Origin of the sequence: uncultured Nostoc sp. (genome assembly GCF_964247315.1) — a bacterium.
Classification (GTDB): Bacteria; Cyanobacteriota; Cyanobacteriia; order Cyanobacteriales; family Nostocaceae; genus Nostoc.
This window is the reverse complement of sequence record NZ_CAXTTT010000046.1, coordinates 1-43,766: the sequence shown is the minus strand read 5'-3', so window position 1 is coordinate 43,766 and position 43,766 is coordinate 1. Positions and strand designations below refer to the sequence as shown.

38 protein-coding genes, 1 other RNA gene and 1 pseudogene are annotated in these 43,766 nt (G+C 41.3%); 24 read left to right on the top strand and 16 right to left on the bottom strand.

The window, feature by feature from the left end; genetic code table 11:
- Positions 1-12 precede the first annotated feature (12 nt).
- A complete protein-coding gene (locus ACFE93_RS15510) occupies positions 13-306 on the top strand; it encodes a pentapeptide repeat-containing protein (protein ID WP_375474141.1) in 294 nt (97 codons plus the stop codon).
- A gap of 354 nt (positions 307-660) precedes the next feature.
- Here ACFE93_RS15510 and ACFE93_RS15505 read toward each other — a convergent pair whose 3' ends face one another.
- The 4 genes from ACFE93_RS15505 to ACFE93_RS15490 are packed head-to-tail and all read right to left on the bottom strand — an operon-like array spanning position 661 to position 1,687.
- Positions 661-879: a hypothetical protein gene (locus tag ACFE93_RS15505; RefSeq protein ID WP_375474133.1), complete on the bottom strand. Its 219-nt coding sequence runs from the start codon at positions 877-879 to the stop codon at positions 661-663.
- A 17-nt stretch (positions 880-896) separates the two neighbouring features.
- Complete coding sequence (locus ACFE93_RS15500; protein WP_375474132.1) at positions 897-1,178, bottom strand: hypothetical protein; 282 nt, start codon at positions 1,176-1,178, stop codon at positions 897-899.
- Positions 1,179-1,211: 33 nt separating this feature from the next.
- Positions 1,212-1,388: a hypothetical protein gene (locus tag ACFE93_RS15495; protein ID WP_375474131.1), complete on the bottom strand. Its 177-nt coding sequence runs from the start codon at positions 1,386-1,388 to the stop codon at positions 1,212-1,214.
- Positions 1,389-1,417: 29 nt separating this feature from the next.
- A complete protein-coding gene (locus tag ACFE93_RS15490) occupies positions 1,418-1,687 on the bottom strand; it encodes a hypothetical protein (protein ID WP_375474130.1) in 270 nt (89 codons plus the stop codon).
- Positions 1,688-1,729: 42 nt separating this feature from the next.
- Between ACFE93_RS15490 and ACFE93_RS15485 the strand changes: the two are divergent.
- Positions 1,730-1,875 (top strand): annotated as a pseudogene (locus ACFE93_RS15485) (IS630 transposase-related protein); the annotation flags it as partial.
- Between the two features lie 154 nt (positions 1,876-2,029).
- On the opposite strand, the gene ACFE93_RS15480 reads toward ACFE93_RS15485, so the two are convergent.
- A complete protein-coding gene (locus ACFE93_RS15480) occupies positions 2,030-5,062 on the bottom strand; it encodes a PA14 domain-containing protein (protein WP_375474129.1) in 3,033 nt (1,010 codons plus the stop codon).
- Positions 5,063-6,031: 969 nt separating this feature from the next.
- On the opposite strand from ACFE93_RS15480, the gene mgtE reads away from it, so the two are divergent.
- Entirely contained in the window at positions 6,032-7,429 is a 1,398-nt protein-coding gene (gene mgtE / locus ACFE93_RS15475; RefSeq protein ID WP_375474128.1) for a magnesium transporter, read from the top strand.
- A gap of 89 nt (positions 7,430-7,518) precedes the next feature.
- Here the strand turns inward: mgtE and ACFE93_RS15470 are convergent, their stop codons facing one another.
- Both ACFE93_RS15470 and ACFE93_RS15465 read right to left on the bottom strand, forming a co-directional pair.
- Positions 7,519-7,776 (bottom strand): hypothetical protein, encoded by a 258-nt coding sequence (locus ACFE93_RS15470; protein ID WP_375474127.1) that lies wholly within the window; start codon positions 7,774-7,776, stop codon positions 7,519-7,521.
- 225 nt (positions 7,777-8,001) lie between these two features.
- A complete protein-coding gene (locus ACFE93_RS15465) occupies positions 8,002-8,883 on the bottom strand; it encodes an SDR family oxidoreductase (protein ID WP_375474126.1) in 882 nt (293 codons plus the stop codon).
- Between the two features lie 557 nt (positions 8,884-9,440).
- Here ACFE93_RS15465 and ACFE93_RS15460 point away from each other — a divergent pair.
- Positions 9,441-11,042: a peptide ligase PGM1-related protein gene (locus ACFE93_RS15460; RefSeq protein WP_375474125.1), complete on the top strand. Its 1,602-nt coding sequence runs from the start codon at positions 9,441-9,443 to the stop codon at positions 11,040-11,042.
- A 104-nt stretch (positions 11,043-11,146) separates the two neighbouring features.
- Here the strand turns inward: ACFE93_RS15460 and ACFE93_RS15455 are convergent, their stop codons facing one another.
- Complete coding sequence (locus tag ACFE93_RS15455) at positions 11,147-12,922, bottom strand: protein kinase (RefSeq protein WP_375474124.1); 1,776 nt, start codon at positions 12,920-12,922, stop codon at positions 11,147-11,149.
- Between the two features lie 402 nt (positions 12,923-13,324).
- Here ACFE93_RS15455 and ACFE93_RS15450 point away from each other — a divergent pair, with 402 nt between their 5' ends.
- The 3 genes from ACFE93_RS15450 (at position 13,325) to ACFE93_RS15440 (ending at position 17,305) form a co-directional block, all read left to right on the top strand.
- Positions 13,325-13,756 carry an EamA family transporter gene (locus tag ACFE93_RS15450; RefSeq protein ID WP_375474123.1) on the top strand — a complete coding sequence of 144 codons (432 nt, stop codon included), beginning with the start codon at positions 13,325-13,327 and terminating at the stop codon, positions 13,754-13,756.
- A 286-nt stretch (positions 13,757-14,042) separates the two neighbouring features.
- Complete coding sequence (locus tag ACFE93_RS15445) at positions 14,043-15,317, top strand: DUF4255 domain-containing protein (protein ID WP_375474122.1); 1,275 nt, start codon at positions 14,043-14,045, stop codon at positions 15,315-15,317.
- Positions 15,314-17,305, top strand: coding sequence for an ATP-binding protein (locus ACFE93_RS15440; protein ID WP_375474121.1), 1,992 nt, complete (start codon positions 15,314-15,316; stop codon positions 17,303-17,305). The genes ACFE93_RS15445 and ACFE93_RS15440 overlap by 4 nt, the downstream gene beginning before the upstream one ends.
- Positions 17,306-17,392: 87 nt before the next feature.
- Here ACFE93_RS15440 and ACFE93_RS15435 read toward each other — a convergent pair whose 3' ends face one another.
- The 3 genes from ACFE93_RS15435 to ACFE93_RS15425 all read right to left on the bottom strand — a co-directional run bounded on the left by ACFE93_RS15435 (position 17,393) and on the right by ACFE93_RS15425 (position 21,075).
- Entirely contained in the window at positions 17,393-17,542 is a 150-nt protein-coding gene (locus tag ACFE93_RS15435; protein WP_375474120.1) for a hypothetical protein, read from the bottom strand.
- Between the two features lie 103 nt (positions 17,543-17,645).
- The gene (locus tag ACFE93_RS15430) at positions 17,646-18,377 is read right to left on the bottom strand and encodes a Uma2 family endonuclease (RefSeq protein ID WP_375474119.1); all 732 of its coding nucleotides are present in this window, start codon (positions 18,375-18,377) and stop codon (positions 17,646-17,648) included.
- A 286-nt stretch (positions 18,378-18,663) separates the two neighbouring features.
- Positions 18,664-21,075, bottom strand: coding sequence for a tetratricopeptide repeat protein (locus tag ACFE93_RS15425; RefSeq protein WP_375474118.1), 2,412 nt, complete (start codon positions 21,073-21,075; stop codon positions 18,664-18,666).
- 178 nt (positions 21,076-21,253) lie between these two features.
- Here ACFE93_RS15425 and ACFE93_RS15420 point away from each other — a divergent pair, with 178 nt between their 5' ends.
- Together ACFE93_RS15420 and ACFE93_RS15415 are read left to right on the top strand one after the other, a co-directional pair.
- A complete protein-coding gene (locus ACFE93_RS15420) occupies positions 21,254-21,934 on the top strand; it encodes a Uma2 family endonuclease (protein ID WP_375474117.1) in 681 nt (226 codons plus the stop codon).
- Between the two features lie 44 nt (positions 21,935-21,978).
- Positions 21,979-22,671 (top strand): hypothetical protein, encoded by a 693-nt coding sequence (locus tag ACFE93_RS15415; RefSeq protein WP_375474116.1) that lies wholly within the window; start codon positions 21,979-21,981, stop codon positions 22,669-22,671.
- A 238-nt stretch (positions 22,672-22,909) separates the two neighbouring features.
- Here the strand turns inward: ACFE93_RS15415 and ACFE93_RS15410 are convergent, their stop codons facing one another.
- On the bottom strand, positions 22,910-23,149 hold the full coding sequence (locus ACFE93_RS15410; protein ID WP_375474115.1) for a hypothetical protein: 240 nt from the start codon (positions 23,147-23,149) through the stop codon (positions 22,910-22,912).
- A gap of 251 nt (positions 23,150-23,400) precedes the next feature.
- Between ACFE93_RS15410 and ACFE93_RS15405 the strand changes: the two genes are divergently transcribed.
- The 4 genes from ACFE93_RS15405 (at position 23,401) to ACFE93_RS15390 (ending at position 28,357) form a co-directional block, all read left to right on the top strand.
- A complete protein-coding gene (locus tag ACFE93_RS15405) occupies positions 23,401-24,336 on the top strand; it encodes a ferritin-like domain-containing protein (RefSeq protein WP_375474114.1) in 936 nt (311 codons plus the stop codon).
- Positions 24,337-24,359: 23 nt separating this feature from the next.
- Complete coding sequence (locus ACFE93_RS15400; RefSeq protein WP_375474113.1) at positions 24,360-25,118, top strand: isoprenyl transferase; 759 nt, start codon at positions 24,360-24,362, stop codon at positions 25,116-25,118.
- Between the two features lie 254 nt (positions 25,119-25,372).
- Positions 25,373-25,888: a hypothetical protein gene (locus ACFE93_RS15395; protein WP_375474112.1), complete on the top strand. Its 516-nt coding sequence runs from the start codon at positions 25,373-25,375 to the stop codon at positions 25,886-25,888.
- Positions 25,889-26,437: 549 nt separating this feature from the next.
- The gene (locus ACFE93_RS15390; protein WP_375474140.1) at positions 26,438-28,357 is read left to right on the top strand and encodes an iron uptake porin; all 1,920 of its coding nucleotides are present in this window, start codon (positions 26,438-26,440) and stop codon (positions 28,355-28,357) included.
- Between the two features lie 179 nt (positions 28,358-28,536).
- Here the strand turns inward: ACFE93_RS15390 and trxA are convergent, their stop codons facing one another.
- Complete coding sequence (gene trxA / locus ACFE93_RS15385) at positions 28,537-28,854, bottom strand: thioredoxin (protein WP_104907825.1); 318 nt, start codon at positions 28,852-28,854, stop codon at positions 28,537-28,539.
- A gap of 759 nt (positions 28,855-29,613) precedes the next feature.
- Here trxA and fabG point away from each other — a divergent pair.
- Both fabG and ACFE93_RS15375 read left to right on the top strand, forming a co-directional pair.
- Positions 29,614-30,360 (top strand): 3-oxoacyl-[acyl-carrier-protein] reductase, encoded by a 747-nt coding sequence (gene fabG / locus ACFE93_RS15380; protein ID WP_375474111.1) that lies wholly within the window; start codon positions 29,614-29,616, stop codon positions 30,358-30,360.
- Between the two features lie 275 nt (positions 30,361-30,635).
- The gene (locus ACFE93_RS15375; RefSeq protein WP_375474110.1) at positions 30,636-31,124 is read left to right on the top strand and encodes a hypothetical protein; all 489 of its coding nucleotides are present in this window, start codon (positions 30,636-30,638) and stop codon (positions 31,122-31,124) included.
- 188 nt (positions 31,125-31,312) lie between these two features.
- On the opposite strand, the gene ACFE93_RS15370 is transcribed toward ACFE93_RS15375, so the two are convergent.
- Positions 31,313-32,395, bottom strand: coding sequence for an MraY family glycosyltransferase (locus ACFE93_RS15370; RefSeq protein WP_334916292.1), 1,083 nt, complete (start codon positions 32,393-32,395; stop codon positions 31,313-31,315).
- 158 nt (positions 32,396-32,553) lie between these two features.
- Between ACFE93_RS15370 and groL the strand changes: the two genes are divergently transcribed.
- The 4 genes from groL to rnpB all read left to right on the top strand — a co-directional run bounded on the left by groL (position 32,554) and on the right by rnpB (position 36,905).
- The gene (groL, locus tag ACFE93_RS15365) at positions 32,554-34,239 is read left to right on the top strand and encodes a chaperonin GroEL (protein WP_375474109.1); all 1,686 of its coding nucleotides are present in this window, start codon (positions 32,554-32,556) and stop codon (positions 34,237-34,239) included.
- 287 nt (positions 34,240-34,526) lie between these two features.
- Positions 34,527-35,669 (top strand): magnesium/cobalt transporter CorA, encoded by a 1,143-nt coding sequence (corA, locus tag ACFE93_RS15360; protein WP_375474108.1) that lies wholly within the window; start codon positions 34,527-34,529, stop codon positions 35,667-35,669.
- Between the two features lie 65 nt (positions 35,670-35,734).
- Entirely contained in the window at positions 35,735-36,430 is a 696-nt protein-coding gene (locus ACFE93_RS15355) for a hypothetical protein (protein ID WP_375474107.1), read from the top strand.
- Between the two features lie 46 nt (positions 36,431-36,476).
- Positions 36,477-36,905: RNase P RNA component class A (gene rnpB, locus ACFE93_RS15350), an RNA gene on the top strand.
- Between the two features lie 78 nt (positions 36,906-36,983).
- Here rnpB and ACFE93_RS15345 read toward each other — a convergent pair.
- Complete coding sequence (locus ACFE93_RS15345) at positions 36,984-37,367, bottom strand: hypothetical protein (RefSeq protein ID WP_375474106.1); 384 nt, start codon at positions 37,365-37,367, stop codon at positions 36,984-36,986.
- Between the two features lie 124 nt (positions 37,368-37,491).
- Between ACFE93_RS15345 and ACFE93_RS15340 the strand changes: the two genes are divergently transcribed.
- From ACFE93_RS15340 to ACFE93_RS15325, 4 genes are all read left to right on the top strand, one after another.
- Positions 37,492-37,686 (top strand): hypothetical protein, encoded by a 195-nt coding sequence (locus ACFE93_RS15340; protein WP_375474105.1) that lies wholly within the window; start codon positions 37,492-37,494, stop codon positions 37,684-37,686.
- 156 nt (positions 37,687-37,842) lie between these two features.
- Positions 37,843-38,439 (top strand): hypothetical protein, encoded by a 597-nt coding sequence (locus tag ACFE93_RS15335; RefSeq protein ID WP_375474104.1) that lies wholly within the window; start codon positions 37,843-37,845, stop codon positions 38,437-38,439.
- A gap of 52 nt (positions 38,440-38,491) precedes the next feature.
- Positions 38,492-39,211, top strand: coding sequence for a ribonuclease III (rnc, locus tag ACFE93_RS15330; RefSeq protein ID WP_375474103.1), 720 nt, complete (start codon positions 38,492-38,494; stop codon positions 39,209-39,211).
- 123 nt (positions 39,212-39,334) lie between these two features.
- Positions 39,335-40,432: a Gfo/Idh/MocA family protein gene (locus ACFE93_RS15325; RefSeq protein ID WP_375474102.1), complete on the top strand. Its 1,098-nt coding sequence runs from the start codon at positions 39,335-39,337 to the stop codon at positions 40,430-40,432.
- 42 nt (positions 40,433-40,474) lie between these two features.
- Here the strand turns inward: ACFE93_RS15325 and ACFE93_RS15320 are convergent, their stop codons facing one another.
- Entirely contained in the window at positions 40,475-42,604 is a 2,130-nt protein-coding gene (locus tag ACFE93_RS15320; protein ID WP_375474101.1) for an ATP-binding protein, read from the bottom strand.
- A gap of 293 nt (positions 42,605-42,897) precedes the next feature.
- On the opposite strand from ACFE93_RS15320, the gene ACFE93_RS15315 reads away from it, so the two are divergent.
- The gene (locus tag ACFE93_RS15315) at positions 42,898-43,638 is read left to right on the top strand and encodes a RibD family protein (RefSeq protein ID WP_375474100.1); all 741 of its coding nucleotides are present in this window, start codon (positions 42,898-42,900) and stop codon (positions 43,636-43,638) included.
- The last annotated feature ends 128 nt before the right edge of the window (positions 43,639-43,766 follow it).

The window sequence follows — 43,766 nt, the reverse complement described above, 5'->3', positions numbered from 1 at the left end:
CTTCTCAGTGACATCATCATCAGAGACAACCTCATCATAGACAACCTCATCTTTGCGAACCTCATCTTTGACATCCTCAGCGGTGCCAACCTCGGCGGTGCCTACCTCGGCGGTGCCTACCTCGGCGGTGCCAACCTCGACGGTGCCGACCTCAGCAGTGCCTACCTCGACGATGCCGACCTCAGCAATGCCAACCTCAGCGGTGCCGACCTCAGCAATGCCGACCTCAGGAATGCCAAAAAGCTGACTCCTGAGCAAGTTCAATCTGCTAAAAACGGGGAGTATACAAAATACGACAAAGATTGATTTTCTTGCCAAGCTTGGTTTACCACCAGAAGCAGCGAAGTGAATACTTTGGGGTTGCGTTTTTACTTCAACACAATCCCGCAATGCAACTTTTTGTAAACTTTTTTTACATTATTATTCGACTAAAAGTAGTTGTTTTGTGGTCTTCTTTGCGTCTATAGGCAAAACAAAAAGATTTATTTGTCAGAGCGAGTAAAGCTCACAAGACTTAGAGATTGCTTTGCTGGCAATGAGTTTTTATAATTAAGCGATCGCACCAAACAAAGACGAACCCTGCATCTAGTCTGAAAAAATGGTGTTCAAGAGCGATCGCTCTTTATCGAAGATTGCTTTGCTGGCAATGAGTTTTTATAATTAAGCGATCATAACGAACTCTGAAACCACTTCCGTCAACCCTGAAGCCACTCCTGTCAACCCTGGAGTCACTACCGTCAACCCTGGAGTTACTACCGTCAACCCTGGAGCCACTTCCATCAACCCTGGAGTCACTACCGTCAACCCTGAAGCCACTAACGTCAACCCTGGAGTCACTACCGTCAACCCTGAAGCCACTAACGTCAACCCTGAAGTCACTCCCGCCAACTCTGCATCTAATCTGAAAAAATGGCATCAAAGAGCGATGCCTGCGGCGGGCTACGCCAACGCTTGACTCTGAAATTCATTGCCAGAATATCTTGATACAATTGGTCTGTGCTACTAATGGTGATTTTGCCATCTACCTGAAGTTTCTTAATGACTGCTAAGGTTCCCTTAACATTTAATCCCAGTCGAGTTGCTTCTTTTCTGGCTGCGAAGTCATCTAAAATTATGTAATCTGTTTGTAATTCAGTGCCTAAACCAATAGCCTCCGATTCTCCTTTTCCTAATCGCATATTTAGACGATTGGCTAAGGAAAGTAATTGAATTTATTTGACTAATATTTTCTCGGCATCAATTAAAGTTTTTACCTGTTGACTCGCTGCATCAGATTTAGCACTGATTTCTTCTGCAACAAAATTTGGTAAATAAAAGTCATCGGCAGAATTTAGAAAAATATCGAGAAATTCCAGAGGTGATAAAAAGATTAATTGAGAAGAGTTCAAAACAACCTTCACACACGCTACCAATCCTTTTATATAGCGATATCTTGTTCAGTCAAGTAGGAAAATTTCAGCCCCATCAAATCTAATAGCTGAAGAAAGACATCAGGCTCTATTTCCATGAGTTCTGCGGCTTTTTTAAAACTAATAACTCTTGAAAATAACGCCCCTATCACAAACAAAAATGTTTCTTTTTGCTCAATATTATTAAATAATGGTATTTCTGAAGCAACACTTCTTAATTCTTCCTTACTAGTCATAGGTATAGCAATCGCCAAGGCGGTTTGAGCAGAAATGAGCATAAACTGTAAGTAGTCCCTTTTCCTGTGGAGCGATCGCTATATATGCCTAAACCCTACAGTTACGACCTTCGTCAAAAGGTGATCCAAGCCATCGAACTCGATGGTTTGAAGAAAAGCGAAGCACGAGGCTACAGTTCAATATCAGTCGCAACACCATAGACTTATGGCTGAAGCGACAAGCTGAAACTTACGTCCTAACTACCTTGGCGATTGCTATAACTGATAACTTTTATGTCATCTCTAAACCAATACGTTTGGGTTAAGGATAATTGGTCTTTAAAGACGCGATAAATCGCGTCTTTACATCAGGGTTTTGTTACTGATTCTTAACTGTATTTATCTCTAAACAGGTCGGAAACGATCGATCTCGCCTCCAGTCAAGTTTGCGTAATACAGATTACCATCAGGGCCAGTAGTGATTTGTGTAGGCAGTCCGAGATTAGGCCTGTCCTTTTGGGAAGCAAACTGCTTAACTGAGGTAACTTTGCCCTGACTATCTAATATCAAAGCATCGATAGTTCCTTGACTGAAATCACCAATGAATAAGGCATTTTGATAGATATCAGGGAAAGTATTACCTGTGTAAAAGTCACCCACGAGGATTGAATTAGAACCAAAATGCTTGTAAGTGTACAATGGTTCTGTAACAGATGAGCCACTATTATAGAAGGCTTTTGCTGCATCTAAAGTAGCGTAGGATGGTTGTTTCAGACTGATGATATTACCATTTGCATCAAGGCCACCTTCATAGAATGGCCAGCCAAAGTTAGCCCCTGGTTTTCCGACATTCACCTCTTCGTAAGTACCTAAGCCAACATCGCCAATATAGGGGGTATTGGTCTTTTTATCAATTGTGAAACGGAAGGGGTTACGCAGACCGAAGTCATAAACTTTGGAAACATTGCTATTAGGATCGCCGTTGTAGAAAGGATTACTTGATAAGCCTTTACCAGTAATCGGGTCAATCCGCAGAATCTTACCGGACAGATTATTCTTATCCTGGACGCGAATTGCTCGCGGGTCTATCCCATTGTAGGAAGTACCATCTCCTAAGCTCACAAATAGAGAACCATCAGTACCAAAACGCACAGAACCAACTGAGTGAGATTCACTATCATTAGCTATAAAATTCTGGACATTTTGGACTTTATCGAGATTATTAAGATAATCCTGTAAGCTGGTAAACGGCTTACCAGTATCTTTGTTGAGAATTCCTGATGGTGCATAGCCAAGTGAAACATTTGTACTATTTCCATCTGGATGGCTGATATTTGCCCAAGTGCCATTTATGCCGAGTAGTACAACTTCGCTGCCAGCAATAGCAGTAGTGTAATTAGTGTTGGGGTCAGCTGTAAAGCGACTTAGGCGTGCAGTACGATTCCCATTCTGATCGGGATCGTCTAATGTGCTGTTGGGATTATTATTAGGATTGTTTACACTAGTTTCTGGTGGATCGTAGGTATACAACAGGTAAACATAGTTGTTGCCGTTTGGACTTTTGCCAAAATCTGGATGTACGGCAATGCCTAATAGACCGCGATCGCGCGTATCATTTACCTCTTTGCTAATATCAGTAAATGGTGTTGACAATAAGCTACCGTTTTTCATGACTCGCACTACCCCATTTTTCTGGGCAATGAACATGCTGTTACCATCAGGTGCCCATTCAAAAGCTGTGGGTTGATTCAAACCAGAAGCTACTGTATCTAAAGCAAAGTTACCAGAGTCATTATCAATAATAGTGATACTTGTCTGTTGATTAGTTAGCTGCACTCCAACTGGGTTACTGAACTTCAAAGCAAATGTTTCATTTGATTCCCCAACGTTGTCATTCAGAATGGGGATAACAATTGTGTTACTGGTTTGTCCAACTGCAAAATTCAAGTTTCCAGATACAGATTGGTAATCAGATCCAGCTTTAGCAGTCCCATCTTGGGTTATGTAGTTGACGCTAGCAGCCGCCGAAGCGTTGCCCCGTGTAACTATCACCTTAGCAGTACCGTCACTCTCATTAACTACTGGCTGACTGAAATCGAGGCCAGAGCGATCGTTGTCTTGAATCGTAATTGCGAGAGTTCTTTGGACTCCTAGTGTTGCCCCCTCTGCCTGATCGATGACAAAATTAAAGGTTTCATCTGCTTCTATCAAGGAATCATCATTGATCGGAATGGATACCTGCGTGCTGCTTTGTCCCGGCGCAAAAGTCAGTGTTCCAGCACTTTCAATGCCTTCACTTCCATAGTCAACTCCTTTTGTAGCAGTATTAGCTATAGTCGCATACTTAATTGAAGATGTACCACTTACATCTCCAGTCCTAAGTAGTTTGACGGTAACACTATCACTGCCTTCGTTCACAGTCATCGAAGACGAGCCTAAGGTGATAGTGGTCTGAAGAAGTGGTGAATAAAGTTGAGACTGAGGAATGATTTCTTTCGCCTGAGAGGTGCTTGACCAACGCAGTTGAGAAACGGCATTGCCTTTATTTTCGTAGTACTCAAGTTTAATATCGTACTTCTGACCTGCAACCAATGCGATCGAGCCACTGGATTCGGTGGCAGGTTGATCGATAAACTTATCGATGATTTGTTGACCATTCACCCACAGTCGCACACCATCATCAGCAGTAGTGTAGAACTTGTAAGTTTCGCTGTACTTGGCTTCTACCTGACCTGTCCAGCGCACTGAGAAGGTATCTGCATCAATCGACGGAGCGGGAGAATCAGCGCCCCAATTAAAGTTCACCGTCGGATTTGTAGTAGTTACCTTCAGGTTAGTGAAGTCGATGTTGTCGTAGTACTCTCCTTTGAGTCCATTGCCACTACTAGGTGTGCTGACATTACTATACAGTTGGGACTGGGGAATGATTTCTTTCGCCTGAGAGGTGCTTGACCAACGCAGTTGAGAAACGGCATTGGATTTATTTTCATAGTACTCAAGTTTAATATCGTACTTTTGACCTGCAACTAGTGCGATCGAGCCACTGGATTCGGTGGCAGGTTGATCGATAAACTGATTGATGATTTGTTGACCATTCACCCACAGTCGCACACCATCATCAGCAGTGGTGTAAAAGTTGTAAGTTTCACTGTACTTGGCTTCTACCTGACCTGTCCAGCGCGCTGAGAAAGTATCTGCATCAATCAACTGATCAGGAGAACCAGCGCGCCAGTTAAAGTTCACCGTCGGATCTGTACGAGTTACCTTCAGGTTGGTGAAGTCGATGTTGTCGTAATACTCTGCCTTGAGTCCATCTCCTTGAGAGAGTAGGCTAGACCGAGCAGAAATGCTGGTTTGTCCTTGATCAATGCTTTCTAGAGATGATTTAGTAGTAATTACTGAACTTACAGATGTTGATAGGTTTTGATTTGATGTCATAATTAATGTTTCAGGATTAGTTTGATATTGATGAATATTTTCACCAAAAAATGCATCATAAAGCTTGATATAAATATATTGATAAGCTAATCAGTGATTGACTTATAAATATATATATTAGTAATTGCTAATTATGAATAATTAGTTGAAGAACATATTGACCTTTGTTTTCGTTCAACAAACTTATGAATTTTTGAGAGCCTCTAATCTCACTGATATGTAGATGCATATTCGTTGAGGCAAGCGATGCCCAAGAAAAGCACGTACATACGTAATTAGTCAAATTTAATAACTTTACATATATTACTTAAGTATTCTTTTACTTATACATATTTGACAATAGATCGCAGTGTTATGTCTATCTTGTTTATAGAACTTTGTTTAAATTTCACATTGATATATCTTTATTTAAAGGAATATAAAAGTTTTGATGATTTTTAAATATAACTTGCTAAAGTACCGGATAATTTAAGGTGTTTTCTCTACAGATTTATTAACTATATAAAAGTTTGGTAAAGAAAAATTTTTATATTTAAAGATTTGAACAATTAATATTTATCTATACTTCATTTTGACTATTACTTTACGTATTTTTACCAGAACCAGCAGAAATATAGTAATAACCTAAAATCAGTGGAGCAAAAACTTTTGCAAGAGCCTCACCATTCCTGCATTTAAGCTAGGAAACACAATCTGCTGGAATCAAGAAATAATCGTACTTTTTGAGTAACTTTGTTGCGGGTGGATTATCCTGCGAATCGCTACGCGACAGTTTCTCCATGAGAGGCTACGCCAACCAGACGCCGCGAGCAAAGAATTGTCAGCGTCCGAAACCCTACTCTTTCGTTGATTTACAAAAGTTTTCAATTTACTCCAAGTCAGAAAAATTACAAGTTTGACGTTGCACATCCCACTTTCCCCTAGACTAGGGGCAGCAACCTTGTTCAAACTGGCTGAGGAAAGTGGACTTTGACTGAGACAAACAATTTAAACTCTACCATCCAGAATCTTTCACGCAGGGAATTGCGAGATTTAGTGCGGACTCAGCTGCAAATGCTTCTAGAAGCAGGAGACTTGCAGGGGGCAAAATCTATTCTCGTACCCGTACAGCCTGCGGATATTGCTGAGGCGATTGAGGGTTTGCCAGAAGCGATGCACGCTTTGGCTTTTCGCTTGCTTTCTAAGGATGAGGCTATAGAGGTTTATGAATATCTCGATTACAGTGTTCAAGAACGGTTAATTGAAGAACTTAAAAGCCAGGAAGTCTGCGATATTGTCGATCAAATGTCGCCGGATGACCGAGCTAGGTTATTTGATGAATTACCGGCAAAAGTCGTCAATCGCTTGCTAGAACAACTGAGTCCAGCAGAACGTCAAGCTACAGCCCAACTATTGGGTTATGAAGCTGATACAGCTGGGCGAATTATGACGCTAGAGTTAATCTCGCTGAAAGAAAACTTGACAGTATCTCAAGCTCTAGAGCGAATTCGTAACTTAGCTAATGCCAGTGAGATGATTTATTATCTTTATGTCATGGATGCGGCAAGGCGCTTAACGGGGATTGTATCGTTGCGAGAATTGGTAACGTCTCAGCCTGAGCAAATTATTGGCGAAATTATGACCCGTGATGTGGTGTTTGTCTACACTGATACAGACCAAGAAGAAGTTGCAAGATTAATTCAAAGATATGATTTTTTGGCTGTACCTGTGGTAGACCGAGAACAGCTTTTAGTAGGTATTGTTACGGTGGATGATGTGATTGATATTCTCCAACAAGAAACCACCGAGGATATCTATGCCTTGGGTGGTGTGCAGTCGGGTGGCGACAACTATTTTCAAATGAATTTGCTGGAAATTGCTCGGAAGCGGGTTGTCTGGTTATTGGTCTTACTTGTAACCAATACTGTCACGGGCACAATTATTAAGTCGCAAGAAGATATTTTAGCAAAAGTGGTGACACTGACGGCGTTTATCCCTTTGTTGACTGGTACTGGAGGTAATGTAGGCGCACAATCTTCTACAGTGGTGATTCGCGGGATGAATACCGATGAAATTCGATCGCTTGGTGTATTGCAGGTAATCGGCCGAGAAGCGATCGCTGGGGCATTATTGGGAGGAATGTTAGGTACGATCGCTACTGTTTGGGCTTATTTTCTGCAAGGGCGATTGGAAGTAGCGATCGCTGTAGGCACTAGTTTGGTAGCTATTTCCATTTTGGCTTCGATCTCCGGTTCAGCACTGCCGTTTCTATTTCGCTATCTGCGTTTAGATCCGGCATTAATGTCAGCACCATTCATTACTACAGCAGTTGATGTCGTAGGTGTTTTGATCTACTTCAATTTGGCACGGATAATTTTAAAGTTATGAAAACGAGTCAGTGGTGATTAGTCATTAGTGAATAACACACTACAAATAATAAAGGACAAAGGACAAAGGACAAATGACTAACTTAACTTTTACAATTCTGATTCCGTATCTGGAGCAACAATTTCGCCAGTACCCAATTGCAGTATCATGTCCTGGTCAGTAATCAATCCGCTAAGTTCTTTCACTTGTAAATTCATGTCTTCACAAGCTTGCCTTAGTTCTTGGGCAAATTTGTTGAGGTCTTGACCATAGCCACATTGATGAGCAGCAGTTTCAATTCCTTGCTGGGCATTTGCTCTAGCACAATCTACTAGTTCTGTGCCATGCAGTGGTGTAAGAGATGCCATAAACGTAGTTATTATTTCTTAAATGTACGCTGTTAGACAGATTATCAATATTTCCACATTAAATCATCCCTCCAATGGATGACCATAAGGGTGGAGTTAAGAATAAAAAAATAAAAAATTATGATTGCAAATTATAGCAATTTTGGATTTTAAATTTTGGGTTGAAAGAAAAACCTAAAATCCAAAACCTTAAATCCAAAATTGAGTAATTCCTAACTATTCTACTTAACCATTGATCACATCTCCACCATTAACATGTAACACTTGTCCTGAGACATAAGAACTATCATCAGAGGCTAAATATACGTAGCTAGGAGCAACTTCTTCTGGTTGTCCGGCTCGTTCCATTGGTACTTGTTTACCAAAAGTTTCAACTTTCTCTTCAGGAAAAGTTGAGGGAATTAAAGGTGTCCAAATTGGCCCTGGCGCAACGGCATTAACGCGAATTCCTTTAGACACCAAATTTTTTGATAAGGAGCGAGTAAAAGCAACGATCGCACCTTTTGTAGAGGAATAATCTAGTAACTGTGGGCTACCTTTATAAGCTGTTACCGATGTGGTATTGATGATAGCGCTGCCCGCTTGTAAATGCTTGAGTGCAGCTTTAGTCATGAAAAACATCGAGAAGATATTAGTGCGGAAAGTTCGCTCTAGTTGTTCTTCGGTGATTTCTTCAATAGTTTCTTTCGGATGTTGTTCAGCGGCGTTATTGATCAGAATATCAAGTTTGCCAAATTCACCAACTGTTTGTTGGATGGCTTGCTGACAAAAAGTTTCATTGCCAATATCACCAGCAATGGTTACTGCACGACGCCCTTGTTTTTCTACCAAATGTTTTGTTTCTTTGGCATCATCGTGTTCGTTAAGGTAAAGGATCGCCACATCTGCGCCTTCTTTTGCAAATGCGATCGCAACAGCACGACCAATCCCACTATCTGCACCCGTAATCAATGCTACTTTATCTTGTAATTTCCCACTACCCCGATACTGAGCATCATCGGCTTTGGGTTTTGGTGTCATTTCTGATTCAACACCTGGTGTTTCTTGTTGCTGTGGCGGTTGCGATTTCTGCTCTTTTTTCTCTTTTTGCTCTTTTGATTTAGCCATCTGTTTTACCTTGGTAATTGAATACTGAATTGGGCATTGGAAATGGGGCATTGAGCATTGATTGAACTCATTTTTCCCATTTCTCCTATTCCCTATTTCATAATTAAACCTTGGATCGAAAATTCAACCCAAGGTTTATTTTTTGCTTTAACTCTCATTAGTCATTTGCAATTTTAGGCATTTATATCCTAGATGTTTGCCAAACTTACTTATTCCTACCAACTGTACACAACTTAATTTATTCTCACGCTTGACCATGAAAAATAATTACACAACCCTCATCTGATGAAGAATTTATCTTTTTCATCTGCTTTCAAGTTAACTATTATGTTGCTGTAATTTATCGCCCCCTAGAGGTAAACTAAGCTGCAATTAGCTCAACCTTAAGGCGGAAAATAAATTAAAAAAATCGGGATTCTGCGAGTTGCTTAGTTTGAGCGATCCTTGCGGACTTCCGGAAATTTTTTACAAAACTACCTGAATCTTGACACAGCGACTATACATTTTCCAAAAGGGTGCGTGGTGCGCTACATTGAGATCATTAGAGGGCAGGGGTTATGGCAATATTAAATATTTCCGAGTTAGAACAAGTTGAAAAGTTTCGGCACTTACAATTAACCCTGCGCGATCGCTGGAAAACGAGCGAACTATTTGACAATAGTGAAGCAGATATTTTAATTATTCCCTCCTTGAGTATCGACCAGGGCGAACTCCAAAAAATCGAAGGCTGCGAACATTATGAAGAAAGATTACTATTTTCCTTAATTCGGTTGCAGAATCCCCAGACTCGACTGATTTATGTAACATCAGTACCACTGCATCCTAGTATTATTGATTATTATCTGCAACTGTTGCCAGGAATTCCCTTTTCTCATGCTCGCAATCGCTTACTGCTACTTTCTACTTACGATTCCTCTTTTAAACCTCTGAGCCAAAAGATTTTAGAACGCCCCCGTTTGCTAGAACGGATTCATCAATCTTTGAGGCTAGACAAATCATTTATGATCTGTTACAACTCTTCCTACTGGGAAGGCGAATTGTCTTTAAAATTAGGTGTACCACTGTATGCTGCTGCACCAGATTTACAGATTTGGGGAACAAAAAGTGGTAGTCGGCAAATCTTCAAAGAAAGCGGAGTAACGCATCCAGATGGCAGCGAAAAAGTTTGGAACCACAAAGATTTGACAGAAGCTACCGTTGATTTGTGGGAACGCCAACCAACATTAAAACGGGTAGTAGTAAAACTCAACGAGGGCATTTCTGGAGAGGGGAATGCATTGCTGGATCTTAGACCGATTGAGAATTTAGCACCAAACAGTGGTACTCATGCCGAAAGGATAGCAGCAATTAGCGATCGCTTATCAACGATGCGCTTTCAAGCAAAACAAGAAACTTGGGATAGTTTTTTGGTAAAAATGCCTGAGTTAGGGGTAATCGCAGAAGCATTTGTGGAAGGAGAAATTAAGCGATCGCCCAGTGTCCAAGGACGGATCACACCTCAGGGCGAAGTGGAAATCCTTTCAACTCACGACCAAATTCTTGGAGGCCCAGACGGTCAGATTTACCTTGGTTGTCGCTTTCCTGCTGATGAAAGATATCGATTGCAATTACAGCAATTGGGACTTCAAGTTGGCAAAAAACTAGCAGAGAAAGGCACTTTAGAGCGATTTGGATTAGATTTTATTGCCGTTGACAAGGGTAACGGAGAGTGGGATATTCAGGCGATCGAAATTAACCTACGTAAAGGCGGTACAACTCATCCATTCATGACCCTGAAATTATTAACGAACGGCCGCTATGACCTTTCTACGGGTTTATTTTATAGTCAACAAGGTCGTCCCAAATATTACATTGCCACTGATAATCTGCAAAAAGAGCGCTATCAGGGATTATTACCTAATGATTTAATGGATATCATCGCTCACCACAGACTACACTTCGATAGTGGTACAGAAACGGGTACAGTGTTTCATCTGATGGGTTGCCTTTCGCAGTTTGGCAAGGTGGGATTAACCAGTATCGGTGATTCTCCGCAACAAGCACAAGACATTTATAACAAAGTTGTCAAAGTTTTGGATGAAGAAACACGCAGCGAAAATCGTGATTTCTCGCCGTTTTCAGATTATTCCTTTCCTGTAGTTTGGGATGAACATAGTTAATTTGTTAAGAAGTGTAAACTAAGGGGGTCATCTAAAAGCTGAAAAGCTTATTTTTTCGTAGATCCCCTCAGTTGACTTACTGATAAATGATTAGCTGATTAGTTCTAAATGCGCTGATCGCTGTTAGGTAAATTTTGCTGGGTGTTTGGCTGTTTACGGGATTGCAATTGAGTATATATATAGGTTACGACTGCTAAAGTCAGCCCAATAGCCAACACCACTCCCAGAATTCGCAAGAAATTGGGAGTAATTCTCGTATTTAGCTGCTCACTTAGCTTTGGTTGATAAATAGTGTCATCCGTTCGTGTTTGTGGTCTGCTTTGATTAGACGCAGGTCGTGGCTGATACAACGTCACATCTGGTTGCATTGGTGGTCTACTTTGATTAGATGCTGGTCGCGGCTGAAACAACGTCTTATCTGCTGGAACTGGTGGTCTATTTTGATTAGATCCTGGTCGTGGTTGATACAACGTTTTATCTGGTGGTACTTGTTGACCACCTTGATTAGATCCTGGTCGTGGTTGATATAACGTCACATCAGGTTTGTTGGCGTTCGGATTATTCACAGGACTTTGTTGATTTTGCTCAACTGGGTTAAATGGTCTGGGAACGGTTTCGTGATTTGAACCTTCGGTCTGTCCAGCCTGAATGGGAGGAACAATTTGCTCAGATTGGTTTTGTTTAATCGGGTTAAATGGTCTGGGAACAGTTTCGTGATTTGAACCTTGATTGGAAGCAGATGGAGGACGCACAATCGTGTCGTCGTTCGATTGTCTGGGAACAGTTTCGTGATTTGAGCCTTGATTGTATGCAGATGGAGGACGTAGAATCGTGTCGTCGTTCGATTGTCTGGCAACAGTTTCGTGATTTGAACCTTGATTAGAAAAAGGTTGCGATCGCCCAGTAATTTCTCCGGGTATATTAGATTCTGTGGCAAATTTTGCAGCAGCTTGCAAAGCCTGATTTAGTTCTTCTACCGTTGCAAATCGGTTAGCTGGGTTTTTTTGGAGGCATTTCATTACCACCGCTTCCAATTGTACGGGTAAATTCTCACACTCTGGTTGCGATCGCAGTGGTTTTGGTGGCTCATAAGCATGAGCTAATACCCAAGAAGCTTCACTAACATGACTACCCTTAATGCTGATTCCAAAGGGATCGGCTGCACTCAGCATTTCATAAAGGATAATCCCTAAGCTGTAAATATCACCTCTAGCGTCCAGGTTTCGATCGCTTTGGATTTGTTCGGGAGGTGCGTAACGAAATGTACCAATAAATGTACTAGTTATATTTGTAATATTGGAATTTTCTGAAGATTCACCACGAATTTTGGCAACACCAAAATCCAAAACCTTGACCCATTCTCCCAAATCTGTCGGCATCAAAAATATATTATCTGGTTTCAGGTCGCGATGAACTACCTGAATATGTTCAGTAGTTTTGCCGCCATCCCGTTGGAGAGTCACTCCTTGATGGGCAAGCTGTAAACCCTTACAAACTTGCGCCATAATCTTCACCGTCCGCTCAACAGACAGCCGCTTTTGGCGCAGTAGTAATTGCCCAAGCGTTTGCCCCCGCAAATATTCCATGACGTAAAATGGAAAACCTTCCGGGGTTACACCACAATCACTAATCTTAACAATGTGATCGCTTTGCAAAGCAGCACAAACTGCCACCTCACGCTCAAAACGCTTTCTCATTTCTTGTGATGCCACTAGCGTATCTTTGAGCAACTTCAACGCTACTTGCTGACCGACACGGGTGTCCGTTGCCAGGAAGACTTCTCCCATGCCACCCCCGCCTAACCGTCTGTCCAAACGGTATCGCTGGTTATCACCTACGAAGCGACCATTCCAAGAATTTGAAGAAGGTGGGGATTTCATCTGGCGCAACCCATCCTAGTTACTTTAAGTGTTAACTTTATTCAGAGATAATACTAGTATTACAAATATGATTGCTTCATAACTTAGATGAATATTAGTAATATATGCTACTAGTAATTATCTAATTATACTCAGCTTAACATATTAGTAACTTAAGTAATGCGATAAATTTGATAAAATGTTTAAACTTAAGACCTATAGCAGTTGAAATTTGTTCCTGATATTAAGTTAGCGCAAGTTCGACGATTATCGTCAGCTTCAGTAGTGCTGAGTGACTAAGAGAGTGAAACGGTAGAGCGCAAACTACGAACCTAGCAAGTCAAACTTGATAGACAAGTAATTAAATTTAACACTCTTCTTAAATTACACTGCTAATTTTGACTAGTGAATCAGGAGGCAAAGATGGAAAGCAAGACCACAACATGGTGGATATATGCATTATTGTCAGCTGGCTTTGCAGCATTGACAACTATCTTTGCCAAAATTGGGATAGAAAATGTGAATGCTAATTTAGCAACAGCAATCCGAACTGTTGTCATCTTAGTAGTTGCTTGGGGAATTGTATTTTTTCAGGGAAACGTAGTTAATATCTTAGCTATATCCCAAAAAACCATGATTTTCTTATTATTATCGGGAGTATCTACAGGGTTATCATGGATTTTTTACTTCCAAGCCTTACAAGCAGGAAAAGCTTCTCTTGTTGCACCAATTGATAAATCAAGCTTGGTATTAGTTTTATTGTTTTCAGTCATTTTTTTGGGAGAAAAATTAAATTGGAAGATCATTTTAAGAACTGGGATAGTAGTCATAGGTACCGTAGTTTTAATTCTTTAAAATTTTAATTAAGAGTATATTTTAAAAGTTCTACTTTTTAAGTACATTAAGTAGCTTGGAGTGGAAAATTTCCTACTTTTAATAAGGTAATTTTGACTATTAATGAGTCTTTTTAATTGAGATAGTAGGTGGATTTATGTCGTACTGTACTAATAGTTAACAATGCGCTTTTATCTGCCGTGCTGATAGTCTTTGCTACAACAGGACTTAAAGTTTTGCAAAATATATTCTATTAATGTAGTCTGGCGTACATGATTAATATCTGCTATTGCCATGAGGAATGAGGATGAGTAATGTGCTCTCTATAGCCGCAGTGACAGCAGTACTAAAAGTCTTGCTGGAAAATGGTTTAGTCAGCGATCCGATCGCTGCTAGTGTTGGTGATGTGATTGTAACTGCTCTACCGCCCGATCGAATTTCAGTTGAAGCTGACGAGCGCGCGCAAATTAACCTTTTTCTCTATCAAGTGACGCAGAATCGCAATGTCGATTGGGTATCTCAAGAATTTCGGAGCAGGCATTCACGTATTAATGGAAACCCGCGTTCTTCGACTCCACCACTAGCTCTTGACCTTCACTACTTATTAACAGCTTACGGAGCCAAGGATTTTCAGGCAGAGCTTTTACTAGGCTATGCAATGCATTTATTACACAAAACACCAGCTATCACATCTGATATTATTGAAAATACTTTGATAAATGCATCTACAACCAATACCTCAAGTGCTTTTTCCCAAGCTGTAGCAAGTGTGTCTGTATCCGATTTAGCTGAACAAATTGGGCAGATAAAACTGACTCCAGAGTTTTTTAACATGGAAGAAACTTCTAAGTTATGGTCTGCTTTACAAACACACTATCGACCTTCAGCTACCTATTTAGCATCAATGGTATTGATTGAAAGTAGTAAATCTGACAACCCCGAAGGTTTCTACATGATGCCCTTGTCTCAACCGAATATAGAGCAAGTTATAGCTCCGACAAAAACTGAACAAATGATTGTTGCAGGTACAAAATTAGTAATTCGTGGTAAACGGTTACGCGGGGAAATCACACGAGTTCGTTTCGGTAATACGGAGACATTACTAGTACCTCAAGAAGTCAAAGAAACGCAAATCAGTTTGTTAGTACCGCCAGATTTATACGCCAGCGTTCAGGGCGTCCAAGTTGTACATCTAACAATGGACAATGCAGAGCAAACGAATCATCTAGTTGAATCAAACGTTGCGGCTTTTGTTTTACATCCAACAATTACAGCATTCGTCACTCAAGTAGAAAATAGCGGTGACAATTTACGCACGGCAGAAATTACCGTTAAATTCCAGCCCAAAGTAGGTAAGGCACAGCGGGTAGTTTTGCTACTCAATGAGGTATCAGATGATAGTCCAGTAGCTTACTCTTTCTTGGCTGCACCACCGACTCAAGACACTGATGCAATCATGATTCCGGTCAAAAACGTCAAGCCAGGAACTTATATTGTTCGGGTGCGGGTAGATGGGGCCGAAAGTCCACTGCAAAAGAATCAGTTTGAGGAATATGATTCGCCACAGGTGACAATTTTATGAATGCTACGACAATTAATCACAATTGGGATGAGGCAAACTACCGCTACCTATCAGCAGCTCTTGCCGTGGTGCGTGGTATTTTAGAAAATCACACGGCAAAAGAGCAAAACCAACCTGAAGAGTACAACCAAGAGCATTTACAGCAAGCGCTACAGGAAACGGCTGCTGCTATGCCTGCACCATCAGCATTGGAGAGAATATGCAAAATGTTTCACCTTTCATCCTTTGAACGCGATCTGTTACTGCTGTGTACAGGTATGGAATTAAATGGAGATTTTGCCAAATTGTGTGCTATAGTTCACGACGATTCACAACGAGCTTACCCAACTTTGGGTTTAGCTTTGGCAGCTTTACCTAACGTCCACTGGGATGCGATCGCTCCAAATGCTCCTTTACGTCATTGGCGGTTAATTCAAATTGGTGATGGTCATGCCCTGACTCTCAGTCCCTTGAAAATTGACGAGCGGATTTTACATTATCTCACGGGTATCCAATATCTTGACGAACGGCTAGCTGGTATCATTGAGCCATTACCAGAGGTTAGCGATTTAGTACCCTCACACCAAGATTTAGCAGAGCGAGTAGCAGCGGTTTGGTCACAAGCTTACAAGGTTAATAGCTTGCCAATTGTCCAGTTATGTAATGGTGAAACTGCCAGTAAACTTGCCATTGCTGCGACAATTTGTCAACTTCAGGGTTTAAGCTTGTGGGTAATGCCTGCACAAGTCATTCCTTTAGCACCCGGCGAATTAGATAATCTCATCCGTCTATGGACTCGCGAGACGATTTTAAGTAAGAGTGCCTTACTCATAGACTGCAACGAATTGGATACTAATGATACAGCGCGGCTGAATGCGATCGCTCGTTTCATTGAACGCACAAAGGGCTTTTTAATAGTTACGAGTCGGGAACGTATCGGCTTATCACAACGCCTAGTAGTTAATTTTGACGTACATCAACCAACTAGCAAAGAACAAAGTGTAGTTTGGCAAGATGCATTAGGAGCGAGTGCATCGCAAATGAATGGGCAAGTCAAAACCTTAGTGGATCAGTTTAACCTCAGTGCTGCAACCATTCGTGCTGCTTGTGCAGAAGCCGCAGGACAGTTAGCACAAACACCAGAAAGCGATATCACGAGCATTTTATGGGATGCCTGCCGCGTGCAAGCACGTCCACGCTTGGATGAACTCGCCCAACGGATTGAGCCATCTGGTGATTGGGAGGACTTAGTATTACCAGAGGCACAGAAACAAGTTCTCCGGGAAATTGCGGCTCATGTGCGCCAACGTAGTACTGTATATAACAATTGGGGTTTTGGGGGCAAGAGTGCGCGGGGATTGGGAATCAGCGCTCTATTTGCAGGTAGTAGCGGCACTGGTAAAACCTTGGGGGCAGAAGTACTGGCTCAGAAATTACGCCTCGACCTTTATCGTATTGACCTATCATCGGTAGTCAGCAAATATATTGGCGAGACAGAGAAGAATTTGCGTCGGGTATTTGATGCCGCAGAACAAGGTGGAGTGATTTTGTTATTTGATGAAGCTGACGCTTTATTTGGCAAACGGAGTGAAGTCAAAGATGCCCGCGATCGCTATGCCAATATAGAAGTTAGTTATCTATTGCAACGGATGGAAAGTTACCCAGGTCTAGCAGTCTTGACTACCAACCTGAAGAGTGCAATTGATACAGCCTTTCTGCGGCGGATTCGCTTTGTAGTGCAGTTCCCTTTCCCCGATACAATGCAACGAGCCGAGATTTGGCGGCGCGTCTTTCCAGCCGAAACCCCAACCGCAGATTTAAATGCTCTGCAACTAGCACGGCTCAATGTCGCTGGGGGAAATATCCGTAACATTGCCTTAAATGCCGCTTTCCTCGCTGCCGATGCTGGGGAACCAGTGCAGATGAAACACGTATTGCGGGCAGCTCAAACAGAATATAGTAAGTTGGAGAAACCCTTGACTGATGCGGAAGTTGGGGGATGGATGTGATTTTACAATCTTGAAATGGATGTTACTGATTTTCAAAATTTAGGATTGAATGCGTCCCTGTTGGCGAATTCTCAACTAACAATGGTCTCACCAGTCGTGATCGTCGTTGAGAACACTTCCATCCTCTAAAACAAGACCTCTGACGCGAGTACCAGTGCAGTCAACATTACTCACATGCTTGGCACCACTCATATTGGTGTTACCCAGCCAAGTTTGGGTGATAGAAGCGGATTGCAATTCATGACCTTAGTAGAAAATGCTGGTAGCTAGATAGGTTGTAAAATTTGTGAGCGATGTCTACGACAGGCTATACCTACGCCAACTACCATAGCAAACAAAATTACTCTGGTAATTCACCAAATCTTTCCCGATACCGAGCAAGCATGGACTCCATTTGAGCAAGTTGCTGTTGGGCTTGTTCGCGTTGCTGCTCGGCTTGTTGACGCTGTTGCTGTTCTTGGTGTGCTACTTCTTCTGGTGTGGGTGTCAGTTGTCCATCGGGTGTGAAAAAGCGCAACTTCGATTGATAAACTCCCAAATATAACTGCAATTGCTGACTCCATAACCAACCTGCTTCATTTGCTTCTAGTTCTTGATAACGACCATCTAATAAATGAAATCCTTTAAATTCTAAACTTACCGGGTCAAACCAAAAATAATCAGGAGTCCGCCAAATATCTTGATAGATTCCCTTTTTCAACCCTCTATCAGTAGCAGATGTTTTGTCAGAAAGAATCTCTACAATCACATTTGGGTATTTGCCATCTTCTTCCCAAACTACCCAGCTTTTGCGTATTTTGCGTTGGGTATTTAAAACTACAAAGAAGTCGGGGCCTCGAAATTGCTCAGATTTGCGTTGACGCGGACTGTAATAAATAGTCATGTTACCGCAAGCGTAGAAATCTTGACGCTCTTGCCATAACCATTCCAAACACTGAATCAACAGCAGTATTTGCCGCAAGTGAAGTTCTGTTTCCAAAGGTGGTTCATCACTGTATAAATCACCAGGAGGAAATATAACATCTTCTGGTGTGTCTTCTAAAATTATTCCTAAATCTTGAGCAGAAGACATAATAATTTCTCTTTTGACAAGATAAATCTAACTTAAGATGCCCAAAGGGCTGTAAGGCGAACGCCTCAATTTTTCATTTCAGCTTTCTACGATTATAAGTCTTGCTCACACAGAGTTACTGCTGGCACAGAATAATTTCTACTTTAGTCGATAGCGATCGCCACTAAACAAATTGTATAATTTGATTCAAAAATATGCTTGAGGATGTGAGATGAGCGATCGCATATTTAAGCCCAAGAAAGCTGGTACATCCGCTTCAAATCCAACGCTGGTAAATCAAAGATTTTTACATCGTTCGCAATCTACGACTGGTGACACAAATTTGAGCAGCGCAGTTTAAAACTTTTTCAACTTGTTTCGGTGCTTTGATTTCAGTAAATAGTTGAATCGCTCGAGCAAAATTTATTTGACTTTCATCAGGCTTTGACATCTTTTGATTAGTTAAACCCAATTGAAAATAAGCTTCAGCCAGATCGCATTTAGCACCTATTTTATCCAAAAGTTCGATTGCTTCTGTATGATTAGCGAGAGCTAATGCAAAATCTGTTTGTTGTCGATGGATTTCTGCTAAACCATTGAGTGTTTTTGCTTTTACCTGCATATAGTGACTTTCTTCAGCAAAAGTCAAAGCTTGATGGAATATCTGATTTGCCTGGGAAAATTCGCCCAAATTGGTGTAGGTTTGACCTAAAATTTGCATAAAATAGACAAATCTTCCCGTTTGTTCTACCAGTTTTTCATTCATAATATTTTGATAAGCTACATCTGCTAATGCAGACGAGGCATCACGCAAACCTAAATAAGAATACACCAAAGCTAAACAGACTGAAGCTTTCTCTGCCCAGCGATGATGCTCGGTATTTTGAGCTAAGTAAATTACTTGTTGAAATAACTTTGCGGCTGCCTCTAGTTCCCACAAATCTATCTTGGAAAGACCAATACTTAATAAAGAATCTACCTCTAGCATCCTCAGATAGTAAACTGTATGTTTGTTTTCTGGCTGAGGTACAAGTGATTTGAGTGCTTGCGTTGCTAAAGTAATAGTCTTTCCTTGACAAGCGATCGCTTGACTAATTTTACCTGTTATCCAATATAAATCGCCTAATATATTATAAAGTTCGCTGAGATTTTGGTCATCTTCCAAATTGTTAACAACTCGCTCAATTGCCGCAAGTATCGGTTGAATTAAACCCATCCGATACAACGTACTACCAAGAGGTAAAAACTGCTGCAATTGATTATTTCGGCTTTTTAAAATGACCTTGCCGGCTAACTCAAATTCATTAATATCTATGTAGTGATAATATGCTTCTAAAGCTTGCAAAGCATCCTTAAAAGTTTCAATTTGTTTAACACTAGTTGTCCAAAATTCTGCGGCTTTGTGGTTGGCAATTTCCCATTCATTGCTGGGGCGTAAACGTGCGATCGCTTCTTTCCGAATCACCGGATGCAACCAGTATTCACCTTTCTCGCACTCCACCAAAGACCGATTTCTCAGAGAGGCGATGATTTGGCGATGTTGATCGGGTGGGACATTCCAAAGTAAACAAAACAACCCTTGAGATGAGATGGTGGGTATATCTTGGTAACGATAACATCCCAAACGGCAAAGTAAGCGATATGCTTGGGGATCGAGGGCTTGCAGACGATTGATTTGACTAACCACTAAATTTTTTAAGTCCGTTGCTGCTAACGGATCGGCATGATTTTCTTGCCAATAAAGAGCCATATCACCGTCGAAATCCTCTTGAATCGAACCACAGAGAATTCCCATTGCTTTAGCATTACCGCCATAAGTGCGATGCATGATTTGCAAAGTTGGTGAGTTAATAGTTAACCCACGCTTGCTAAAAAACTGTTGCCATGCGCTTTGATCTAAGCCAGGAAGCCGATAGTGATTCACATTTAGCCCAGGTTCACAAAGGCGATCGCGACTGGTAATCAAGGTAACAGATTGCACTCTAGCATCAGCCAACACCCGTAATAGTTCTATATAGTTGCGGTGAGAAGCAATCAACCCACCTTGTTGATCTAATGCAGGTTCGAGATTGTCAATTAACACCCCAATCCGACGATTGTGGAGTTCGCGCTTGAGTCGTCCCAAAGTTACCCCAAATTCTACCCCAGGTTCTCGATCGAAATCTTGTTTGAGCCATTCCTCTACTACTCGTTCGGCGGGGGTGATATTTTGCGTTTCCTTCGCCATCAGCAGTTCTAAAACCAACTCAAACCCCTGAGTTTGCAGATATTGCTGCGCTAGAGTAGTTTTGCCTAAACCGCCCTCACCTTGGATAACAATGACTTTTGATCCCTGATTTACCAAATTATTCAGGTGAGTGATCGCTTCTGTTCGTCCAATAAAATTGGTATCCTCTAATTTTGGGGTGTAGTGGGGCGATCGCGAGTAATCAATCAGACTTGATGATATAGCAGTAGTTTTTCTCAGAACTCGCTCCAAAGTAGCGCGACAATTACTTTTGGTAATCTTTTCTCGCAGTACTTTAGAAAGCAGCTTCCATAACTGAGAACCAGCATCCTTGGCGTGTCCTTCCGTACAACCGTAAGAATGGGCGATATCTAAGTATTTTCTACCCAACCAAACTTGCACAAGAATCACTTTTTGCAAATCGCTCAACCGTTCCCCAGTCTGAGGGGGAATTATGGCATCTAACCATGCTAATGCTGCTTCAGCGTCCATTGTGTAACGAAGAGGTAGGTCAGATTTTAAGGACAACTATAAATCAATCTACAGTTATGTTGCTGAAGTTTTCGGATAAGATTCTGTAAATCCGACTTTTTTCCCGACTTTTCCGAATAAAGCCTTCTAATCTAATTAAAATAAAACTCATTAGGTAACATCAGCACCATCATTACTTATGGTGAAATCAGACCCTCGTCAATTGCCTAGTAGTGCTGAACTTTCTTGTTCAGACGATACCCCTGTGGATAACGAAGACCAGAACTTTATTCCCAATTTGCTTCTCTTTTTGCTGCAATATATTTGGGCAAACCGTAATGACTGGTTTTTCAGTGTGGATATGGGCGTTTACCATATCACAGGGGTTAGTCCACTTGTGCCGATTGTACCAGACGGATTTTTGAGCTTAGGTGTAGAACGCCGCAAGGCGGATAAATCCCGTAAAAGCTATGTTGTTTGGGAAGAAAATAACATAGTGCCTATCCTGGCTTTAGAAATTGTCTCTTTAACTCCGGGTGGAGAATACGACAAAAAATTAGACATTTATGCCAAGTTAGGGGTACTGTACTACATTATTTATAATCCAGAGTATTGGCAACGCGATCGCCGCCAACCTTTTGAAGTTTATCGCTTAGTAGATGGTAGCTATCAATTACAAATTGGTGAACCATTTTGGATGCCAGAAATTGGTTTGGGAATTGGGCGATCGCAATACGTATCTGGTAATATCCAGCGTCAGGTTTTGTATTGGTATGACCAACAAGGAAATCGCTATCAAACTCCAGAAGAACAGCTTGAGTTAGCGCAAAAAAAACTTGAGCAATACCGCCAACAATTTGGAGAACTGCCAGAGGATTAAATTATTACAAAAGGATTTTTATAGCTTCAAAAAAACTTACGATAATGGATACCAACAATTGGTTATTAAATATTTTAATATACTATCGTAAAATAGAGTTTTTTACTCAGTATCAAGATTTTTCAAATTATCAATTAGTAGATGAAGTTAAAAAATTAGCCAAAAAACGTTATTCAAATACCTACGAGCGTTTTTTTGATGAACGAAACGATTGGTTTGTTGTAAATTTAGATATACAAAGAGTATTTGAAATAGATTTTGGTTTAATTTATGGAGATTACTGTGGAATAGAGGGCATAAATGACAGTATAAGGCAACTACTAAGCGTTGCTGAGATATCTAGAGGATTTTTTGCACCTAATAAAGTTACAAGTTACTATATCAATGAATGTCACGGAAAAATTTACTCAGAAAAAGATTTACTCAAATATTTTGATAGTTTACCTCCAGATGAAAATATACATCGTTATTACAAAAATATAGTAGATTTTGAAATAGATGGTTCTAGACATTTGATTGTTGGGAGTTACGATCCATCATTAATAGCATTTCAAATAAATCAAATAATTATCAACAGAGGCTATCAATTTTATTTGGGTGAATTTGGCGATCCTACACCGATGCTTTTACTCAATCAAAAAGAAACGCAAAAGTTGCAGCAAGAAAGAGGCTTGAGAGTTAATGTAATTAGACGTGGTGGAGACACATCTTGGTTAAATTTACCCAGTAATCTTTAGCTAATTTTAGCTATTAGCCTCTAGATACCTTTAGGAGCAGATTGCCACAAGGTACTTTAGTTCTAGAATTCTAGAATCAATTAGCAGCTATCCGACTTTTTCCCTACTTTTCCAACCCCATCACATAAAACTGCCGACTTCAACCGACTGACAAAACAAAGTGCGATCGCTTAGGCTATTGGACAAAGTTTTGTACGGTGTGTTATTCCCTCACATCACAAACTAACCTTAATAACTTTCATTCTCCCCGTCTATAAGCTTCAATTTCTGCTGATATTTCTTCATCAGTCAAGGGATTATCTACGTGTATTGCTTGTATCTCTTGGAATAATTTTTTTAATTCTTCTGCTAAAGTAACCCTTTGATTATCGTCTGTCAAAATAATCACCTCAACTCTCTGTCCTGCTTTAAATGGTAAATCAGATAATACTAACTGCTTTGGATCTGCAATAGTGATATATGTTTTATAAGCGTTCATGATTTATCCTGTTACTCAACTTTTATCTACCCTTGTTCTAACAATTTCGTCACATTCTCTGCAATTCTCTCTTCTAACTTTGTAGAGTCGTCTTAGAAGGGCGAGGTTTGAAATCCAAATTTTCTATAACCAACTTTTTCCCCGACTTTTGCAACTGCATCACATAAAACTGCCGACTTCAGCCGACTGACAAAACGAAGTGCGATCGCTTAGGCTATTGGGCATAGAGATAACAACTTAAGTATAAAAATATGCTTAATACCCTTAGCCCAATTGCAGAAGACTTAGCAGGTAAAAGCTATCCTATTCCTGATTACTTGCAAACACAGCGCCGCATTCGTTCCCTCATAGATAAATATATTGCAGTCGAAAAACTACACGAGCGTCTGCAAGATTTACCGTTACAGTTTGCCAATCCTCAACCGCGTCCTTGGAAACTCATCGACTGGCAAACAATTAACCGCAATCAAATTATCGGCTTAGACGCAGAGGTATTTTTATCTATATTGATCGGTGCGATGGATACAGAAGCTCCGATTCGCAGCTATACCCAAACCAGTCGGCAGTATTTGGAAAAATTGCATCCTCAGATGGCTCGGTTTGTTGGTGGAACAGTCGGTAAAGATGGCGAACTGCTGGAACTTGGTTTGTGGGAAAAGGAAGAACGTCAGCACACACCTGCATTAATCAAAATCTACACCCAATTAACGGGCGAGAAAATTACCCCCAAACTTCGGACAGTTAGAAGCTATCTCCCCACAGATGACGCCAAAGAAGACTTATATCGCCACGGCTTACATCGCATTACCACAGAATACGGTGCTACCTGTCTTTATATTTGGTTGATGGCTCATACCACTGGCGCACTCCAGGATGTTCTAGAGGAATTAGCACAAGACGAAATTAACCACATGACCAAATTCTGGGGGTTTGGGGTCTGGACTTTCCCTGATACTGGGTTGATGCGAATTGGACGCACGCTGATTAAAACGCGATCGCCAAACTATCAACGTAACAACCTCATGCGTACTCTCCGGCGGATGATGGGTACCCTCAACTGGAATGCTTGGTCATTAACCAACAAAATAACTCTCTTCTTCACCTTCACTTACACAATGCATCGCTTGTGGAGTTGGAACAATAGCCTCACACCAGACTATCTGCAAAATTTATTTGAAACTAATTAGTCAAAACAAAGGACAAATCACAGATGACAAATGACAAATCAAAATTACCCACCGATTTAAATCCCCAAAAAATCCCCCAACATATCGCTGTGATCATGGATGGTAACGGACGATGGGCAACCAGTCGAGGATTACCACGCATTGCTGGACATCGCCAAGGAGCAAAGACACTCAAAGAACTATTACGTTGCTGCAAAAACTGGGGAATCAAAGCGTTGACAGCTTATGCTTTTTCAACAGAAAATTGGCAGCGTCCCGTTGAAGAAGTGGATTTTCTGATGCATTTGTTTGAGCGATTACTACACCGCGAGTTAGCTCAGATGCATCAAGAAGGAGTACGCATCTCGTTTATTGGAGATTTATCGGTTTTACCCAAGTCTCTACAGATAGAAATAGAACGTTCAATGATAGAGACATTGAACAATCAAGCAATCCACTTTACGGTTGCAGTCAATTACGGTAGCCGCAACGAAATTACCAGAGTTTGCCGTCAAGTAGCTCAACTCGTACAACAAGGCGAACTCAGCGCCCAAGAAGTGAATGAAAGTCTTATAGAACAACATCTCTACACGGCAGATACTCCAGAACCCGATTTACTGATTCGTACTAGCGGTGAGATGCGATTGAGTAATTTCCTCTTGTGGCAAATGGCGTATACAGAGATGTATTTCACCGATATTCTTTGGCCAGATTTTAATCGAGAAGCATTTCATCAAGCTTTGTTGAGCTACCAAAATCGCGATCGCCGTTTTGGTCAAGTCAAAGCTTCATTATCAGCTTAGTGTACCAAACACCAGACATCGCGTGAAGAAGGCAGAAGGCAGAGGGCAATATTCCTTCTGCCTTCTGCCTTTCTTGATAAAGTAAAAGCACCCACACTACCACGATGGTATATGAGCGCTCACAAATAAAACATTATTGAGGATAATCTATCTGCTATGACAGACCGAAGTAACTATAAGAATAGCAGGCACTGGGTAAATAAACTGCAAGGGTAGTTACAAATGTTTTGTTAAAAATATTACTTACCGTCAACATGATGCTTGATTTAGGCAAAATCCAAACGATTGCGAAATCATATTCTCCGCAAGAACTCTTCGCTGCTTTGGTTTGGCAGCGTCGCTTCAATGAGTTTGATGGCGAAGAAGTGATTACTGACCTTTCCAACCACAAAAATTTATGGTCAAGCTTTCTGTTCACAAAACCAATTTTTGCACCAGATGAAAACGGTTTAAGCTTTGGTGGTATGGTCGATACCCTACTTGCAATGGCAAACTATCGTCCCATGCCTGAAACCAGCATCATCCATTTCATTGCCTATCCTGCCGATACACTATACATCCTTGCAGAGAACCAAGACACAAAAGTGTCAGAGCTTTTAGACTTGGGCAAAAAATGGCGAGCTGATTCAGTAGAGGTAAGTGATGGCACGAATGAAGATTATGGTTTGCGCCTGAAGCGCCGACTGAGAACTAGATTGGCAGGAGCGCTATGGGGTGAAGATGTTCAGCAGGATTGTGATGCGGTGGTTGTTGCCTATTGGTGGGATTGAATTCTTGAAATATCTCAATTGGAGAAATCGTGGACTACAATATGCTGTTTTCTTCTTGATCTTAGCTTACACCCAAATTGAGCAGCGATCGCAGCCTCTTAATTTTCTTTGAGTAAATTATTCTTTGTTAAGTATTGAGCCGAAATCCTCGGCTCAATACCTATATTCTCTATCACAAAATCAGACTTATGTAAATTATTATTTTGTCAATATAGCAATCCTATTTTATATTTGAACAGAGAAAATTTGTAAGGCTTATGAATCAAACATTTTACGTAATGCATTGTTCAAAAACCATTTAGGATTACTATCGTAATTATAAAAACTATCAATATGATGTATTGTTAATTCTTTCCCAAAATAGTATTTACTATAATTTAATACTTGCGATGTAAGCTGAGGTTCTGGTAAGTCAATTCAGAAAAAAATCCTGATATCCAAAATTTAAAGTTAATAAGATTTCTTTTAAATCTACTTTAAATTTACTTATCAATACACTTGAAAATCGCAATTAATTTTTCCACTATTTTGTAGGTGTTGGGAGTTATGATGGCAAAATATCTACTAGCTTTTGCTAGTGGGATGGGATTTTTATGTTTAATTGTCGGGTTATCACCTGTGCAAGCCCTTCCTAGTTTAGAAATTGCAGATAAAAACGTAGTTGTTAATCAAGATGACGGCAGCTATGAAAAGAATTATTCTCATCAAAGCGATTTAGCAAATAATATCTCCAGTAAATTGCTGATAGCTAATGAAACTCAAAAAAACTTATCCTCAGTCAATCAACAGCAAAAGATTCTAGATATAGGAGTAGATTCTGCTGTTAACTTGTGGCAGCCAATCATACCACAACCTGCAAGTTCATCTCCAACCTCATACAAACTTGCACAAGTAACATCTGTATCGCAATTGTCTGATGTACAGCCGACTGATTGGGCTTTTCAGGCACTCCAATCTTTAGTCGAGCGCTATGGTTGTATCGCAGGTTATCCGAATCAAACCTATCGCGGTAATCGGGCGATGACTCGCTATGAATTTGCTGCTGGCTTAAATGCTTGTTTAGAGCGAATCAACGAACTGATTGCGACTGCAACTGGTGATTTAGTCAAGAAAGAAGATTTAGCCACGTTGCAGAAACTACAAGAACAATTTGCGGCGGAATTGGCAACATTGCGAGGTCGAGTAGATGCTGTAGAAGCTCGCACAGCAGAACTAGAAGCAAATCAGTTTTCTACTACGACCAAACTCAATGGTGAGGCAATTATTGCTGGTGTTGGTGCTAGCGGCGGCGCTCCTAATAACAGCGACTCGAACATCATCCTAGTTAATAGAGTGCGGTTAAATCTCACCACTAGCTTTACTGGTAAAGATTCATTAATTACTGGATTGCAAGCCTATAACTTTTTGGGTGGAGTCGATGGACAGGGTAGCCTGCAACAAAGTTTAGGATTAGCTGCCCCACTTTTAAGTTCTAGTAGCGCTCGTACCAGTTTTGAGCCACAATTTCCAGGGCTAAATGTCAATACTTTGTCGAGTGTTGGCGCAAACAGTATTCAGCTTTACAAATTGCTGTATATCTTTCCTGTCGCTAATAAATTAACCTTGTTTGCAGGAACTGCGGCGGAGACATCAGATGCTTTCCCAGCAATTACGCCTTTTTATGGTGAAGGACAAGAGTCAATTTCTCGTTTTGGCAACTTGAATCCTGTGCTACGGGTTTCTGGTGGGACTTCGGGTACTGGTTTAGCATCGGCGGCGGGATTTATTTTTAACATTTCGCCAAATTTTGATTTAAGAGCTTTATACGGCAGTGTAAATGCCAATTTACCCGAAAAATCTGCGGCTGAGGCACTACCAGGAGTTTCTACTACACCTTTGGGAGCAGGTTTATTTAGTGGTAGTAGTATTATTGCCACACAGTTAACCTTCAAGCCAAGTCCGGCTCTGGATATTGGTTTAAACTATGCCCACAGTTATCACGAAATCAATATTTTGGCTACAGGATTAGTTAGTAGTGATATCGGTGCTTTAGCAGGGGTTGCAGCTGGAACACCGCTTACACTCAACTCTGTTGGCGGTACAGTAACATGGCGATTGTCTCCCAAAATAGCATTATCTGGCTACGGTGCAGCAATATTTGTTGATGCTTCTTCCAATAGCGTGGATGCTTCCACCACCTTTACAAGTTGGATGGCGGGAATTCACTTCAGAGATTTATTCAAGTCAGGAAACACTGCCGGAATTCTTTTTGGTCAGCCGCTTTACCGTAGTGATAGTGGTGGTTCTGCTCAACTTACACCCACAGGTGACAATCGGGCGACTCCTTACCATTTAGAAGCCTATTACCGCCTTCAAGTTAGCGACAATATCAGCATTACCCCTGGTGCGTTTGTTCTCTTTAACCCAGAAGGTAACAGCAACAATGACACTACGACTGTAGGTGTACTTCGGACTACTTTTACATTTTAAGAGATTGGGAGTAAGCAGTTAAAATCCCCCAAAAAATTGGGGGATTTTGAGATTGGATAACAAAAGAAGTTCAAGCAAACAGTGATTTGATTAATATGGGCGCACATTATTATCTATCTATTGAAAGAGACGCGATATTTCGCGCCTCTAAGAACCAAAATCAAAATTTCAAGGTTAGCTTAAATCTTTGTTTGTAGATATTGCACCAACTGCGGTGCTTGCATCACTCCTTCTATCCGCTCTACAGGCTTACCCTGCTTAAACAGTACTAAGGTTGGGAGAGACGCAATTTTATACTCAGTAGCCAAATCTGTGTATTTTTCTGTGTCGATTTTGACAATCCGTAAGCGATCCTTAAGTTGGGCATTGACTTGCTCTAAAATTGGCACCATCATTTGACAGGGGCCACACCAGTCAGCGTAAAAATCTACTAATACAGGTACATCAGAAGCAGACAGCATATCTTCAAAACTGTTAAATTGCTTTTTCGTTGCCATGTGACACACACCGATTTTCAATTGTTTGTTTCAATAGTAGTTCTTAGAAAATAAAATCGGTATAGGTTTATGGGTTTTTGTTAGTAAAAGATTAGATTAGTTAATATTAGGATGATTTGCCAGCTACAAACCTTAAATAATTATAATAAAATACGTATATTATGTTAGGTTGTGCATCTGGATTAAATATGTATTTCAACCTATCACGATCAACCAAATCATTATAGAGGCTTTCACAAGAGTAATGTCTACGAAAGCTGTAGATGCAACACTTTCTAGTTTATCTAGTCAGACAAATATAGGACTCCGATTTGATTTCTGAAAACATACTGAGACTGAAAAGCCCGTTTTATCAGGGTTTTATCTGAAATCTTGTTCAGAAATCAGATATGAGTCCTATATATTACTTATAGTTATTCATCTATTTACAGAGAAGTAACTATAGATATTTAATCAGAGTAAAACGTTAATTATTGTTATTCGAGTTATATAGGAATCTTATTTGATTTGTGAGAATTGCAAACCGCAGATTCTTGATAACTTTTATGAAGTCGGGGATCTTGTTTTTGCGCGTTTGATTCAGCATAGCTATATCTAGCTAAATACGACGTATTACTTTATCTATTAGCTATCTAACTTGCAGTATGACAGCAAGATTATCACCCCGCAAGAGTTAGATATTATCCCGACAATATTCAGATGTTCCCGAAATCGCCATAAGATCATTAGCGCAGTATTTCTAAAATTGAGGAACATTAAATGACACTATTACAAGATAAAGTCGCAATTGTCACAGGTGCATCAAGAGGAATTGGCCGCGCGATCGCAATTGAATTAGCTTCACAAGGAGCGATCGCAGTTGTCAATTATGCTAGTTCGAGTGCTGCCGCCGACGCAGTTGTTACAGAAATTACAGATGCGGGAGGTCAGGCGATCGCGATCCAAGCTGATGTTTCTAAAAGCGATCGAGTAGACGCACTAGTTAACACCGTCATCGAAAAGTTCCGCCGTGTGGATATTTTGGTCAACAACGCAGGTATTACCCGCGACACACTGCTTTTGCGTTTGAAGCCAGAAGATTGGCAAGCAGTGATAGACCTAAATCTAACTGGTGTTTTCTTATGTACACGTGCTGCCAGTAAAATCATGCTCAAGCAGCGATCGGGGCGGATTATCAACATTACCTCCGTTGCAGCGCAAATGGGCAACCCAGGTCAATCAAACTACAGCGCCGCCAAAGCAGGTGTCATCGGCTTCACCAAAAGCGTTGCCAAAGAACTCGCTACTCGCGGTATCACCGTAAACGCTGTCGCCCCTGGATTCATTACCACCGACATGACTAGCAATCTCAACAACCCCGAAGATATTCTCAAATACATCCCACTCGGTCGCTTTGGTCAGCCCGAAGAAGTCGCTGGCATGGTGCGCTTCCTCGCTGCTGATCCCGCCGCCGCCTACGTCACTGGACAGGTTTTTAATGTCGATGGCGGTATGGTTATGGCGTAAGTAGTTTAAGCAATCAATAAATACAATTGCTCTGAATAAATAATTTGAGATTTTACATAAATAAGGGCGCACAGCTAGTTGTGCGCCCCTATTTATATACAAATAATTTTGGATAATTTATTTTTTGGATTAGAAATTGGGCTTCACTTCAGTTTCTAAAACCTGATTTTAGAGCAAGAGAAGGTGTAGGTCACAATGATCTTTTGAATGAGTGGTCAATCCTTTTTGTACTAGCATTTAGTTATGGATTTAAATTTTGATTGGACTTAAAACTTATGACTGAACCATTGCTTTTAGATTTTTCAATTGGATTACTACTTTGTATAAGTTTATGCATATTTTACGAATCTACTATTATCTTCTATGTAATGATGCATATTCATTTAATATTTTTAAGCTTTATTATAAGTATATTTACCAACTTTTGGAGAGCAATTAGTGAATTACTAATCAATCCTTGGTCTATTGTTGGTTATCTTGTTCCTTTTATCGTACAAATTTCATTTGCAGCAATTTGCGTTATTCTCAGAGCTAATTTAAACAGAGTTACAGTGTTCCAGGATGTAATTATAGTTTGTGTTACTCCCGCTACAATCGTGTCTTTACTATTTATTTTCCCTAATTTACAACAATTAGTTTCATCAGCAGCTAAGTTCAATGTTTATGAAAGCTTTAATATTTTGGGATTGATTAATAATACATTTATTTTGATCTTGGGTGGCTTACTTGGATTTTTTATACAGAATATGATGCGGCAAACATAGCAATGATGGCTATGCTACTTATGCTGATAATGGCTTTCTCAGTAGTAATAAATGTAACTAAACCTTTGGAGCGCTGCTTCACCAACATCCAAAATTTAAAATCTAAAATTTGAGTAGTGTATAAAATTATGCGCCACACAGAAAAAACCATAGTAGGGCTAGCATTGCAATGCCCACCCTACAAGTAACTAGGGCTGTTGGCGTATCCTTTGCCAGACTGTAAAGCCCAAAAGCAAAATAATACTACTGGCGGTTGTCAGCATCACAGCCAAACTCATACCTTGTATTCTCATCGCTAGCAAGTTGAAAACTAAGGTAATTGACCAAAGGGTAAACGCAGCATGGCGCTGGGATAGTCCCCAAGCAAGTAAGCGGTGGTGCAGATGGTCTTTGCCAGGAGTACTCAGAGGGTTATTTCCTGCTAGTAGACGCCGCACAAATACTTGAGTGGTGTCTAGCACCGGTAACAACAGAAATAAAACCGTAGGAATTAGTGCATAAACTGTGTTTTGTTGCAGTTTGCCTAAAATACTAGTTGCTGCCAGGACATAGCCAAAAAAGTATGCTCCGGCATCACCCATAATAATTCGTGATGGATGGAAATTATGGCGCAAAAATCCCAGCGCAGCACCTCCCAATGCTGCCAGTACCAAGATTGCCGCGGCACGATTGTTAAATTGGGCACCAACACCCAACAAACTCATGGCGGTAATAAAGCTGATTCCTCCTGCCAAGCCATCCATACCATCCATCAAGTTGATGGCGTTGGTAATCCCTACTACCCATAGTACTGTTAGCAACATGGACAGAAGCGAGTCGATGGGAGTGCCAAACAGGACTTTGACGCTGATGCCATTAGCTACGAGCAACAGCGCTGTGACAATTTGCGCCCACAATCGCACAGAGGGTGGTAAGCCGAACTGATCGTCAATAAAGCCCACAAGAACTAATATCGAACCCCCCAACAAAATAGTGAGTACCTGAGCCAATACGTTTTGGAGTTCGATCGGTCGTAAAAGACTAGCTAATACCAGCGCGGCAATCACACCCGCGTAGATAGCCAGCCCCCCTGCATTGGGTAAAGGTTCTCGGTTGAGTCGCCGTGCGTTGGGTTGGTCAGCCCAACCTACCCGCAAGGCGAATTTGCGTACTGTCGGAATTAAACGCCAAGTTACAAGCCAAGCCAAGAGGAACGTAAATACTACTGCCAACCAGCCGGTGCCGCTAGGGTCGGCAATACCAAGGGACTTAAGGGAGTTGTCTAGATTCATCTCCCAATTCAAGCATTACTGCCAGTATCTAATATGAGCATCACCTGTATATTAATCAATTTTTTTTATTTCCATTTGTAACTTGAGCCGCTTGAGAGATTAGCACTCTGGCGCTGTGAGTGCTAAATTGTCTAATGGAAGCGCTGGAGAAATAAAACATGGCGAAAATTATTGCATTTGACGAGGAATCGCGGCGATCTCTAGAAAGGGGTGTTAACGCCCTTGCGGATGCCGTAAAAATCACCTTGGGGCCCAAAGGTCGTAATGTCCTTTTAGAGAAAAAATTTGGCGCACCTCAAATTGTCAACGATGGTATCACTGTTGCCAAGGAAATTGAATTAGAAGATCCTTTGGAAAATACTGGTGCAAGACTCATCCAGGAAGTGGCCTCAAAAACTAAAGATGTCGCTGGAGATGGTACAACCACCGCCACAGTTTTAGCACAAGCCTTGATTCGAGAAGGTTTGAAGAACGTCGCGGCGGGTAGTAACCCTGTTAGCTTGAGACGCGGGATCGACAAAACTATTGAGGCACTGGTGCAAGAAATTGCCAAAATAGCCAAGCCGATAGAAGGAAGTGCGATCGCTCAAGTTGCCACTGTCTCTGCTGGTAACGATGAAGTAGTTGGTCAAATGCTAGCTCAAGCAATGGAAAAAGTCACCAAAGATGGTGTAATTACCGTTGAAGAATCTAAATCTCTGATAACTGAACTAGAAGTAGTTGAGGGGATGCAGATTGACAGGGGCTATATTTCTCCCTACTTCGTCACCAACAACGAACGGCAAATCGTCGAATTTGAAAACGCCCGAATCTTGGTGACAGATAAAAAAATCAGCAGCATCCAAGATTTAGTGCCGATTTTAGAAAAAGTTGCCCGTTCTGGTCAGCCTTTGCTAATTATTGCTGAAGATGTCGAAGGTGATGCTTTGGCAACTCTGGTGGTGAACAAAGCGCGTGGTGTACTGGCCGTGGCTGGGATTAAAGCGCCTGGCTTTGGCGATCGCCGCAAAGCTTTGTTAGAAGATATTGCTATTCTCACCGATGGACAGTTGATTTCAGAAGAAATCGGCTTAAGCTTGGATACCGCTGCTCTAGAAGCGCTGGGAACTGCCCGCAAAATCACCATTGACAAAGAAAGCACCACAATTGTCGCTGGCAGTGTCACCAAGCCAGAAGTACAAAAGCGGATTGGTCAAATTCGCAGACAGTTGGAAGAAACTGATTCTGACTACGATCGAGAAAAACTCCAAGAACGCATCGCCAAGCTTGCTGGCGGCGTGGCAGTGATTAAAGTGGGTGCGGCAACCGAAACCGAACTCAAAGACCGCAAACTGCGGATTGAAGACGCACTCAACGCTACTAAAGCTGCCGTGGAAGAAGGTATTGTTCCTGGTGGTGGAACAACCTTAATTCACTTAGCTAAGGCGGTAGAAGCGATTAAAAACACCTTACAAAATGACGAAGAAAGAATTGGGGCTGATATTGTTGAACGAGCGCTAGAAGCCCCCTTGCGCCAAATAGCAGACAACGCTGGTGCTGAAGGTTCTGTAATCGTCTCGAAAGTCCGCGAGAGCGAATTCAACATTGGCTACAACGCTGCTACCGGCGAATTTGAAGACTTGATTGCTGCTGGTATTATCGACCCTGCCAAAGTCGTGCGTTCAGCTTTACAAAACGCTGGTTCCATTGCTGGTTTGGTCTTAACCACCGAAGCGATCGTTGTTGAAAAGCCAGAGAAGAAATCCGCTGCTCCTGCCCCTGATATGGGCGGTATGGGTGGCATGGGTGGCATGGGCGGCATGGGCGGCATGGGCGGCATGGGCGGCATGGGCGGCATGTTCTAACTTCTGCTCACCCAGATAAATATTTTTTAAACAGTTTGTCTTGCCAAGGCAAACTGTTTTTTTGTAGCATTGCTGATGCAGAGGCAATATGTTATACCAATTCGTAATTCCTCAGATTAAATCTGGCTGACGATCGAATTAGCAACCTAAATAATTGCCTAATTTAGAAATTACCGTCTTTATATTAATATTTGTAAAATAACGTGTAAGTTATCCTTATGTCCTTTGTTATTTACTAATGACAAATGACCAATGACCAATGACAAATTACTATTAGGTAATATTGTATGGCACGAAAACTACGTCGCCTTCCTAAAATAGTTCCCAAGTTTTATGAAGATGAGTTCTATCACCAACCGGGGACTATACCTGGAACTATTTTTGTTGATGCAGATGCTCCACCACCAGTAATTTTTTTGATTGACTATAACCAAACCAATTTCATCCGCGAACAAATAGAAACTCCAGAGGAGTGTGTCCCCTATCTGGAGGCGGAATCGATTACTTGGGTAGACGTACAAGGCTTAGGTAGTCAAGATATATTACAACGATTGGGTAATGTTTTTAAGTTACATCCTCTAGTTTTAGAAGATGTAGTCAATGTACCAGAGCGTCCCAAAATCGAGGATTATGAAGATCAATTGCTGTTCATTGCCCGCATGGTAGTAGCAAAGGAAAAAACATGTGGTTTTTACAGCGAGCAAGTGAGTTTGATATTAGCAAAAAATTATTTGCTTACAGTCCAAGAAGAACCAGAACATGATTGTTTTGAAGGAGTGCGATCGCGAATTGCAAAAAACAAAGGTACTATTCGCAAACAGGGAGCCGATTATTTAGCTTACGCCGTGTTAGATGCGATTATTGATGGTTTTTTCCCAGTGCTGGAGCTTTATGGAGAGCGAATTGAAGAGTTAGAAGAGGAGGTAATAGTCAAACCTACTCCACAAACACTGCAAAATATTTATCATATTAGGCGAGAATTACTGCAACTACGTCGTGCTATCTGGCCCCTGCGAGATGCAATTAATTCTTTGATTCGAGATGGCAGTGATTTGATAGGTGAGGAGGTGCGAATCTACTTGCGAGACTGTTATGACCATACAGTGCAAGTGATGGACATGGTGGAAACTTACCGAGAACTAGCATCTGGATTAATGGATGTGTACCTTTCAGCAGTGAGTAATAAAATGAATGAAATCATGAAGGTATTAACGATAGTTTCAACAATTTTTATTCCACTGACTTTTATTGCCGGAGTATATGGGATGAATTTCAGTACTGAAAAATCGCCATATAATATGCCAGAGTTAAATTGGTATTGGGGCTATCCACTTTGCTGGGCAGTGATGTTAGCGATCGCATTTGGTTTGCTATTCTTTTTTTGGCGACGAGGCTGGTTGCAAAATTCTGTAGAAATTAAGCGCAATTAAAAATTGTAGATTAGCGACAAGTCAAATATACATTCATTAGCACCGGGAGTTAAGATTTTTGAGTTATGAGGAGTAGCGACCAGAATTTAGTAGTTTTGACGATTTATATTATCGGTGTTTCTTATGTTTTCAACCGCATGATTGAATCCATCGATGACCAAGTTAAATTTGAGTTTAAAAAAGGAATCGTTGACGAACAACTCAAAGAACACAATCTCGACGATAAAATTGGAATTTCCTTTAAACTCAAATCCTCATACCCAATTGACGATTTGAAAGATTTAGGAATTAGCATTGAAAATAAATCGGATAATGTTGCCCTATACGTTGACTGGGATAACAGTTCTTTAGTTGTTGAACATAGTAAGCAATCACGCCGCGTAATTCGGAAATCACCAGACTTAACCCGCGACTTAGCAGTACCCCAAAGTCCTAGCCTGATTGCTCCCAGGAAAACACTTTCTGAAACAGTGACAGCAGAAGATGTTTTCCAGCGCGATCAAGTAGCTGGAACCTATTCAGCTAAAAAACCACTAATTGATATCAATGGGCTACAAAAAGGGCAAAAAAAGTTGTACAACGACTTTTTTAACAGAAAAAAAGAGTTGGATTTTTCTCTGCAATTAGTGCTTAGGATATCTGAAGTGCGTTTAGGTATAGCCCCAGGTGGCGATTTTCCTCCCATTAGTATTATCAATTGTCCTTTCACAGTCAGGAAACTACCTTGGACTTACGCTCTACCTTGGAATAAAAAAAAGTAATGCCGTGTCAACCCCTTGTGTCAACCGGGTACACTGGATCTAAGGAGAGAGTAGGCGCAGGCGGTTGCAGATCGGTCATAGTTACTGATTTGAGGAAAGTCCGGACTCCCGAAAGACCAAACTTGCTGGATAACGTCCAGTGCGAGCGATCGTGAGGATAGTGCCACAGAAAGATACCGCCAAAACCAGTGTTGAGCAACAAGTGCTGAGTGCTGAGTAAAGAAAACTCAGTACTCAGCACTCAGCACTCACAACTGTTTTGGTAAGGGTGCAAAGGTGCGGTAAGAGCGCACCAGCAGTATCGAGAGGTGCTGGCTCGGTAAACCCCGGTTGGGAGCAAGGCGATAGGAACTACGGTTGGTCTTTTACCAGTTCCGCTCAATGAGAGCCGCTTGAGGCGTTTGGTAACAAACGTCCCAGATAGATAACTGCCCTCGCAAGAGAACAGAACCCGGCTTATGTCCTGCTCTCTCCCCTGCAATGGAGTATGAACCTTTCACGGTTTGTACTCCATTATTTTTGTACGGATTTTGGGCGATCGCTAATTCATCATTTAGAGCATTCCCAGGATCTCTAATGCTGTATCCAGATGCCATTTAATCCGATAAAGTCCAAACAGTTTCTCTTGACTATACCGTGCTGGGTACTCTAGTTTTCTTCCCTCCATCGTTACCTTCAGTAATGCTGACTGCTCTGGTGTCGGTGTTCCCATAGCTTCTAGTGTCGCTTCTAGCGCTTCTACTTGAGAGAATATGGGAGACTTTAATCCTTTATTTTCTGATACTTGCTTGCAAGCTACAACAGGAAAAGTCAGGAGTGCGTTAATGTTGGATGCTTTATCAGCAGGGTTTCCTATTGCTTGGATGCCGTACTGTATCAAACATAAATCGCGTAACGCTCTCAAGCTTTTAAGTTCTAATTCCGTGCGTGTAAACATAAAATAGAGTTACCTCTTGTAAAAGTGGGAATCGGTGGATGCATACCCTCAGAAAGTTTCATCCACCAATTAATCATTATTCAATATGCTTCCACATTAGTACAGCTTTATTAAGTAACGTAAAGTGCCTAAAGATAATCGCGGTAATCCAGATATTAAAAATTATGGTTTCAAAACTGACAGGGAAGAATCTCTGACTGAGAAGATGAACTTACGCATGACAAAATCCATGAAAGAGGAAGTGCAGCAACAAGATAACCCTCCTGAATTCTGTAGAGAAGCTATCCAAGAGAAGCTAGATAGAAATAAAGGGAAGTAGTTAAAAGTTGTTAGAGTATTACTTCGAGAACTATAGCGGTTCTCAGCCCTTGTGAGGTACAAGAACCCCACCCCCAACCTCTTCCCCGCTCTTCGAGCTACGGTGTACACACAAGTCTTAGAGAGCTTCCCCTTCTTGTGTTCGAGGAAATCTACTATGAAACTAAAGTTGATTTTGGGTTTTGCTTTAACCATTGTTACGTTTATTTTCTGGGGTGAGAGGACTTTGCAAAAATGGACTTCTCCTGCTTTCGGACAAAGTTCAGATCCGACAATTCCACGTAATGTAGCATCAGATATAACTCCAGAAATTCGAGCAAGTTTAGTTGTTGGATCGGATGTGGCTGTGCCAATTTCTAAGTTTGCAAACCGAATTTTACAGGGAGGATCGGATAATTCAAAGTTTGTTGCAGCACAGCCTTCAGACAATTTACCTGTTTCGGCAAAACTTGCATTAGACATTGCAAATTCATCAACATTAGCAATGTTGACACAAGCACCCATCAAAACAACAGTTGAGTATTTACTTTATACAAACCCTACCGATAATATCCAAAATAAACCTGTATGGAGGGTTATTTTTTGGGGTTCTCCAATTCGCATGAACCCTCCACCAGTGTTGGAACAAGGTCGTTTCGTTCAACGTCCAATTGTTCAGTCAAAAAGCTGTCGAGCAGTAACTTATTTGCTTATCGATCCCTTCGATCCCAAAGCTGAATATATTGAACAAAGTTCTGCTGGACCCAACGATTGAGACTTGTAATATAGCGGTTTTCACTCGATTGCCCCTTTCCCTTTGTCATGCAATGCCCCTCGCTTATCCACGCCGTCAGCGGCAACTCGAAAGTTTAGTCCAAAAATTTGGTTTGTCGCTAGAAGCACCTATAAAGTGGGAACTGCTGGATTTAGCGCTAACTCATCCCACTGTCTCTGATTCGGCAAATTATGAACAGCTAGAGTTTGTTGGCGATGCAGTGGTGCGCCTGGTGTCGGCTGTTGTGTTATGGGAAAATTATCCCGATTGTCCAGTGGGGGATTTTGCGGCAATTCGTTCGGTGTTGGTGAGCGATCGCATCCTCGCCCAATTGGCCAGAGTTTATGGTTTGGAGCTATATTTACTAGTTGCTGGCAGTGCTACCGCTGATAAAGTTGGTCTAGAGTCACGACTGGCAGATGCCTTTGAAGCGGTTTTAGGTGCGCTTTACTTAAGTACTCAAAATCTGGAATTGATTCGCTCTTGGTTAGATCCCCACTTCCACCAACTAGCAACAGAAATTCGCCTCGATCCTGCCAGACTTAATTACAAAGCTGCTCTCCAAGAATGGACTCAGGCACAATTTAAAGTTTTACCAGAGTATCGCGTTGTAGAAGTCACTCAACCGCACCGCAATCAAGAACGTTTCATGGCTGAAGTGTGGCTGCACGGAAAGATGCTAGGACAAGGTAAAGGACGCTCAATCAAGACCGCAGAACAAGCAGCAGCTAAAGTAGCTTTTTTAGCAATTTCTAACCCGCAAATACCCTGAGCTTAAAAGAAGGGTGATTAGTGGATAATCAGTTGATTGTCAGTGGTCATTTGTCCCTCGTCCTTTGTATACAAATAACTAATGACAAATAACAAATGACAAATGACAAATGACAAATGACAAATGACAAATAAAATTAATATTGCTGTCATCGGAGTTGGGCGTTGGGGAGTGCATCTACTACGGAATTTCTTGGCACATCCCGAAGTGAATGTAGTTGCTGTAGTAGATCCCCATCCAGAACGATTAGCGGCGGTTAAGCAGCAGTTTAATTTAGATGAAAATGTACTATTAACAACCCAATGGCAGGATTTAAAGAAAGTGCCAGGGTTGACAGGAGTAGCGATCGCAACTCCAGCTACCACCCACTATGCTTTAATTAAAGACGCTCTCCAACAGGGATATCATGTTTTGGCAGAAAAGCCCCTAACTCTCAATCCAGTAGAATGTCGGGAACTTTGCCATTTAGCAGAACAGCATCATTTGATACTGATGGTTGACCATACTTATTTATTTCACCCAGCAGTTGAGCGAGGAAAAACTGTAGTACAAGCAGGTAAATTAGGTGATTTACGCTATGGCTACGCCACCCGCACCCATTTAGGCCCTGTCCGGCAAGATGTTGATGCACTATGGGACTTAGCTATTCACGATATTGCTATATTTAACGCTTGGCTGGGTCAAATTCCTGTGCAAGTACAAGCAACGGGTACGGTGTGGCTACAGGGAGCAGGGGAGCCGGAAAGCAGGGAACCAAAGGGCAAGAAAGATACAAATTCTCCTTTGCCTCAAGGTTTGGCTGATTTAGTATGGGTAACACTGACATACCCAGATGGCTTTCAAGCTTATATTCATTTGTGTTGGCTGAATCCTGATAAACAGCGACGGCTGGGGATTGTAGGTAGCCTTGGCAGCTTAATTTTTGATGAAATGTCAATATCATCACCTCTAACCCTGCTACATGGTGAGTTTGAACAGCAAGGCAATCAATTTATTCCTGTGAATCAAAGACAGATAGCGCTGGAATTAAAGCCAGGAGAACCATTGGGGCGGGTTTGCTCCTCCTTTGTTGTCTCTATTCTCAACAATACTCCCTTAGAGGTTTCGTCTGGCTGGGTAGGCGCACAGTTAGTAGAAATTCTTGCTGCTTTAACAGTATCTCTTGAGCAAGGCGGTAAACCTGTTTTTTTGAGCGATCGCATTCTCAAGGAGCAAAAGTAATAACTATTTAGGAGTGCTGATGAATATGGACTTTTAAATAAATTACCTCTTGAAAGTCCCATTCGCACAAACTCCTCCTTTTGGAAGACTAACCAAAATAGTTTGCAGAGGCGAAAGACGAATCTCGCAAGTCTCATTTCCAAATAGCAACTGGGACTTCGGGAACTTTTTTTTGTCTACCTCTATTTTCACAGACTTGTTGATCCCCGAAGAGGAACTTCCTACAGACTCCTGTAGCCTGGGATAGCGGCTTGCCTTTACTGGCTCATTCCCAGAGGATAATCCAAGATCCCCGACATTTGCTTCTTTATTTGGAACAGCTAACTGCGAGATATCAATTAAAGGTAAGGTAATTTTGAGTGTCGTACCTTGATGAAGTCCCGCACTCTCAAGAGTAATACTGCCTCCCATGAGTTCGATTAAGTTTCGTGAAATCGCTAGTCCCAGTCCAGTACCTTCAAACTGACGTGTTGTAGTGCCATTCACCATTACAAAGGGGCGAAATAGTTTGTGCTGTTGAGTCGGATCGATGCCTATACCTGTATCTTTGACAGCTACTACCACCTGAGATTTACCACTACTAGATTGAATTTCTGTAGCAATGGTGATGCTTCCGGTATCGGTGAACTTGGTGGCGTTGCCGATAACATTAATCAGCACTTGCTTTAGTTTTCCCGCGTCTGCCTTAATTGGGATCGCTTGGGGAGCTAACTCACATTTTAATTGCAAGCCCTTTTGTTGGACATTAACTGATTGTAAATTAATTACCTCTAACAATAGTTGTCGGAGGTCAATAGGTGTAGAGACGACCGAAAGCTTACCTGCTTCGATTTTAGAAATGTCGAGTAAATCATTAATAATACCTAGCAAGTGAATCGTTGTTTCATCGGCACGTTTGAGAAACTCCATTTCTTCTTCCCGGTCATCACATAAGCCCTCTTCAACCAGGCGAATACAGTTAATAATAATATTTAATGGGTTTCTCAATTCATGGGAAGTTGTAGCCAAAAACTGGCTTTTAATCTGGTTAGCACTTTTTGCTTCTTTCCAAGCTATTTCTAATTCTTCCGATCCAGCTTTCAGCCGTTCTACCATTTGGTCTAATGCTTGGGCCAGTTGATTGAATTCCCGAATTTGAAAATTGTGGGGAACTGGTTGTGCGGCATGGTGAGAGTGAATATTGAGAGCGTAGTCTCGCAATTCTTCTACAGGACGGGCCAAGTAAGGAGCTAAATATAGAGATGCTAACAAACTTGCACCAATCAAACCGACTGTCAAAACGATAAGAATTAATTTGATTTCCTCTAAACCAAAAAGCGCATTTTCGACGCTAGTAACAGCTAAAACTATCCATTTTTGCTGCTGCTGTTGGGTGAGTGGATTTGGAATTGCTGTATAGCCAGCGACTAATTCTTTTCCTTCGGTAAAAGAGAAATTTATCGAATCGTTTTGTCCCGTAATTGCATTTTTAATTATGCTTTTGATTTGGGAAGCATGAGGGTGCTGATTGATATTAGTTCCCACCCAATCTGGGAATGGGTGTGCCAAAATTGTGCCATCTTCAGCAATCACTACCATAGCGCCCGTGAGCGATCCCGGTGGATTTTTGGTTTGTTGGTACAATGCAGACTGAATACTTAAGCTGTAAACTGATTTTTTTTGGCTATCAAAGACTGGTGCAGATAAAACTACTTGCAGCTGATTTTGTGCATTTCTTTTTCCAGTCATTCCTGCCTTTGGCGAGAAGATTGCTTTGACATTAATCCCCTCAGGAGGCAAAGGTAATCTCAATTCGCCAATTTCTCGATCCCCACAGCTACTGGCAATTAACTTGTGGTTTAGGAGATTTGTTAATTGGATGCACTCGATACTGGCTGGAAGTTGTTGCCTTAACTGCGTGAGAATTTCTTGCTCTTGTATAGGTAAATCCGACGGAATTACCGTCGTTTTGCTTACACTCTGCAAATTAGCTTTTAAGATTGCGATCGCATCACCAATTCTCTCCCCTTTACTGATGGCGCTTTCTGTTAAATTTTGCCGTGCAGTTCTCAATATACTAGAACGTGCCTTATTCAAGGCAACAATTTCGCCTACAAGTAAAACTGGAACAAACAGCAGCAATATTCTCGTTACTAAAATTCGACGAAAGGAAGATTGGCGGGAATTAGTCATCGACTGTCTCACTTTGCACCTGCAATCTACAACACCAAAGATATGCAATTAGACCAGCTAGATGAGACATTTTATTAAATGATCAGAATTTTATTTTCAATGTTTAAAAATAACAAATTGCTATAATTCAAAAAGAAACGTGGTATACCAAAACTCGTATATGCTAGATGTAAAAGCGATTTATGTTGCATATCAATACAGTGGTTAAATTATAAAACAGTAGTTTGCAAGTATGGTTTTTTTGAAAATCTACATACGACTAAAGTAAATATTAAAACTATCAAATCAATTTAATGTTCCAACATCGTCCTCATACTACAGTTGTTTTAGCAATGAGTGCAGATGGCAAGATAGCAGATTTTAAGCGATCGCCTGCTCGGTTTGGCTCAAGGGTTGATAAAGCACACTTAGAAAAACAAATTGCTGCCTCTGATGCCGTTTTATTCGGTGCTGGGACTCTGGACGCCTACGGAACAACACTTACTGTAACCGATCCAACTCTAGTGGAACTTCGGGCGCAAGGAGGGAAGCCTCGGCAACCAGTTCATATAGTGATTACAAACTCTGCAAACCTTAATCCGGAAATTCACTTTTTTAAGCAACCAGTTAGACGCTGGCTACTCACCACAACAGCAGGAGAATTTTCGTGGAAAGAACGCTTACAGACGTTTTACTTAACTCTGGGAATCGGAGTACAGGAGTACCCTCCAGAATTTGAGCAGATTCTGGTTTTTGAAACACCAACGCGAGAAATTGACATTTCCGCAGCTTTGAAGCATCTAGCCACTCTACATATAACACGCTTGGCGATCTTGGGTGGAGGTAAATTAGTCGCTTCCTTGCTGGAATTAAATTTAATTGATGAATTATGGCTAACTGTCTGTCCACTGATTTTAGGTGGTAATACTGCACCCACACCTGTAGAAGGGAAAGGATTTTTACCTGATTTGGCTCCCAAGTTACAACTCATAGAAGTTCATACAGTTGAGCAAGAAGTGTTTTTGCACTATCGCCTGCAACGACCAGCAGATTAGATTACGCTAAGTTAAGTTATTGGGCATTAGGCATTGGGCATTGGGCATGGAGAAGAGACAAGGTAGACAAGGAAGAGGGGGAGACAAGGGAGAGGCTTGTTCAATAATTCCCCCTTGTCCCCTAGTCC

Bases quoted from the DNA above. Each gene is read 5' to 3' on its own strand.
- ACFE93_RS15500 (WP_375474132.1), bottom strand. From the start codon at position 1,178: ATGCGATTAGGAAAAGGAGAATCGGAGGCTATTGGTTTAGGCACTGAA.
- ACFE93_RS15490 (WP_375474130.1), bottom strand. From the start codon at position 1,687: ATGCTCATTTCTGCTCAAACCGCCTTGGCGATTGCTATACCTATGACT.
- ACFE93_RS15480 (WP_375474129.1), bottom strand. From the start codon at position 5,062: ATGACATCAAATCAAAACCTATCAACATCTGTAAGTTCAGTAATTACT.
- ACFE93_RS15470 (WP_375474127.1), bottom strand. From the start codon at position 7,776: ATGGCATCTCTTACACCACTGCATGGCACAGAACTAGTAGATTGTGCT.
- ACFE93_RS15465 (WP_375474126.1), bottom strand. From the start codon at position 8,883: ATGGCTAAATCAAAAGAGCAAAAAGAGAAAAAAGAGCAGAAATCGCAA.
- ACFE93_RS15460 (WP_375474125.1), top strand. From the start codon at position 9,441: ATGGCAATATTAAATATTTCCGAGTTAGAACAAGTTGAAAAGTTTCGG.
- ACFE93_RS15455 (WP_375474124.1), bottom strand. From the start codon at position 12,922: ATGAAATCCCCACCTTCTTCAAATTCTTGGAATGGTCGCTTCGTAGGT.
- ACFE93_RS15450 (WP_375474123.1), top strand. From the start codon at position 13,325: ATGGAAAGCAAGACCACAACATGGTGGATATATGCATTATTGTCAGCT.
- ACFE93_RS15445 (WP_375474122.1), top strand. From the start codon at position 14,043: ATGAGTAATGTGCTCTCTATAGCCGCAGTGACAGCAGTACTAAAAGTC.
- ACFE93_RS15440 (WP_375474121.1), top strand. From the start codon at position 15,314: ATGAATGCTACGACAATTAATCACAATTGGGATGAGGCAAACTACCGC.
- ACFE93_RS15430 (WP_375474119.1), bottom strand. From the start codon at position 18,377: ATGTCTTCTGCTCAAGATTTAGGAATAATTTTAGAAGACACACCAGAA.
- ACFE93_RS15425 (WP_375474118.1), bottom strand. From the start codon at position 21,075: ATGGACGCTGAAGCAGCATTAGCATGGTTAGATGCCATAATTCCCCCT.
- ACFE93_RS15420 (WP_375474117.1), top strand. From the start codon at position 21,254: ATGGTGAAATCAGACCCTCGTCAATTGCCTAGTAGTGCTGAACTTTCT.
- ACFE93_RS15415 (WP_375474116.1), top strand. From the start codon at position 21,979: ATGGATACCAACAATTGGTTATTAAATATTTTAATATACTATCGTAAA.
- ACFE93_RS15410 (WP_375474115.1), bottom strand. From the start codon at position 23,149: ATGAACGCTTATAAAACATATATCACTATTGCAGATCCAAAGCAGTTA.
- ACFE93_RS15405 (WP_375474114.1), top strand. From the start codon at position 23,401: ATGCTTAATACCCTTAGCCCAATTGCAGAAGACTTAGCAGGTAAAAGC.
- ACFE93_RS15400 (WP_375474113.1), top strand. From the start codon at position 24,360: ATGACAAATGACAAATCAAAATTACCCACCGATTTAAATCCCCAAAAA.
- ACFE93_RS15395 (WP_375474112.1), top strand. From the start codon at position 25,373: ATGATGCTTGATTTAGGCAAAATCCAAACGATTGCGAAATCATATTCT.
- ACFE93_RS15390 (WP_375474140.1), top strand. From the start codon at position 26,438: ATGGCAAAATATCTACTAGCTTTTGCTAGTGGGATGGGATTTTTATGT.
- trxA (WP_104907825.1), bottom strand. From the start codon at position 28,854: ATGGCAACGAAAAAGCAATTTAACAGTTTTGAAGATATGCTGTCTGCT.
- fabG (WP_375474111.1), top strand. From the start codon at position 29,614: ATGACACTATTACAAGATAAAGTCGCAATTGTCACAGGTGCATCAAGA.
- ACFE93_RS15375 (WP_375474110.1), top strand. From the start codon at position 30,636: ATGACTGAACCATTGCTTTTAGATTTTTCAATTGGATTACTACTTTGT.
- ACFE93_RS15370 (WP_334916292.1), bottom strand. From the start codon at position 32,395: ATGAATCTAGACAACTCCCTTAAGTCCCTTGGTATTGCCGACCCTAGC.
- groL (WP_375474109.1), top strand. From the start codon at position 32,554: ATGGCGAAAATTATTGCATTTGACGAGGAATCGCGGCGATCTCTAGAA.
- corA (WP_375474108.1), top strand. From the start codon at position 34,527: ATGGCACGAAAACTACGTCGCCTTCCTAAAATAGTTCCCAAGTTTTAT.
- ACFE93_RS15355 (WP_375474107.1), top strand. From the start codon at position 35,735: ATGAGGAGTAGCGACCAGAATTTAGTAGTTTTGACGATTTATATTATC.
- ACFE93_RS15345 (WP_375474106.1), bottom strand. From the start codon at position 37,367: ATGTTTACACGCACGGAATTAGAACTTAAAAGCTTGAGAGCGTTACGC.
- ACFE93_RS15335 (WP_375474104.1), top strand. From the start codon at position 37,843: ATGAAACTAAAGTTGATTTTGGGTTTTGCTTTAACCATTGTTACGTTT.
- rnc (WP_375474103.1), top strand. From the start codon at position 38,492: ATGCCCCTCGCTTATCCACGCCGTCAGCGGCAACTCGAAAGTTTAGTC.
- ACFE93_RS15325 (WP_375474102.1), top strand. From the start codon at position 39,335: ATGACAAATAAAATTAATATTGCTGTCATCGGAGTTGGGCGTTGGGGA.
- ACFE93_RS15320 (WP_375474101.1), bottom strand. From the start codon at position 42,604: ATGACTAATTCCCGCCAATCTTCCTTTCGTCGAATTTTAGTAACGAGA.
- ACFE93_RS15315 (WP_375474100.1), top strand. From the start codon at position 42,898: ATGTTCCAACATCGTCCTCATACTACAGTTGTTTTAGCAATGAGTGCA.